Consider the following 57671-nt stretch of genomic DNA (forward strand, 5'->3'; position numbering starts at 1 on the left):
GGGGGGGGGGGGGGGGGCGGCGGGCCGGGGGGGGGGGGGGGGGGGGGGGGCCCGGGGGGGGGGGGGGGGGGGGGGGCCGGCCCCGCCCCCCCGGGGGGGGGGGGGGGGGGGCACCCCCGCGACAAGCCCCCACCGGCGGGCGCATGCCACACCGCCCCGGCCACCCCCGACCCCACGCCACGCTGGCGCGACCGAACAAAGCACGCAACTCGCACGATGTGGGTAAGTTCCGGACATGACCAAGGCCGGAACCACCCTGGCGGCCCCCGAGCCCTCCACCTCACCCGGACGTCTCCCCCGGCGCCGCGGCGTCGAACTCGCCCTGATCGTGCTGGCCGTACTGCTGTCCGTGTACGGCTACTGCGCGGTCGGCCTGGCCCGTACCGGCACCGTCCCGCCGGGCGCCGCCGGTTACGGCGCCGGCCTCGGCGTCCTCGCGCTCGTCGCCCACCTCGCCGTCCGCTTCCGGGCGCCGTACGCCGACCCGCTGCCGCTGCCGATCGGGGTGCTGCTCAACGGACTCGGCCTGGTCCTCATCTACCGGCTGGACCTGCAGACCCCCGGCGACCGGGCGGCCCCCGCCCAACTCGTCTGGTCCACCCTGGGCGTCGGCCTGTTCATCATGGTCGTGCTGATGCTGCGCGACCACCGCCTGCTCCAGCGCTACTCCTACGTGTGCGTGGCCGCGGCGCTGATCCTGCTGCTGCTCCCGATCTTCTTCCCGGCCGTGAACGGAGCCCGGATCTGGATCCGGATCGCCGGATTCTCCATCCAGCCCAGCGAGTTCGCGAAGGTGCTGCTCGCGGTGTTCTTCGCCGCGTATCTGGCCGCCAACCGCAGCGCGCTGGCCTACGCCGGCCGCCGGCTGTGGTTCATGCAGTTCCCGACCGGACGGGTGCTCGGGCCGATCGTCACCATCTGGCTGGTGAGCGTCGGCGTCCTGATCCTCGAACGGGACCTGGGCACCTCGCTGCTCTTCTTCGGTCTCTTCGTGGTCATGCTCTACGTCGCCACCGGGCGCACCGGCTGGATCGCCGTCGGCCTGCTGCTCGCGGTGCTCGGCGCGGTCGCCGTGGGACCGCTGGAACCGCACGTCCACGGCCGGATCGAGGACTGGCTGCACCCCTTCGCCTCGATCGACGCCGGTCAGGGGCCGAACCAACTGGCGCAGTCGCTCTTCGCGTTCGCCGCGGGCGGGGTCCTGGGGACCGGGCTCGGCCTCGGTCACTCGATCCTGATCGGCTTCGCCACCAAGTCGGACTTCATCCTGGCCACCGCGGGCGAGGAGCTCGGCCTCGCCGGTCTGTCCGCGATCTTCCTTCTCTACGGCCTGCTGGTGGAGCGCGGCTACCGGGCGGGCCTCGCCCTGCGCGAGCCCTTCGGACGGCTGCTCGCGGTCGGGCTCGCCTCGATCGTCGCGCTCCAGGTCTTCGTCATCGCGGGCGGGGTGACCGGGCTGATCCCGCTGACCGGCATGGCGATGCCGTTCCTCGCCCAGGGCGGCTCCTCGGTGGTGACCAACTGGGCGATCGTGGCGCTGCTGATCCGGGTGAGCGACTCGGCCCGCCGCCACTACGACGGACGGGTGGCCCCGTGAACGGGCAGGACCGCCGGGACGCCGGCATGGCCAGGTACATCCGGCGGGCCCGCGCCTTCTGCGCCCTGCTGCTCTTCGCGCTGCTCGTCAACGCGGCCCGGGTCCAGGTGGTCCGGGCGCACGCCTACGACGACAACCCGGCCAACCGCCGGGCCAGCATCGCCCGTTACGGGCTGCCGCGCGGCGACATCCTGGTCGGCGGCGCGCCGGTCACCGGCTCGCGGGACAGCAGGGAGCAGCTCCGCTACGAACGCACCTACCCGCAGGGCCCGTTGTACGCCCCGGTCACCGGCTTCGCCTCCCAGCTGTACGGCACCACGTTCCTGGAGCACGCCGAGGACGACCTGCTCTCCGGGACCGATCCGATGCTGGCGCCGTTCCCGCTGTGGAACGACACGAGCCGCAAGCAGTACCCGGGCGGGAACGTCGTCACGACGCTGAACCGGTACGCCCAGGAGGCCGCCTACCGGGGCCTCGGCACCCGCAAGGGCGCGGTGGCCGCGATCGAACCGTCGACCGGCCGGATCCTCGCCCTGGTCTCGACCCCGTCCTACGACCCCTCCGAACTGTCCGGCAACGGCGCACCGGCCACCTCCGCCTGGGCCCGCCTCAACGGCGACCCGGAGAAGCCGATGCTCAACCGCGCGGTACGGCAGACGTATCCGCCGGGGTCGACCTTCAAGGTGGTCACCGCGGCGGCCGCGCTGGACGCCGGAGTGGTCACCGATCTGGACGCGCCGACCGACTCCCCCGACCCCTACCGGCTGCCGGGCACCACGACCCGGCTGACCAACGAGGGCGACGGCTGCGCGGACGCCTCGCTGCGGGCCGCCTTCGAGTGGTCCTGCAACACGGTCTTCGCCAAGCTGGGCGTGGACGTGGGGGTCGCGGACATGACGACGACGGCCCAGGCGTTCGGCTTCAACGACCGGCACCTGCGCGTCCCCTTCGCCGCCGTGCCGAGCACCTTCGACACCAGTGTGGACCGGGCGCAGCTGGCGCTGTCGTCGATCGGGCAGTACAACACCCGCGCCACCCCGCTGCAGATGGCCATGGTCGCGGCGGCGGTGGCGAACGGCGGGACGGCCCGGCCGCCGTATCTGGTGGAGCGGACCGTGCGGCGCACCGGCGAGACGGTCGCCACCGGCGGCTCCGGGGCGGTCCGGCAGGTGATGAGCCCGGCGACGGCCGTCCGGATGAAGGAGCTGATGACGAACGTGGTCCAGGAGGGCACCGGCTCCAACGCGGCGATCCGCGGCGCCACGGTCGGCGGCAAGACCGGGACCGCGCAGCACGGCGTCGGCAACACGGGGCTGCCGTACGCCTGGTTCGTGTCGTGGGCGCAGGCGGACACCGACGTGGAGCCGAAGGTGGCGGTGGCGGTGGTGGTGGAGGACGCGGCGGCCGACCGGGCCGACATCAGCGGGGGCGGGGACGCGGCGCCCATCGCCAGGGCGGTGATGCGGGCGGTCCTCGGGCTCTGAACCGGGTAGACGCGAAGTCAACAAGTCGTGCGCGGGGGATTGACCGCCTTGCTGACAAGCGGTCTCATAAGTGCGTACGGCACGATACCCCCCGGTAACGAGGTGAGGGAGCAATGACGACCCTGACGGAAGCGGACGCGGTCGACGGACTGCGCGACGCGCTCGGCCTGCTCAAGGACCGCGAGCAGGTGGCCGAACGGCTGCTCGTCTCCTCCGCGAAGCACTCGTTCGACCCCGACAAGGAGCTGGACTGGGACGCGCCCTTCGAGGACGGCAAGTGGTTCTGGCCGCCGGAGCTGGTGTCGCTCTACGACACCCCGATGTGGAAGCGGATGTCCGAGGAACAGCGGATCCTGCTCTCCCAGCACGAGGCCGCGGCCCTCGCCTCCCTCGGTATCTGGTTCGAGCTGATCCTGATGCAACTGCTGGTGCGGCACATCTACGACAAGTCGGCGACCAGCGCGCACGTGCGCTACGCGCTCACCGAGATCGAGGACGAGTGCCGGCACTCGAAGATGTTCGCGCGCCTGATCGCCCGCGGTGACGCGCCCTGGTACCCGGTGAGCCGCGCCCACCTGAACCTGGGCCGCCTGTTCAAGACGATCTCGACCACCCCCGGTTCCTTCACCGCCACCCTGCTCGGCGAGGAGGTGCTGGACTGGATGCAGCGGCTGACCTTCCCCGACGAGCGCGTGCAGACCCTCGTCCGCGGGGTCACCCGGATCCACGTGGTCGAGGAGGCCCGGCACGTCCGGTACGCCCGTGAGGAGCTGCGCCACCAGATGCTGACGGCACCCCGCTGGTCCCAGGAGTTCACCCGGGTCACCTCCGGCGAGTTCGCCCGGGTGTTCTCGGTGGCCTTCGTGAACCCCGAGGTCTACACGAACGTGGGCCTGGACCGGCGGGAGGCGGTGGCGCAGGTACGGGCGAGCGGGCACCGCCGGGAGGTCATGCAGACCGGCGCGAGGAAACTGACGGACTTCCTGGACGACATCGGCGTCCTGCGGGGAGCCGGGCGGCGCCTGTGGAAGAGCTCGGGACTGCTGGCCTGACCTCGGGGAGTGCCGGCGGGGGGTCGGGGTGGCGTGCGGTGCGCTGAGCGCCGTGTGCTGTGCGCCGTGTGCGGGTGCGCCGTGTGCGGTGTGCGGTGTGCGGTGCGCGGGAGGTGATCGCAGGGCTCCCCGGGCCCCTCCGGCCGCCCGCACGGGTCCCGGCCGAGGTCGAGGGCGCACCGGTCGATGCCGGCCCCGCACCGGCTACCCTGCGAGCATGACCCCGTCGGCCGCCACCCCCGCCTATCGCCGGCTGTCCGTCGAGGAGCGGCGCAGCCAGCTCCTCGAAGCGGCCCTCTCCCTCTTCGCGCACCGCGTCCCCGAGGACGTCTCGCTCGACGACGTGGCGGAGGCGGCCGGGGTCTCCCGCCCCCTGGTGTACCGGTACTTCCCGGGCGGCAAGCAGCAGCTCTACGAGGCCGCCCTCAGGTCGGCCGCCGAGGAACTGGAGCACTGTTTCGACGAGCCCCGCAAGGGCCCGCTGCTGCCCCGGCTCTCCCGTGCCCTCGACCGCTACCTCGCCTTCGTCGACCAGCACGACGCCGGCTTCAGCGCCCTGCTCCAGGGCGGGAGCGTGGTGGAGACCTCCCGGACGACGGCGACCGTGGACGGCGTACGACGGGCCGCGGCGCGGCACATCCTCAGCCACCTCGGGGTCGCCGAGCCGGGGCCCCGGCTGCGGATGACCGTCCGCATGTGGATCACGGCGGTCGAGGCGGCCTCCCTGATCTGGCTCGACGAGGACAAGCAGCCGCCCGCCGGCGAACTGCGCGACTGGCTGGTGGACCAGTTCGTCGCCGTACTGAGCGTGACCGCGCGCCGCGACCCGCAGACCGCGGCCCTCGTCGACGCCCTCGCGGCGGATGGCTGAAACTGGTGCCGTGAAGAGTCAGGACACCCCCTTCGAGGGCGGCCCCATGGACGGGCGCATGCTCCCGGTACTGCTCGGCATGACCGGCCACCCTCCGAAGACGTACCGCATCCCGGTGCCGGACCCGGCCGGCGGACCGCCGACCGTGCTGGTCTACCGGCGCGTCCCGCGCGGGCACAGCAGGCGTCTGGGTCTGACCCAGGGCTGGAAGTACGCGTACGACCCCACGGGCAAGGGCGGCGCCGGAGGTCCGAGGTGGCCGTGGCCGAAGAAGCCGGTCGACTCGGACGGGTGAAACGCCTGAGCCGGTAGGCCTACCAGCGCTGGCGCAAACCGCACATACATGTCTGATTATCACGATGCGGAGCGGACGGACCGCCCGCATCGGAGGTGATGACGTGTCAGGAAGGTTTCTGCGCCTGGCCTGCACGGCCGCGGTGGCGGTTCAGGCCGTCCTCGCACCCGCACCCGCCCACGCCCGCACCGCGCCCGCCGCGCCCGCCGCGCCCGTCCCCGAGCGCCCGGTGGCCGAGCTGCTGACCGACCTTCAGCAGCGTTACCGGCAGGCGGAACAGGCCACCGAGACCTACAACGCGACCGAGGAGCGGCTGGAGCGGCAGCGCGCCACGGTGGACCGGCTGGACGACGAACTGGCAAGGTCCCGCCGCTCCCTCTACTCCAGCAGGGCCGCGGCCGGCCGGCTGGCCCGGCAGCAGTACCAGAGCGCCACCGGACTCTCCCCCTACCTGCGACTGCTCCTCGCCCGCGACCCGCAGCACGCGCTCGACGAGGGCCACGTCATCGGGCAGCTGTCGCGCGAACGTGCCAGGACGGTGGGCCGACTGACGGACGACGAGCAGCGGCGTTCCGCGCTCACCCGGCGGGCCCGCACCGCACTGGACACCCAACTCGCCCTGGCCGCACGGCAGAAGAAGCAGCGGGACGAGGTACGGTCCCGACTCTCGGACGTGGAGAGGCTGCTGGCCGCCCTCACCCCGTCCCAGCTCACCGCCCTCGCCGACCTGGAGCGGACCGGCGTCGCCGACGCCCAGCGCGAACTGACGACCTCCGGAGCGCTCCCCGCCACCACGCCCCCTCCCTCCCAGGAGGGCGACCGTGCGGTGCGCTACGCGGTGGACCAGTTGGGCAAGCCCTACCGGTGGGGTACGGCGGGCCCGCTGTCGTACGACTGCTCGGGGCTGACCCAGCAGGCCTGGGACCACGCGGGCACGTCCATTCCGAGAACCAGCCAGGAACAGTGGGCCGGCCTCCGGCACATCCCCCTCGCCGACCTGCGTCCGGGCGACCTGGTCGTCTACTTCCCCGAGGCCACCCACGTCGCCCTCTACCTGGGCGGCGGCAAGGTGGTCCAGGCCCCGCGCCCCGGCGCGAGGATCAAGGTCTCCCCCATCGCCGCCAACCCCATCCTGGGCGCGGTCCGCCCGGACCCCGCGGCGGCCCCCCTGCCCCGCTACACACCCCCGAGGCTCCCCCCGACGGCCACCCAGGGCCCGGACGACGGCTACCGCCCCACGAATCTCTGATCGCGGGCGGCGTCGGCCGGGCAGGCCTTCCGGACCCACGTCAGGGAAGGCCCGGGGCCGACCACCGGGAGACGCCCGTAAAGTCCACCGCGCGAAGCACGCGGGTCCGGAGCTACCGCCCCAGGGTCCGGGACTCCTTCGCCTCGGCCTTCGCCTGCAGTGCGAGCGCCTTGGGCGAGTCCCCGTAGAACCACCACGTGTACCAGGTGATCGCGGCGAACAGCGCGGCGAAACCGACGGCCCACGGCACGATCCCGGCCGGGGACGCACCCAGGACCATCCAGAACACGACAAGTCCGCAGACCGAGGCGGCGCCTCTGGCCGCGGCGACAAGGGTGCGTCTCAAACGATTCGACATGCGGCGCACTGTACGACCCCCGCCGATCGAGCGACGAAGCCCGCCCTGCGCCGACGGGGGACGACGGCCGGGACACCGACCGGAAGCCGGTCAGGCCCCCGAGATCGACGCCAGGTAGGCGTTCGTCTTCTCCGGCTCGTAGAAGAAGTTCTCGAAGTCGGACGGGTCGTCGAAGGCGTTGGCGAAGCGGTCGGCGGCGGGCTGGAGTTGGCCGGCCGCGCCGATCAGGTTGAGGACGTGCTCCGGCGGCGGGGCGAGCATCGCGTTCGTCCACTTGGTGACGTGCTGGGCGGTGCCCCAGTAGCGGTCGAAGGTCTGCCGCATCCAGGTCTCGTCGAACTCCTTCTCACCGTGCTCGAGGATCGAGGCGAGGTAGGCGGCGGCGCACTTGGACGCCGAGTTGGAGCCCTGGCCGGTGATCGGGTCGTTGGCGACGACGACGTCCGCGACGCCGAGGACCAGGCCGCCCCCGGGGAGGTGGCCGACCGGGTTGCGGACGGTGGGGGCGTAACGGCCGGCCAGCGTGGCGCCGGCGTCGGTCAGTTCCGCCTTGGTGGCCCGCGCGTACTCCCAGGGCGTGTACCGCTCCATGAGTTCCAGGGTCAGGGAGAGGTGCTCCGCCGGGTCCTTGACGCCGTTGAAGACGTCCAGCGGTCCGCCGGGTATCCCCTCCCAGAAGAGGATGTCGGCCGGTCCCGAGGTCGTAAGGGTCGGCATGACGAAGAGCTCGCCGACACCGGGGACCAGGTTGCAGCGCACCGCGTGGAGGTCCGGGTGCTCGGGGCGGGGGCCGACGCCGTGCACGTAGGCGACGGCGAGGGCCCGCTGCGGCTCCGTGTAGGGGGAACGGGCGGCGTCGCGGCCGAACATGGAGACCAGCTCGCCCTTGCCGGCGGAGACCAGCACCAGGTCGTAGGTCCGGGCGAAGTAGTCGAGGTCGCCGACGGCCGCGCCGTGGATGACCAGCTGGCCGCCGCGCTGGGCGAAGGTCTCCATCCAGCCGGCCATCTTGACCCGCTGGTCGACCGACTGCGCGTACCCGTCGAGCCTGCCCACCCAGTCGATCGCGCGGGCCGCGGGGCCCTCGCCCCAGGATCCGGGGGCGGCGACCGAGACGCCGAGTCCTTCGATCTTCGGGGCCTGGGACTCCCAGAAGTTCAGCTGGAGATCACGCTCGTGCTGCAGCGCCGTGTGGAACATGCACTGCGTCGACATGACCCGGCCGGAGCGGATCTCGTCCGCGGTCCGGTTCGACATCAGGGTGACCTCGTAGCCGTGCGACTGGAGGCCGAGGGCGAGCTGGAGGCCGGACTGACCGGCCCCCACGACGAGTATCTTCCGCATACGGGGACCGTTCTCCTACTCGGGTGTTTCGTCCAGCGCGTGGGCGACCAGCGACAACAGTGTCTCGATCACCGGGACGCGACGGCGGGCATCCATGATCATTACAGGTATGCGCGGCGGGATCGTCAGCGCCTCCCGCACGTCCTCCGGATCGAACCGCTCGCTGCCGTCGAAGTGGTTGACCGCGACGACGTACGGCAGCCCGCAGCTCTCGAAGTAGTCCAGCGCCGGGAAGCAGTCCTTCAGCCGCCGGGTGTCGGCGAGGACGACCGCCCCGATCGCGCCCCGCACCAGGTCGTCCCACATGAACCAGAACCGCTGCTGGCCCGGCGTGCCGAACAGGTAGAGCACCAGGTCGTCGTCGAGCGTGATGCGGCCGAAGTCCATGGCCACGGTGGTGGTGAGCTTGTCGGGCGTGTCGGTGAGGTCGTCGGTCTCCTCGCTCGCCTCGGTCATCAGCGCCTCGGTCTGCAGGGGCGTGATCTCCGAGACGGCGGTGACCATGGTGGTCTTGCCGACGCCGAACCCGCCCGCCACGACTATCTTCGTGGCGATCGGGGCCCGGCTGCGGTCCGTCTGCCAGGACCGCTCTTGCTCCTCACCGTCGAGGAGCGGGGCGACGCCGGAGGCGTCAGAGACGGCGTAGTCCACTCAGCACCCTTTCCAGCAGAGCGCGGTCCGGACGGCCCACGCCGTGACCGGTCCCCGTTCCGTACACACGGATCTTTCCCTGGTCCGCGAGGTCACTGAGCAGGACCCGGACCACGCCGAGCGGCATCTTGAGCAGCGCGGCGATCTCGGCCACCGTACGCATCCGGCGGCACAGTTCGACGATGGCCCGCATCTCCGGCATCACCCGGGTGTTGAGGGAGCCGTTCGTCAGTTCCTTGCGCTCCTCCGGGGCCTCCAGCGCCGCCACGAACGTCTCCACGAGGAGGACGTGACCGAAGCGGGTACGGCCGCCGGTGAGCGAGTAGGGCCGGACGCGGGCGGGCTTGCGTTCGCCGCCGCGTACCGGGAGGTTCTGCCTGCGGTTCTTCGGGGCGTTGCTCACTGGCCGCTCCTCGTCGCCTCTGCCTCCAGGGACTTCCTCAGTTCACTGCGGAGCTCGGGGGTCAGGACGTGTCCGGCGCGGCCGACGAACAGCGCCATGTGGTACGCCACGACACTCATGTCGCACTCCGCGGAGCCGTGCACGCCGAGCAGCGAGCCGTCGCTGATCGACATCACGAAGAGGCTGCCCTCGTCCATGGCGACCATCGTGTGCTTGACCGCGCCGTAGTCCATCAGCCGGGCGGCGCCGATGGTCAGGCTGCCGATGCCGGAGACGATGGTGGCGAGGTCGGCGGCGGAGCCGCGGGGGCCGGTGCGGGTCGCCGCGCGGGCCTCCCTGGCCTCCTCGTTGCGGCCGGGGTCCGAAGAGAGCAGGAGCAGGCCGTCCGAGGAGACGACGGCGACCGACTGGATGCCGGACACCTCCTCCACGAGGTTGCTCAGCAGCCAGTGCAGGTTACGGGCCTCACTGCTCAGTCCGAAGGTACTGGGCGCGGTCAACTGCTTGCCTCCTCGACTGTGCCCCCCGTGGCTTCACCGGATACGACTGATCCGGGTACCGCTGTTGTGGTGCTCGGCACCTGGTTCTGGCCGGTCTGTTCGGCGATCTCCGCCTGGACGTCCCGGCGGCCGGCGTCGGCTCCGCTGCGGAAGCCGCCGAGCCTGCGGCGCAGGGCTTCGGCGTCGACGCCGGTACCGCGCTGGCGTGGGGCCGGTGCGGTGGTGGTGATCTTGGGGGTGCGCTTGGGGAGGCCCTTGCTGGTGACCGGGTCCTCGTCGTCGCCCGCGGCCCCGGCGCCGGTGCGGGCTTCGCCGGAGTCGCTGCCGTCCCGGCGGCCGCCCGTGCGGCTGTCGTGGCCGGGCGCGGGCGGCGCCAGCGGGGCCCGCTCGCCGTCGCCGGCCACGGACCGCGGCCGCGTGTCGCCCTCGGCGTCGGCGGGGTGCGTCCGCTCGTCGGCGGTGCGCCGGACCGGCAGCGGCTGCTCGCCGGGGGCCGGGTACGGCTGCTCGCCCGGGGCCGGGTACGGCTGCTGTCCTGCCGACGGGGGCGGGTGCTCGGTGGTCGCGGGGGTCGGCGGTTCGGAGGGTGCGGGCTGGGCCAGGTCCGGGACCAGGAGTTCCATCGTCGTCTCGGCGAAGGTCTCCGCCGGGGCCTTCGGACGGGCCGCCGGTACGGGGGCCGCCGCCTTCGGCGGGTCCGCCTGCTCGTGGGCGGGGTTCTCGTCCGCGTTCCGGACCGCCTGCTCCGCCAGCGTCACGAGGGGGTCGCCGGACTTCGCGCGGCCGTGCAGGACGTTGGAGTTGACCTCCGCGTCCGCGCCCGGCAGCGAGAAGCCGTGGGTGCCGCCGGGAACCGTCGCGGCCGAGGGCACCGCCGACGCGGGCGCCGCGGCCAGCAGCGGCTGGGGCAGGACCACGACCGCGGCCACCCCGCCCTGCTTCTGCTCGCGCAGCTGCACCCGGACCCCGTGCCGGTGGGCCAGGCGGGCCACGACGTACAGGCCGAGCCCGAGACCGTCCTCGCCCTCCTGGTCGTACGGCGATCCGGGGTCGAAGTCGGCGAGGCGCCCGTTGAGCCGGACCAGGCGGTCGGCGGTCATGCCGATGCCCTCGTCCTGCACCGACAGCATGACCTCGCCGCTCTCCAGCAGCCAGCCGGAGATCTCCACGGGCACGTCGGGCGGCGAGAACGAGCTGGCGTTCTCCATGAGTTCGGCGAGCAGGTGGCTGAGGTCGTCGGCGGCGAAGCCGGCCACGTGCGCGTGCGGGGGCAGCGCCGAGATCCGGACCCGTTCGTAGCGCTCGATCTCGCTGACCGCCGCCCGGACGACGTCCACCAGCGGGATCGGGCCCGCGTGCTGCTGGACGTGCTCGGTGCCGGCGAGGACCAGCAGGTTCTCGCTGTGCCGGCGCATCACCGTGGCGAAGTGGTCGAGCTTGAAGAGGGTGGCCAGCCGGTCCGGGTCCTGCTCGCGCTCCTCCAGGCCCTCGATGACGGCGAGCTGCCGTTCGACCAGTCCGAGGGTGCGCAGCGCGAGGTTGACGAAGGTGCCGCCGATGCTGGTGCGCAGCCGCTCCAGCTGGTCGCCGGCGTCGGTCAGTTCGGCGCGCAGTTCCTCGCGGGCGTCGGCCATCTTCTGGCGCTGGCCGACCAGGTGCTTGCGGTCGGTCTCCAGGGTGGCGATGCGGTCGTACAGCTCGACGGCGTGCGCGTGCAGGGCGTTGACCGAGCGGACGACCTGGGCGAACTCGTCGTCGCGGCCCGTGAAGGTGATCGGTTCCTCGGCGCGCGGGTCCTCGGCCTCGGCCAGCCGTGCCGAGCCCCGGCGGAGCACCGACAGGGGACGGGTGAGGGTCCGGGCCATGGCCGTGGCGATGCCCACCGTCACCAGCATCAGGGCGCCGAGCACCGCGACCCGGATCTCCAGGGCGGTGACGTCGTCGTCGCGGAGGCCCGCGAGCTCCTTGGTGCGGTGGTCGTACAGGGCGGACTCGGTGCCCCGCATCAGGTCGACCCGGGCGGACAGCGCCGTGTCCAGCTTCTTGGTGCCGGTGGCGAGGTCGTCGTCGGAGAGGGTCGGCTGGTCGGTGAGGGCGGCCAGGAACTTGTCGGCGTCGTTGACGTCGTTGCCGGTGACCGTGGAGTCGTAGGACTCGACCGCGGCCGCCGGCGCGGTGTCGCGGAAGTCGGCGACGGCCGCGTCCGCCCGCAGCCTGGCCTGCTGGGCCGCGGCGGTGAGCGCGTCGCGCTGCTTGCGGTCGGCGTCGGAGGTGGTCGTGCTGGTGGTGGGCAGACCGGTGAGCGGATCGATCGTGGTCTGGGTGGAGCTCGGGATGTTCAGGGCGGCGAGCAGCAGGCCGCGGGCGGCCGCGGACTGCTGGACGGCGGAGTCCAGCTCGGCGAGCGCGTAGGCACCGGAGCCGGCCCGGGGCGGCGTCCGCTCGGCCAGTTCGTCGGCGAGCCGGTGGAGTTCGGTGATGGTCCGGGAGTACGCCTGGTGCGCCTCCAGGGCCGTGCTGCGGCCGGTGAGCGCGGACCGGCGGACGGCCGCGATGCCGTCGAGGTCGGTGCGCAGCCAGCCCGGCAGGTCGGTGTCGGCGCGCAGGTCCTCGACCTGGCGGTCGACCCGGGCGCCGCGGTCCTGCGAGGGCGCCTTGGACTTGGGGCGGCCCGCCGCGACGTAGGAGGTGACCTCGTCGCGCTCGTCGGCGAGCGAGTTGGCCAGCGCCAGCGCGTCCTGGGTGCGCCCGGCGAGGGTCACCAGGTCCTGGGAGTCGCTCAGCTGCCCGGAGGCGGTGAGCAGGGCGGGGGCGCCGGCGCCGGCGATCGCCGCGGCCACCACCGCCACGGCCACGATCAGCCGTGTACGGACGTGCTTGCGGCGGCCGGTGCCGACGGGAGCCGCGGGGCCCGTGTCGGAGGCCGTCTTCTTGCCTGTGCGCCGAGGCCGCGTCTTCTGCACCGGTGCTCGCACTCCTGAACTCGTGATACCCAAGGGGCCGGGTGGCACTCCGTCATAATCCCCGGCATTTCGGTGCCAAGTGGTGCGTGTACCCGGTACGTGCACCCGTTATGTAGGTCCCCGACCCTCCCAGCGCCGGTGGGCGGCGGTCTGGCTTCGCCCGACCCGCCACCCGAAGGAGTGAACATCGGAGGGGAGTTGGCGGGCAAGTTCCGGGGTAACACGCCGGGACCCTTTCCGGCGGGCCGGTTGGACGCGGACGACAGGCTTTGACAGTATTCGCCACCACGCGTTCCCGGAGTGCGCTAATCCACCCCAAAACAGGCGGCTGACCTGCAAGGCTGCGTGAAATCCCGGACGGTTGCCAGCCTTTGGCGAAGATCGTGAAGGGGTCGTGCAGACTGGCCGGATGCGTACTGAAGTCGTTTCGGAACCCGGCACCCCGGACCGCCCCAACGAGGACTTCGCCGGTGTCGGACTTCCCGCCTCGGGACAGGGGGGTTGCCTGATCGTCCTGGACGGGGTCACCCCGCCCCGGAACGGCACCGGGTGTCTGCATTCGGTCCCCTGGTTCACCGCGCGACTGGGCGGCGCGCTGACCGAACTGACCGTTTCGGCAGCAGATCTGACGCTGCGGGAAATCCTGGAACGGGCGATCAGGCGCACCGCCGACACCCATGGTGACACCTGTGACCTTTCTCACCCGCGCACGCCCCAGGCGACGGTCGTGCTGGCCCGCTGGTCCGAGGAGACCCTGGAGTACCTCGTCCTGTCCGACTCCGTACTGCTGCTGCGCTCCCCCGAGGGCACGGTCACCCCGGTCCTGGACGACCGGCTCGACCGGGTCCCGCGCGCCTCGCTGGCCTCGGACGCCGTCGCCGACGCCACGGTCCGCAACAAGGAGGGGGGCTTCTTCACCGCCGCCGCCGACCCCTCGGTCGCGGCCCGCGCGGTGACCGGGAGCGCACCGCGGGACCGGGTCGGCGCGCTGGCCGCCCTGACCGACGGCGCGACCCGCTGGACGGAGAAGTTCCACCAGGGCGACTGGGCGGCCCTCCTCGGCGTCGTGCGCGAGGAGGGGGCGCCGGCGCTGGTGCGCCGGGTGCGGGAGCTGGAGACGGCCGACCGGGAGGAGCGGGCGTTCCTGCGGCGGAGCAAGACGCACGACGACGCGACGGTGGTGTACGTCGAGTTCTGAGCCGCCGGCACCGGCGCCCCCGGCGGAGGCTACTTCTCCATCACGCCGTTCAGCTGGTGGAGCAGCCGGGCCAGTTCGGCGACCTCCTGGCGCGGCCAGTGGGCGAGCTGGCTGACGTACCGGCCGCGGCGGGCCTCGCGGACCGTGCCGACCCGGCGCCGGCCCTCGTCCGTGAGGGCGACCAGCCAGGCCCGCCCGTCGGCCGGGTCGGGCTCGCGGGCGATCAGCCCCAGCTCCTCCAGGGCCCGCAGCTGGCGGGACATGGTGGCCTTGCCGACGCCGATGTACCCGGCCAGGTCGGTGGCGCGCTGCCCGCCGCACTCGTCGAGCCGGACCAGCAGGCCGTACGCGGCGGACTCCAGGTCGGGGTGGACCTCGCGGGCCATCTCCCCCTGGCTGGCGCGGGCGCGTCGCAGCAGCACCGTCAACTCGCGCTCCAGGGTGAGGAATTCGCGGTCCGCACCACTCGGCGTCAACCCGTCGGCGGCGGGCCGTTCGTCGCCCTTTTCGTCGTCGTGCACGTCAGCACCCCTGATCGGTTTCGCAGTCCTGAAAGTTTCCGTCAAACCCCGTCGTCGCCGCAGCTCGCCAAGTATTCCGCAGGCGTGGACCGACGGCGGCCTCCGGACCCCCTTCCCCGCCCTCCCGCCCGTGCGTAGCGTCTCCGTCAGGCATTGGATGACATGTACACGTCAGCTAACGCTCGTCGCGCCGTGTGACCCCGCGTCGTGTCGCGCCTCCCGCACCGGCCGTCTCTGGCATACCTGGGACCCACACCTCTCCCCACGGAGGCACGTCATGCCGCTACCCGGACCCGCCCCCACGATCCTCGCCGGACTGCTCGCGCCGCTGCTCGCGACGGTCCCCCTGACCCCCGCCCGCGCCGACGCGCCCGCCCCGGCCCCCGTTCACGGTTCGGCCTACATGGGCATGGGCGTACTGGCCCACGACGGCCAGAGCGGCACGCCCAAGAGCAGCGACGCCACCCAGACCGAGGGCGTCGACGTCTCCGGCCACCAGGGCGACGTCGCCTGGCCGACCCTGCTCGGCAGCGGGGTCAAATGGGCCTACACCAAGGCGACCGAGGGCACGTCCTACAAGAACCCCTCCTTCACCCAGCAGTACAACGGCTCCCACGACGCGGGCATGATCCGCGGCGCGTACCACTTCGCGACCCCGGACAGCTCCAGCGGTGCCGCCCAGGCCAACTACTTCGTCGACCACGGCGGCGGCTGGTCCAGGGACGGCCGTACGCTGCCCGGCGCGCTCGACATCGAGTGGAACCCGTACGGCGCGGCGTGCTACGGCAAGTCCAAGAGCGCGATGGTCAGCTGGATCACCGACTTCCTCCACACCTACAAGACGCGCACCGGGCGGAACGCCGTGATCTACACGGCGACCAGCTGGTGGACCGACTGCACCGGCAACTACAGCGGCTTCGCCGCGAGCAACCCGCTGTGGATCGCCCGGTACGCCTCGGAGGTCGGGACGCTGCCGGCCGGCTGGTCGTACTACACGGCGTGGCAGTACACGTCGTCCGGTCCGACCGTCGGCGACCACGACAAGTTCAACGGCACCCTCGACCGGGTGGTCGCGCTCGCCAAGGGCTGACCCCGCACAGGGCGAAGGCCCGGGCCCCCTCGCGGGGACCCGGGCCTTGCGCATCCGGCAGCGTCCGTCACGCCGCTGCCGGAACCTCCGGCGCCGCGCCGTTCGTGGCCGGTGCGAGCGCCAGCTCCAGGACCTGCCGGACGTCGGTGACGGCGTGGACGTCGAGCTTGTCCAGCACCTCCGCCGGGACGTCGTCCAGGTCGGCCTCGTTGCGCTTGGGGATGATGACGGTCCTCACCCCGGCGCGCTGGGCGGCGAGCAGCTTCTGCTTCACCCCGCCGATCGGCAGTACCCGGCCGGTCAGCGAGACCTCTCCGGTCATGGCCACGTCCGTGCGGACCAGCCGGCCGGACAGGAGGGACGCGAGGGCCGTCGTCATGGTGACGCCGGCGCTCGGGCCGTCCTTCGGGACCGCGCCCGCCGGGAAGTGCACGTGCACGCCCCGCTCCTTCAGGTCGCCGACCGGGAGTTCCAGTTCGGCGCCGTGCGAGCGGAGGAAGGACAGGGCGATCTGCGCGCTCTCCTTCATCACGTCACCCAGCTGGCCGGTGAGGGTCAGACCCGCCGCGCCCGTCTCCGGGTCGGCCAGGGACGCCTCCACGAAGAGGACGTCCCCGCCCGCTCCGGTGACCGCGAGGCCGGTCGCCACACCCGGTACCGCGGTACGGCGCTCGGCCGGGTCCTGGGCGGACTCGGGCACATGGTGCGGCCTGCCGATCAGACCCCGCAGGTCCGCGTCCATGATCGTGAACGGCAGCTCCCGCTCGCCCAGTTCGTGCTGGGCCGCGACCTTGCGCAGCAGACGGGCGATCGACCGCTCCAGGGTGCGGACGCCCGCCTCCCGGGTGTACTCCCCGGCGAGCTTGCGCAGCGCGCTCTCGTCGAGGGTGACCTCGTCCTTGCCGAGTCCCGCCCGCTCCAGCTGGCGCGGAAGCAGGTGGTCACGGGCGATGACGACCTTCTCGTCCTCGGTGTAGCCGTCCAGCCGGACCAGCTCCATACGGTCGAGCAGGGCCTCCGGGATGGCTTCCAGGACGTTGGCGGTGGCCAGGAAGACGACGTCCGAGAGGTCGAGTTCGACCTCCAGGTAGTGGTCGCGGAAGGTGTGGTTCTGCGCCGGGTCGAGGACTTCGAGCAGGGCGGCCGCCGGGTCGCCCCGGAAGTCGGACCCCACCTTGTCGATCTCGTCCAGCAGGACGACCGGGTTCATCGAACCGGCCTCCTTGATCGCCCGGACGATCCGGCCGGGCAGCGCGCCGACGTACGTACGGCGGTGGCCGCGGATCTCGGCCTCGTCCCGGACGCCGCCGAGGGCGACCCGGACGAACTTCCGGCCCATCGCGTGCGCGACGGACTCACCCAGGCTGGTCTTGCCGACACCGGGCGGACCGACGAGCGCCAGCACGGCACCGCCGCGGCGGCCGCCGATGACCCCGAGCCCCCGGTCGCTGCGGCGCTTGCGCACCGCCAGGTACTCGGTGATCCGCTCCTTCACGTCCTCCAGGCCGGCGTGCTCGGCGTCCAGGACCGCCTTGGCGCCCTGGATGTCGTACTGGTCCTCGGTCCGCTCGTTCCACGGGAGTTCGAGGACGGTGTCCAGCCAGGTGCGGATCCACGAGCCCTCGGGCGACTGGTCGCTGGACCGCTCCAGCTTGTCGACCTCCTTGAGGGCGGCCTCGCGGACCTTCTCCGGCAGGTCGGCGGCCTCCACCCGGGTGCGGTAGTCGTCGGACTCCTCGCCGTCCTTCTCGCCGTTCAGCTCGCGCAGCTCCTTGCGGACCGCCTCCAGCTGGCGGCGGAGCAGGAACTCGCGCTGCTGCTTGTCGACGCCCTCCTGGACGTCCTTGGCGATCGTCTCGGCCACGTCCTGCTCGGCGAGGTGGTCGCGCAGCTGCTGGGTGGCGAGCTTCAGCCGGGCCACCGGGTCGGCGGTCTCCAGCAGCTCGATCTTCTGCTCGGTGGTCAGGAACGGCGAGTAACCGGAGTTGTCGGCGAGCGCGGAGACGTCGTCGATGGCCTGCACCCGGTCCACGACCTGCCAGGCGGCGCGCTTGCGCAGCCAGGCGGTGGCGAGCGCCTTGTACTCCTTGACCAGTTCGGTGACATGACCGGGCACCGGTTCCGGGACGTTCTCCTCGATGCGGGTGCCCTCCACCCACAGGGCGGCACCCGGGCCGGTGGTGCCGGCGCCGATGCGGACGCGGTGACGGCCGCGGATCAGCGCGCCGGGGTCGCCGTCGGCCAGCCGGCCGACCTGCTCCACGGTGCCGAGCACGCCGGTGCCCGGGTAGGCGCCGTCCACCCGCGGGACCAGGAGCACCCTGGGCTTGCCGGGCTCGTTGCGGGCGGCGGCCTGCGCGGCCTCCACGGCGGCGCGTACATCGGGGTCCTTGAGGTCCAGCGGGACCACCATCCCCGGCAGCACGACCTCGTCGTCGAGCGGCAGCACAGGGAGGGTGAGTGATGCGGACGTCGAAGCCATGATCTCCCCTTCGGCATTGAACTTGAGCTATGCCGACTCAATGCATGTGAGCCACTGAATGTTCCCGGGGGTGTGTTCGCTGTGAGCGATCACCCGCCGACCTGGCCGTGACGGGCGCCGGCCGGGGAGGAACGCGGGACCTCGACCGGAAGGAACCCCGAGATCCCGACGGCCGGAGCCGCGGCACCCATGACGCGAGAACAGTCCCCGGACGCGGACTCATTCCTCGTCCGGGGCCACCGATGGCGCGCACCTCCCCCAGGGACGGGATGCGCGGCTATGGCCACGTGGTCGACGGTTGGGTGGTGTGCGTCCACGGCCACGTGATCGACGGGCGGGTGGTGTGCGTCCACGGCCACGTGATCGACGGGCGGGTGGTGTGCGTCCACGGCCACGTGATCGACGGTCGGGTGGTGTGCGTCCACGGCCACGTGGACGACGGTCGGGTGGTGTGCGGCGGCGACGCGGGGCCCTGTCGGCCGGACACGACGGCCGGACGCGCGTCGGGATCGTGCGGCGACCGGGCTTTCCGGCGGGCACGACGAGTGGGTACGTCCGGGTGCGGGATGCAGGGTCCGGGGTGCGGGGGTCCGGGGTGCGGGGTCCGGGGTCCGGGGTGCGGGGTCCGGGGTGCGGGGGTCCGGGGTCCGAGGTCCGGGGTGCGGGGGTCCGGGGTGCGGGGGTCCGGGGTCCGAGGGTGCGGGGTGCGGAGTGCGAGGTCCGAGGTCCGAGGTGCGGGGTGCGGGGTGCGGGGTGCGGGGTGCGAGGTCCGAGGTCCGAGGTGCGGGGTGCGGGGTGCGAGGTCCGAGGTCCGGGGTCCGGAGCCCCGGGCGGCCGAGCGACCCAGACCGCCCGTACCGCGCCGTACCGGCTTACCGCCGTGCCGGCGCACGCGCCCGTACGTCAGGCGGTTGCCCGTGCCGGAGTCCTCTCCGCCTCCCGGGACCAGCGCCGGACCGTCGGCCACAGCACCGTCCCGATGCCCAGCGCGATCAGGTGGCCCCAGTCGGTCATCGGGTCCTGGAGGGCCATGAGGTCCGTGACGAGGCTCCACACGACCAGGGCCAGCAGGGGCCAGCGCAGCCACGGGGTGAGCAGCCCGCACAGGGCGCCGGTGCCGGCGGCCACACCGAAGCTGATGCCGTAGTCGAGGCGGTGCAGGGAGGTGTCGGGGAGGCGGCCGGCCAGGACCGCGAGGCCGACCGGGACCTCGGTGGCGAGGGTGGCGAGCACATGGCCCGCCAGGAAGACCAGGATCGTCCGGGCGCCCCCTATCCGCCGCTCCAACGCGGTCAGGACCAGCACGAACGCGAAGAAGAAGGGGGACAGGAGACCACCGGCGATCCACAGGGCGCTGGCCAGCAGGACGAAGACCGGGGTGCGCAGGAGGTGGGCGACGTCGGTGCTGGAGTCCTGGTGGACGGTGTAGAGGAGGACGGGGCCGACATGGGCGGCGAAGAGCGAGGTGAGGGCGAGGATCGCCGCGTAGGCGAAGGTGACCGGGGTGCCGGCGGGCGTGGGCAGCAGCAGCCAGGGCCGGAGCGCGGGACGCGGGATCTTCGCGGCGGCCACCGCGACCGGGCCGCGCTGCCGGGGCACGCCGTCCAGCAGCGCGGTGACCTCCATGGCGCCGTCCGCCCCGGGCCGGACGACGGTGACCGGCCCCCCGGAATCCGCGGCGACCGGCACGAGAACCCTCGGCACACGCACCATCGGGACCCCGTCCACGAACTCCGACGTGGGCGTCGCCACGGACCCCGGCACGGGCGTCGCCGCCGGATCCGACCCGGACCACGCCACCGACTCCGGCGAGCGCCCCGCCACCGGCCCCGGCACGGGCCTGACCACCGCCCCCGTCGCGGGCCCGACCGTCGACCCCGACGCGGGCGTCGCCCCCACCCCCGGCGAGCGCCCCGCCTCCACCCCCGGCGACGGCGTCGCCGTGGGGTCCGGCATCGGCGCGCTCCCGCGCGTCCGCGCGGTCCGGTTCACGGTGAGGCGCTCCTTCCGTTTCACCCCACCAGCCTTCGCCGTCCGTCGAGCCGCTGTCTGTGACCGGGGCCACGCGGGGAGCGATTCACAGGATTTTCCGAAGAAACGTGAGGGGTTGGGGGAACCATACGAGTCACCCGAGGCCGCCGTCGGACGCGAAGCGCCGGACGGCCCCTCGAACGAGTGACACCCGGGGGACCGTCCGGCACCGGTAATTCGCGTGGCGGCAAAGCCCTGTTGGGGCAGGATGGCCGGTATGGCGCACACCACCGGCACGACTTCCGTGGACGACGCCCCTCCCGTGGTCCTGGACCGGCGCGAGGGTCCGTACGGCGAGGTGGTCCTGCGCAGACACGGCGGGCTGCTGCAGATCATCGCCAACGGCTGCTTCCTGATGGACACCTCCGACGGCCGCTCGGAGCGGCTGCTCGTGGACGCCGCCCGGGACGCGCTGGACGGACGGCCGGAGCCGGCCGTGCTGATCGGCGGGCTCGGCGTCGGGTTCTCGCTCGCGCACGCCGCGCGGGACGCCGGGTGGGGACGGATCACCGTCGTGGAGCGGGAACCGGCCGTCGTCGACTGGCACCGGGACGGCCCGCTCTCCCCGCTGTCCGCGGCCGCGTTCGCCGATCCGCGCACGGAGATCGTCGAAAGCGATCTCGTCGCCTACGTCAATGAGACTTCCGACACATTCGACGCGCTGTGCCTCGACATCGACAACGGGCCCGGCTGGACCGTCGACGAGGACAACGAGGGCCTTTACTCGCCCGCCGGACTCGCAAGCTGCGCAAGGGTGTTGAGACCGGACGGGGTGCTCGCCGTATGGTCCGCGCAGCCCTCCGCCGAATTCGAGGAAACCTTGTGGAATGCCGGGTTCAAACAGGTGCGTACCGAAGAGATCCCGGTTGCCCGGGGCGTTCCCGACGTCGTTCACCTCGCCGTCCGCCCTGGATAGCGAGTGCGCCGCCTGTCCCCGTAGGGTGCATCCCTGACGCGGGTCATTCAAGCGTCAATCGCAGTCATGGGATCACCCCACTGATTCCGGAAAGCACACAGGGGCGGGCGATGGAGCAGACACACACCTCCCACAACGGCACGGCCACGGCTACTCCGGGCGCTCAGCGCCGGGTCCTGGTCGTCGAGGACGACGCCACGATCGTCGACGCCATCGCGGCCCGTCTGCGCGCCGAGGGATTTCTCGTGCAAACGGCCGGCGACGGACCGTCGGCCGTCGACACCGCCGAGGCCTGGCAGCCCGATCTGCTGATCCTCGACATCATGCTGCCCGGCTTCGACGGTCTGGAGGTCTGCCGCCGCGTGCAGGCCCAGCGGCCGGTGCCGGTGCTGATGCTCACCGCGCGCGACGACGAGACCGACATGCTGGTCGGCCTCGGGGTCGGCGCCGACGACTACATGACCAAGCCGTTCTCCATGCGGGAGCTGGCGGCCCGGGTGCACGTCCTGCTGCGCCGGGTGGAGCGGGCGGCCGTCGCGGCCTCCACCCCCCGGTCCGGCATCCTGCGCCTCGGCGAGCTGGAGATCGACCACGCACAGCGCCGGGTGCGGGTGCGCAGCGAGGACGTGCACCTCACGCCGACCGAGTTCGACCTGCTGGTGTGCCTGGCCAACACCCCGCGCGCGGTGCTCTCCCGTGAGCAGCTGCTCGCCGAGGTGTGGGACTGGGCGGACGCCTCCGGCACCCGCACGGTCGACAGCCACATCAAGGCGCTGCGCCGGAAGATCGGGGCCGAGCGGATCCGCACCGTGCACGGTGTGGGCTACGCGCTGGAGACACCGACGCCATGACCGCGGGGCCGGCCGGACCGAGAGGCCCCGGGGAGGAGCCCTGGGGCACCGTGCGCCCGTTCTCGATCAAGACCAAGCTCGGCGCGCTGGTCGTCGTCTCGGTCCTGATCACCACGGGTCTGTCGATGATCGCGGTGCACACCAAGACGGAGCTGCGCTTCATCACGGTCTTCTCGATGATCGCCACACTGCTGATAACGCAGTTCGTGGCGCATTCGCTGACCGCGCCGCTGGACGACATGAACGCGGTGGCCCGGTCCATCTCGCAGGGCGACTACACCCGCCGGGTACGCGAGAACCGCCGGGACGAACTGGGCGACCTCGCCGAGACGATCAACGTCATGGCCGACGAGCTGGAGGCCCAGGACCGCCAGCGCAAGGAGCTGGTGGCGAACGTCTCGCACGAGCTGCGCACGCCCATCGCGGGCCTGCGGGCGGTGCTGGAGAACGTCGTCGACGGGATCGCCGAGCCGGACACCGAGACCATGCGCACGGCCCTGAAGCAGACCGAGCGCCTCGGGCGGCTGGTGGAGACCCTGCTGGACCTGTCCCGCCTGGACAACGGCGTCGTACCGCTGCGCCAGCGCCGCTTCGAGGTGTGGCCCTACCTCTCGGGTGTGCTCAAGGAGGCCAACATGGTCGCCGGGGCACGCGGCGTGGCCTCGAACTCGGGCAGTCACACCCGCACCGACGTCCATCTGCACCTGGACGTCTCGCCGCCGGAGCTGACCGCGCACGCCGACCCGGAGCGCATCCACCAGGTGGTGGCGAACCTCATCGACAACGCGGTCAAGCACAGCCCGCCGCACGGCCGGGTGACCGTGAAGGCGCGTCGGGGCGCGCTGCCGGAGTCGCTGGAGCTGGAGGTCCTGGACGAGGGCCCCGGCATTCCGCGCTCGGAGTGGCACCGCGTCTTCGAGCGCTTCAACCGGGGGGCCGTACGACGGCCGCACGGGCCCGGCAGCGACGGCGGTACGGGGCTGGGGCTGGCGATCGCCCGGTGGGCGGTGGATCTGCACGGCGGCCGGATCGGCGTGGCCGAATCCGACCGGGGCTGCAGGATTATCGTCACCCTCCCGGGGCTTTCCTCCGTCCCAAGTTGACGTAAAGTTCGATTCGGAGCCTCAAGATCCACCCGCGCTCCGTCGGCCGTCGGTGCCGCCGGACCCCTGTGATCAGGTGCGGTCTCCGCGCACGTCGTCACGGGTGCCGGAGTGAGGTGATCATCCGCGTGGCGAAGCCATGCCCGATTCGGTCCTCTCAGAGCGGAACCACGCTTGTTTCCCGCCATTCCGAGCGCCGAAACACGCTTTCCGGTGTGACTTACACGACGATGAACCGGCCCGACCTGACCTTCACGGTCATGGAGGCGTAGCCTTTATTCCCGCTGTCCATCACCTTGTGAAGCGGAAGAGGGCGGTTACCGCCGTGTCGCCACAGTCCCCCAGTAACTCGAACATCTCGACCGACGCAGACCAAGCGGGCAAGAATCCCGCAGCCGCGTTCGGACCGAACGAGTGGCTCGTCGACGAGATCTATCAGCAGTACCTCCAGGACCCGAATTCGGTAGACCGAGCCTGGTGGGACTTCTTCGCCGACTACAAGCCGGGAGCGCCCGCCGCCTCGGCTCCGGCGGGTACCGCGGCCGCGGGGGCCGCGGGCACCACGACGCCCGCGCAACCGCCGGCCCAGCAGGCCGCGGCTCCGTCCGCGCCGGCTCCCACCGCGCCCGCGCCCGCGAAGCCCGCTCCGGCCGCGCCCCAGGCCGCCGCGCCCGCTCCGGCGCCCGCGAAGCCCGCGCCCGCCGCCGCGGCCCCCGCCGCGAAGCCGGCCGCCGCTGCCGCCAAGGCCGCGCCCGCCGCCGAGGCGCCCGAGGGCCCGGATCTGGTCACCCTGCGTGGTCCCGCCGCCGCCGTCGCGAAGAACATGAGCGCCTCGCTGGACGTGCCGACCGCCACCTCGGTCCGCGCGGTCCCGGTGAAGCTGCTGTTCGACAACCGCATCGTCATCAACAACCACCTCAAGCGCGCCCGGGGCGGGAAGATCTCCTTCACGCACCTGATCGGCTTCGCGATGGTGCAGGCCCTCAAGGCCATGCCGTCGATGAACTACTCGTTCGCGGAGAAGGACGGCAAGCCGACCCTGGTCAAGCCGCCGCACGTGAACTTCGGCCTGGCCATCGACCTGGTGAAGCCCAACGGCGACCGCCAGCTCGTCGTGGCCGGCATCAAGAAGGCCGAGACGCTGAACTTCTTCGAGTTCTGGCAGGCCTACGAGGACATCGTCCGGCGCGCCCGCGACAACAAGCTGACGATGGACGACTTCACCGGCGTCACGGTCTCCCTGACCAACCCCGGCGGCCTCGGCACCGTCCACTCGGTCCCGCGCCTGATGCCCGGCCAGTCGGTCATCATGGGCGTCGGCTCCATGGACTACCCGGCGGAGTTCCAGGGCACCAGCCAGGACACCCTGAACAAGCTCGGCATCTCGAAGGTCATGACGCTCACGTCGACCTACGACCACCGGGTCATCCAGGGCGCCGCCTCCGGCGAGTTCCTGCGCCAGGTCGCCAACCTCCTCCTCGGCGAGAGCGGCTTCTACGACGACATCTTCGAGGCCCTGCGGATCCCCTACGAGCCGGTCCGCTGGCTCAAGGACATCGACGCCTCGCACGACGACGACGTCACCAAGGCCGCCCGGGTCTTCGAGCTGATCCACTCCTACCGGGTGCGCGGCCACGTCATGGCCGACACCGACCCGCTGGAGTACAAGCAGCGCAAGCACCCCGACCTGGACATCGTCGAGCACGGCCTCACCCTGTGGGACCTGGAGCGCGACTTCGCCGTCGGCGGCTTCGCCGGCAAGTCGATGATGAAGCTGCGCGACATCCTCGGCGTGCTGCGCGACTCGTACTGCCGCACCACCGGCATCGAGTTCATGCACATCCAGGACCCCAAGCAGCGCAAGTGGATCCAGGACCGCGTGGAGCGTCCGCACTCCAAGATGGAGCGCGAGGAGCAGCTGCGGATCCTGCGGCGCCTGAACGCGGCGGAGGCCTTCGAGACCTTCCTGCAGACCAAGTACGTCGGCCAGAAGCGGTTCTCCCTGGAGGGCGGCGAGTCCGTCATCCCGCTGCTCGACGCGGTGCTGGACTCGGCCGCCGAGTCCCGCCTGGACGAGATCATCATCGGCATGGCCCACCGCGGCCGGCTGAACGTGCTCGCCAACATCGTCGGCAAGTCGTACGCGCAGATCTTCCGCGAGTTCGAGGGCAACCTCGACCCGAAGTCGATGCACGGCTCCGGCGACGTGAAGTACCACCTGGGCGCCAACGGCACCTTCACCGGCCTGGACGGCGAGCAGATCAAGGTCTCGCTGGCCGCCAACCCGTCCCACCTGGAGACGGTCGACCCGATCATCGAGGGCATCGCCCGCGCCAAGCAGGACATCATCAACAAGGGCGGCACCGACTTCACGGTGCTGCCGGTGGCGATCCACGGCGACGCGGCCTTCGCCGGCCAGGGCGTGGTGGCCGAGACCCTGAACATGTCGCAGCTGCGCGGCTACCGCACCGGCGGCACGGTCCACATCGTCATCAACAACCAGGTCGGCTTCACCGCGGCCCCCGAGTCCTCGCGCTCCTCCATGTACGCGACGGACGTGGCCCGCATGATCGAGGCCCCGATCTTCCACGTGAACGGCGACGACCCGGAGGCCGTGGTCCGCGTCGCGCGGCTCGCCTTCGAGTTCCGTCAGGCGTTCAACAAGGACGTGGTGATCGACCTCATCTGCTACCGCCGCCGCGGTCACAACGAGTCGGACAACCCGGCCTTCACCCAGCCGCTGATGTACGACCTGATCGACAAGAAGCGCTCGGTGCGCAAGCTCTACACCGAGTCCCTGATCGGTCGTGGCGACATCACCCTGGAAGAGGCCGAGCAGGCCCTGCAGGACTACCAGGGGCAGCTGGAGAAGGTCTTCACGGAGGTCCGCGAGGCCACCGCGCAGCCGGCCGTCTCCGACGCCCAGGCGCCGCAGGACGGGTTCCCGATCGCCGTCCCGACGGCGATCTCCACGGAGGTCCTCAAGCGGATCGCCGAGTCCCAGGTCAACATCCCGGACTACTTCACCGTCCACCCGCGTCTGCTGCCGCAGCTGCAGCGCCGGGCGGCGATGATCGAGGACGGCACGATCGACTGGGGCATGGGCGAGACCCTCGCCATCGGCTCGCTGCTGATGGAGGGCACCCCGGTCCGGCTCTCCGGCCAGGACTCCCAGCGCGGCACCTTCGGCCAGCGCCACGCGGTCCTCATCGACCGCGAGACGGGCGCCGACTACACCCCGCTGCTGTACCTGTCCGAGGACCAGGCCCGCTACAACGTCTACAACTCGCTGCTCTCCGAGTACGCGGTGATGGGCTTCGAGTACGGCTACTCGCTCACCCGCCCGGACGCGCTGGTGATGTGGGAGGCGCAGTTCGGCGACTTCGCCAACGGCGCCCAGTCGGTCATCGACGAGTACATCTCGGCGGCCGAGCAGAAGTGGGGCCAGACCTCCGGCGTCACGCTGCTCCTCCCGCACGGCTACGAGGGCCAGGGCCCGGACCACTCCTCGGCCCGGATCGAGCGCTACCTCCAGCTGTGCGCGCAGAACAACATGACCGTCGCGATGCCGACCCTCCCGTCGAACTACTTCCACCTGCTGCGGTGGCAGGTGCACAACCCGCACCACAAGCCGCTGGTCGTCTTCACCCCGAAGTCGATGCTGCGTCTGAAGGCGGCGGCCTCCAAGGCGGAGGAGTTCACGAGCGGGCAGTTCCGCCCGGTCATCGGCGACGACTCGGTGGACCCGGCCGCGGTCCGCAAGGTCGTCTTCTGCACCGGCAAGGTCTACTACGACCTGGAGGCCGAGCGGCAGAAGCGCGGTGTCACGGACACGGCGATCATCCGGCTGGAGCGCCTGTACCCGCTGCCGGGTGCGGAGATCCAGGCGGAGGTCAACAAGTACCCCAACGCCGAGAAGTACCTCTGGACCCAGGAGGAGCCGGCGAACCAGGGTGCGTGGCCGTTCATCGCGCTCAACCTGATCGACCACCTGGACCTGGCGGTCGGCGCCGACGTCCCGGCCGGCGAGCGCCTGCGCCGCATCTCGCGACCGCACAGCTCCTCCCCGGCCGTCGGTTCCGCGAAGCGGCACCAGGCGGAGCAGGAGCAGCTGGTGCGTGAGGTGTTCGAGGCGTAGGTCTCGCGACGCGTCTGCGGAAGGGTCCGGTTCCCGGTGGGGGCTGGACCCTTCTGCTTTCTGCGGGGAGGGATCAGGTGGTTTGGGGTTCGAAGTCCCAGTGGGGGCGGGTGCGGGAGCGGGCCGAGAGGGTGTGGGGGTGCTGGGGGCCGAGGGTCGCGGCCAGGTCCGCGAGGGCCTCCTGCTCGATCCGGTCGGCCTGCTGGCGGTTCCCCAGGCTGCGCAGGTCGTCCGCAAGGGCGGTTCGGGCGGACAGGGTCAGGGGGTGCGTAGGGCCGAGGGTCTGCGTCGCTCGGGCGACCGTGAGCCTGCTGAGTTCGGCGGCGGACTCGGTGTCGCCGCCCGAATTGCGCAGCGCGGCGGCGTTGATGGCACAGCCCAGTGTGTAGGGGTGCTGTTCCCCCACCTCAGTGGTCATGTCGGCCAGCGACTGTTCGGTGAGGGCACGTGCGTTCTCCCGTTCGCCGGACGCGTTCAGGAGCAGGGCGTGGTTGGCTCGTACCCCGGTGATGAACGGGTGCCCCACCGGCAGCAGGTGCTCGTAACGGGCGACAAGGATCTCGCTCGCCTCACGGGCCCGGTCGATGTCACCGTGTTCTCGGACGAAGCAGCTCTGGCTCACCGCGGCTCCGAGCGTTTCCAGATGGGTCTCGCCCAGCTTGCGGTCGTAACGCTCCAGCACGCGGGTGAGCAGTGAGTGGGCCCGCGTGTGGTCTCCGGAGCGGTGGTGGCAGAGTGCCAGATTGTGCGCGGCGCGCAGGGTCTGGGGGTTGTCGGGACCCAGGACGGACCCATGCTCCCGAACGTTCATCGTCTGGATGGTCTCGGCTTCGGCATACCGGCCCATCAGACGCAGGTCGACGGCATAGGACACCTCGGAGAAGAGGGTGAACACGTGGCGCCTGGAGAGGATGCGGCGGCGTGCGTCCAGTGTCTGCCGGTCTATCTCCAGCGCTTGCCCGTAGCGTCCGAGCTGGCGCAGGGAGAAGCCGAGGTTGTTCAGCGCGTTCAGGGTCCGAGAGTCCTCCTCCCCCAGGAGGTCGCGGTACGCCGTATGGAGCGACCGGCTCAACTCCAGAGCCTCCTCGTAGCGGCCGAGACCCCGTAGGTCGGCGGCGAGACCGCTGGCCATCCTGAGATGGTCGACGTCGTTCAGGCCTCGCTCTTCCCGCAGTCGCTGCACGGCGGCGCGCTCGATGGCCTCCGTCTGTGCGTAATGCCCGTCGGCGCGCAACAGGTTGGCGTAGTGGTAGATGAGTTCCCAGATCTGCGGATGGGACTCGCCCAGCGACGCCTGCCAGTGCTCAACGGTCCGGCGCCCGAGTTCGATCCCTTCCGCGTACTCGCCGATGAACAGCAGATAGCGCAGGGAGTTGAGGAGCAGGGTCTGCACCCCCGGGTCCGTACTGCGCAGCGTGTCCGCGTATCTCAGGTGCGGCACTATCTCTGCGTACGCGCTCCAGTCACGGCTGTCGCTGGGACGGCCGGGATCGGCTTCGGCCAGCGCCCCCCGCACCACATCGCCGTAGAACCGCAGTTCCTCGGGTGTCATGTCCTGGTGGACGATCCGATGGACCATCCGGTGCAGATACAGCGAGTCACCGGTGGAGGGTGCGTCGTCGGGCGTCTGCTCGTACGACTCCAGGCGTACCACGGAGTACTGCCGCAGCTGGTTGATCGCCCTGGCCCACAGCAAGGGGTCGCCGAGGAGCCCCGCCAGCTGATCGGGCAGGCCGTCACGTGGCGTCTCCCGCAGCAGGCGGAGGGGGATGAAGCCTGGCGCGAAGAACGTGCACAGGCGCAGCAGGTCGACGGATTCCGGGACGGTGTCGCGCAGCTTGTTCAGGAGGATGGACCAGGCGGTCCGGAAAGTCACCGGGAAATCCATGGACACCTTGACGACGTCTTGGTCGAGTCCGGAGTCCAGCAGGGCGATGTAGTCCGCGACGGACAGTTCGGAGTCGTCCAGCCAGCCGGCCGTCTGGTCCAGGAGAAGAGGCAGGTCCTCCAGTGCCTCGGCGAGTTGGTCGGCATCGGCCCCCGTCAGCCGGGGCGCCCGCAACCTGATGAAGGCCACCGACTCGTCCCGGTCGTAGACCGGTACGTCGAGGAGCCGGCTGTGGTGGTCGGCCCACTCGGGATTGCGGGACGTGATGATCACATGTCCGGGGCCGGTGGGGATCAGGTCCCCGATCTGGTCGGGGTCGTCGGCGCCGTCCAGGACCAGCAGCCAGCGGGAGTACGGCTCGCCCCGGCGCAGCGCCTCCCGTACCGCCCGCAGCCGCTCGCCGTATTCCTCACCCGTGGACAGGCCGAGTCTCGGGGCGAGTTCGGCCAGCAGACGACGGTAGGTCACCCTCTTCTCGGCGTTGACCCACCACACCACGTCGTACTCGGAGCCGAAGCGGTAGACGTACTCGGCGGCGAGCTGTGTCTTCCCCACCCCGGACATGCCGTGCAGAGTGAGGACCCCGGCGTCCGGCTCGCTGCTTTGGAGCAGGGTGTAGGCGTCGTTGAGGAGCTGTTCGCGACCCGTGAAGCGGGTGTTTCGGCGCGGTACGCCTCCCCACACCTCAGGCGCGGCTAAGGGGAAACGCGGACCGCGCGGCCCTCCGCGCGGCTCGGGCAGCAGGTCGGACGGAAGTTCCATCCGGTCCAGGAGCCGCCGCTCGGCCTCGTCGGCGTTCATGCGGGTCAGGTCGACCGCAGCCAGTACGGCGATGCCCGAGGGCACAGCGGCTTCGGTGATGGAGACGGCGACGAACCGAGACGGATCCGGTGCCACGACCTCGCGCAGGGCCGCGTTCCACTCCTCGTGTGTACGGCTGCCCAGCCGGAAGTACCGGTCGCTGACGATGATGAGAACCCGACCCTGGGCAAGCGTCAGGTCGCGCAGCAGATGCACCAGGGGAACCTCCGCCGGTGCGTCCCAGCGCAGATGGACCACCCGCACGCCACACCGCTCCAACCGGTCCCCGATCCACGCCGCCCAGGCTCGGTTGAACCCGGCGAAGCTGATCGTGATCGTCTCTCGCTCGTCCCGAACGGCTGATTGGGCCAGTCCGTCTCTCCGAGGCGGTGGGCTCGCCTCGGCCCGTGACCCGGCCTCGGGGGGTTCGTCCGGCCCGCTCCCGACGAGCAGCCGCGACAGCGCGCCCCGGAAGCCGCGGCGGCCCCGGTCCGCCGGCGGTGCCGTCGCCACGGTCGTGATCACCGGCTGGTCCGGGGCCGGTCTCGCCGCCGGTGGGCCGCCGGGCTCGCGCTCCCCGATCTCGGAACGCAGCTCCGCCTTGCGCACGGGTACACCCCACTGGTTGCTGATCGTCAGCCAGAGGGACGCGGTCCCCGGCTCGTTCCCCGTCGACACGGCGAAGCGAGCCGGGCCGTATGTGCCGCCGAACCTGTGCAGGACGACAGCCGGTTCGTCGAGGGCGGCACAGGCGAAGAGCCGGGCGCCCTCCAGGGTGACGGTGAAGGTGAACTCCTCTTCCTGCCACGGCCAGTCCGGCTCTGTGGCGGTCCCGTCCCGGAGCGGTCCGCGCAGGTCGACGGTGACGAGGTAGTCGCAGTCGGTCTCGGCCTGGCGCGGCCACGCGACGACAGGCTCGATCAGCAGTGGGACCTCGTCGGTGTCCACGTCGTTCGTACGCACCGGTCCAGCGTGCCCGTTCATCCTCCGATACTCCGTCCCTCGTCGTAGCCGGCGAGCTGCAGCGTGGTGAGCGGGTGTCCGTAGTAGTGGAACATGAAGGCGTAGAGGAGTCGCAGGACCCGCTTCTGACCGACGGCGTCGACCTGCCCGTCATCGTTGCGAACACTCGGGATGTCGGCCAGGCCACCGAACTCCTCGAGGGCCTCCGCCCGAAAGGCCCGGAGCTTCTCGCTGAGGGGCTGCCGGGACCGAGTGGTGACCTCCCGTACCAGGCGGTGCACCATGGCCCGCGCCTCCGGGTCACCGATCGCTCCCGCGGTGACGATGCAGCCGCCCGCGCCCTTGCGCAGGAACAGTTCGGCGAAGCCACGCAACGCCTCTTCGCCCTGCGCTCTGTTGTCGACGAAACGGCCGGAGTGGCAGGCGTTCAGGCAGACCAGGGAGTGGTCCCTGCCCAGCAGGTGCATCCTCTCGCCGTTGAACTCGGCCCAGGTCCGTCCCCCGAGCTGCAGTCGGGTGACCGTGTGGCCGTACTCGCCGTGGCAGCCCATGTACACGAGGGCCGTCCGGTCCCCGGAGGCGTCGAGGGCCCTGAGGAACGGGGTGAGCTCTTTGTGCGGCCGTGGGACGTAGGGCTTGAGAGCGCTGTGGTCGTGTTCCATGTCCCGGTGCAGATACGCCAGGACGCCGCCTTGGAACGCGTCCGTCTCGCGTGGCAGGTCGTGGCCGACGTCGTACACCGTGGTCCATCGCGCGACCGCGACGAGGGCACCCAAGGGGCCTCCCCCCAGCCCGAGTTCCGGTTCGCCGGGGAGGCGGAGCAGCTCCCAGGGCAGTTCGTACCCGGTGTCGTCCCAGATGATGAGGCGCAGGTCGGCTCCGTGCCGCGTCCGGACGCGGTTGATCCAGTGGGCGAGCGCCGGTTGGTTGTCCGACCAGTGCAGAACGGCGCGCAGGACCTCGGAGGGAAACTCGCCGTCGCCCCGCCTGAGGTTGCCGAGGCTGACCCCCGGGGCAATCAGCCGGGTCGGTCCGGGCGCACAGGTGACCTTGAGCGAGCCACACCAGCCGTGCAGCCGGTAACCGTCCCGGCCGTCGGGGGTGTGACTGCGCTGAACCCGCAGGACCGCGAAACCCTCCGGCAGCCGGACGCCGGGACTGGTCCTGGTCCGTCCGAGTCCGGCCGCCGACTCCTGGGGGCGGCGTAGATTCAGCACTGGGCTGATCTCCCGGCGCACTGCCGCCTTCAGCCCTGGCAGCGCTGCACGACGTACGGCGCTTCCGGCCTCCGCCCTCCAGCGGGGGGCGCGCGGCTGTTCACCGTTCATCCTGACCCCCTCGTCCCTCGATCACCAACCCGCCCAGGGCGTCGGCCAGCTGGCCGGGCAGGTACCCATAGGTGGCCCGGGCCGGATCCACCACGGCCGTGTGCACCCGGGTGCGGTCCATGGCCGCGATCCGTCTCGCGGTCTGCAGGGCGTCGGTGACCCCGGCCGCGGCCACCTCACCGGGCGGCCGGCCGCCATGACTGACAGCCAGCGGAACATTGCCCCGGCCGTCGGTGACCACGACCACCCAGGCCTCGGTGAGCCCGTTGCCGGGCTGCCGGAAGGCCCGCCGCAGCACCCGTACCGCTTCCTCGATGCCATGGGCGAGTGGAGTGGCGCGGCCCGCCGGCCGGTACAGGGAGGCGAGTACGCGCGGGTGCATGACGCTGCGGGCCGAAAACGAGTCGGCTCTCAGTTCGTCGACGGCCCGGGCGCCACCGACCTCGATGATCTGTACGGCGGCGCGCTCGGTGTAGGCCCAGTGCAGGAACGGGGCCAGCGCGTCCTGCCAGTCCCAGTCGTCTTCCCGGCAGGTGTGGTCCAGGACCAGCACCAGCATGCGGTCCGGGGTACCGGCCCGGACATGACTGTGCAGGTCGACCGGCAAGATGGTGAGCCGTTCGGCACGGCGAAGACGTTGGTGCACGGCGGCTTCGCGGACCGTGCGGACGTAGGCGAGGTCGCGGAGGTTGCCGGCGCGCCGGGTGCCGATCACCGTGCCGCGCGCCGAGGCGGGACCCGCGGTGCGTTGCCAGGGGCTGCGCAGCGGCGCGAAGTCGCGCAGCACTTCGGTCTCGTCCTCAGGGTAGGGCGTGGCGAGTACGGCGGGCGTGCCTCCGGAATTACTGCCGATCGGCTCCGCGGGTTCGGTTTCGAGCAGCGGCTGTGCCGGCGCGGTGGTCTCCCGTTCCGAGACACTCTCGTCAGAGGTGCTTCGGTACGACGCGCTGTGGATCCGCCTCAACGACGGCAGCGGTACGGGCTGCGGCGGGTCCGCGGCGACGATGGGCAGCGGCCTGTCCGGCACGGTGAGGCCCATGATCCGCGCCGCCGCGTCACAGTGCGCGGCGGTCGCCGTGCGCTCGCCTCGCACCGCCGCGACAGCGCGGGCGAGTCGGGCCAGGGCCAGTTCCCTGCGCACGCTCGGCCCGGGGCCGAGAAGCATGTGTACGCGCTCCAATGCCTCATCGGTGACCGTCGCGGGCAAGGCGCCACGGACTGCCGCCCATGCCTCCACGTCCGGCAGCGGAAGCCTCAGGCCCGCTACCGACAGCCGTACGGCGAATCTGTCCAGCAGATGCGGGCTCAACCGCCCCGCCTCGGCCGACCGGCAGGCCACGAGCCAGCGCGCCGTCGGGCGTACCGTGAGGCTCAGGCCGGTGTGTTCGACCACGGCGACATCGGCACCCAGGAGTTGTACCGCGGCTCGCATGCCGGCGACGCTCAGCCGGGCCAGGTCGGGCACCACGATCAGCGGCGGTCGCCCGGAAGAGCCGTCGCCCTCGACAAGAGGGCCGGGTTCGGTACGGAAGGAGATGCCGTCGCGCCCGCGATGCAGCCGGGTGCGGGTCCAGAGGTCCTCGTCGCGACTGGTGGCGCCCAGCATGACCGGAGTCCCGCCGCCTCCGAGGATGCCGGTGAAGAGACGGGCGACCGGGTCGACGAGCCTGGGGTCCAGGTCGAAGAGGAGAACGCCGGACAGAGCCTGGTCCGCGGCGGCACAGGTCAGGGCGAGCATGAGTCTCGCCGCAAGGTCTTCCGGTCCCGCGAGGATCCCGTCGGTGGTCACGGCGACGCCTCAGACTGTCTCGAAGAGTTCCCCGACCTGGGCTTCGTCCTCCGGCCCCCAGTCGAACACGGCACCATGGGCGGACTCCGGCCGTCGGTGCCGCAGCGCCATGGGCAGAACGCGGCGCAGGTGTTCGGGACCGACCTCGTCCGCTCCCTCCAGCGCCGCCAGGGCACGAGCGGCGAGCATCGCGACGATCTCGCCCCGCTGCCCGACGGCATCGACCCGCTCGGCCGCTACCGCGCACAGTCGCAGGACCTCGTCGGATACATGGACGGACTGCGCCCGGCGACGAGCGGCCGTCAGGCGTTCACGGACGTCCGTGCCGTCCTTCTCCGCGGCGGTCAGCCAGTCGGACTCCTCTTTGGTGAGTTCCCGCTCGAAGTCGAGAACGGTCCGGAGCATGTGCTGCCGGGCGTCCCCTTCAAGCTGCCCGGCGCTGACCATCAGACCGAAGCGGTCGAGGAGTTGAGGTCGCAGTCCGCCCTCCTCCGGGTTCATGGTGCCGACCAGGCCGAAGGAGAGGTGCTTCGCGGTGGCGAGGCCCTCGCGCTGCACGGACAGCACGCCGGTGGAGACGACGTCGAGGATGATGTTGACCAGGTGGTCATCGAGGAGGTTCACCTCGTCCACATAAAGCAGCCCCTTGCCGTCCGCCTCCTCCAGGAGACCCGGCTGCGGGCGCGCCTCGCCCCGGATCAGCGCGTCGAGGTCCCAGCCGCCGAGGACACGGTCGTCGGTGGCGTTGATGGGCAGTGTGACGGGGAGTTCGCCGTGTGCCATCAGGGCGAAGGCCCGAACGAGGGTGGACTTGGCGGTGCCCCGCGGGCCGGCGATCAGCACTCCGCCGATGCGCGGCACGATGTGGTTGAGCTGGAGAGCCAGCTTCAGCTCCGGCTGTCCCACGACCCGCGCGTACGGCAGGATGTGGATGCCGCTCGCGGCCCGGCTCACGAGGCGGCTCCCGTCCCGGTGCGCCACCGGAAAGTGATCTGCAGCTGGGCTTCTGCTCCGCTCTTGACCAAAGCGGCCACTCCGGCGTCCACCTTGATGGCGAGCTGCATCTCGATCTCGTCGGGCCGGACGTCCTCGCCCAGTTCTCCGAACCGGCGGACCGCCTGGGCAGCGCACCGACGGGCGAGGTCGAGGGCGTCGGTGTAGGCGTCGCGGGCGACCTGTACGACGCGCTGGGCCGGTCCGTCCCGGGTGATCTCGTCGCCGTAGACCGCGTCGAGTCCGTCGTAGGAGGCCGGACGCAGGTCGGTCTCGATCTCGATGGGTATGGGTCCGTCCGCACCGTCCGGCTCGGGCCCGACCAGGATCACCACACGTCCCCCTGAGTGAACTCACGTGTGTTGCAGGCATGTTGAGACCCGACTCCTTCCCCGACGGCCGGACTTTATGCGCGCCAGGGAAGCGGAGCGGACGTCAGCTGGCCTGGGGCTCGAAGTCCCAGTACGGGCGGTTGCGGGCGCGGGCCGAGACGGTGTGGACGTGCTGCTTGCCCAGCGTCGCCTCCAGGTCGGTCAGGGCCTCCTGCTCGGCCTTCTCCGCCTGCTGCCGGGCCCGCAGTCCACGCAGGTCGGCCGCGTAGGCGACCCGGGCGGACAGGGTGAGCGGGTGGGTACGGCCGAGGGTCTCGGTGGCGCGGGCGATGGTCACCCTGCTCAGTTCGGCGGCGGACTCCGTCTCACCGACGAGGTTGCGCAGCGCGGAGGCGTTGATGGCGCAGCCCAGCGTGTAGGGATGGCGCTCGCCGACCGCCTCGGCCATGCCGGCAAGCGCCTGTTCGGTCAGGACGTGGGCGTGCTCCCGCTCGCCGACGTTGCGCAGGATCAGGGCCTGGTTCGACCGGGCGCCGATGGTGAACGGGTGTCCCTCCGGCAGCAGTTCCTCGTACCGGGCGATGACCGACTCGCTGGTCTCGCGGGCCAGGTCGATGTCACCGTGCTCACGGTTGAAGCAGCTGTGGCTGACGGACGCGGCGACGGTGTGGAGGTTGGTCTCGCCCAGTGTGCGTTCGTAGCCCTCCAGCACCTGGGTGAGGAGCGCCCCGGCCGAGGCGCGGTCCCCGCTCCGCAACTGGCAGAGCGCCAGGTTGTGTTCGGCCCGCAGCACGTCGGGGGTCCGTTTGCCCCCGACGTAGCCGTACTCGCGCAGGTTGTTGGCCTGGATGGACTCGGCTTCCGCGTACCGGCCCAGCAGCCTGAGGTCGATGGAGTAGGACACCTCGGAGAAGAGGGTCATCAGGTGGCGGCCGGTCAGCACCAGACGGCGCTGGTCCAGCGTCTTCTGGTCGATGGCCAGGGCTTCCCCGTACTCGCCGAGCAGCCGGTGGGCGAAGGCCAGGTTGTTCAGGGCGCTCAGGGTCCGGGAGTCCTGCTCGCCCAGGAGGTCCCGGTAGGCCGGGTGGATCCACGAGTACAGGTCGAAGGCCTGCCGGTACCTGCCCAGCCCCCACAGGTCGGCCCCCAGGCCGTTGGCCACCCGGAGGTAGTCCAGGTCGTCCTCGCCCCGTTCCTCGCGGAGCCGTGCCATGGCCGCCCGGTCGATCGACTCGGTCTCCTCGAACCGCCCGGCCGACCGCAGCAGGTTGGCGTAGTGGTGGGTGGCCTCCCAGACACGCGGATGCGACTCTCCGAGGAGTTCGCGCCACGCGTCGACGGTCCGTCTGCCGAGTTTCCAGCCGGAGGTGTACTCACCCGCCCACCACATGTAGCGAAGGCAGTTGAGGACGAGGAGCTGGACCCGGCGGTCCGTGCTGTTGAGTACGTCGGCGTACTTCAGGTGCGGCACCAGCTCCGCGTACGCCTGCCAGTTGCGGGTGTCGGTCGGGCGGCCGGGGTCCGCCTCGGCCAGTGCGCGCCGTACCACGTCGATGAACTCCCGCCGGTTCTCCTCGGGCATGTCCTTGCCGACGATCTGGTGGACCATCCGGTGCAGGTACACCGACTCACCGGGCGACGGCGTCTCCTCCGAGCCGATCTCGTGGGACTCCAGCCGGACCACGGAGTACTGCCGCAGCTGGTTGATCGCCTTGTTCCACAGCAGCGGATCGTTGAACAGCCTGGTCAGCTGCTCCGGCAGGTCGTCGCTGGACATCTCCCGCAGCATGCGTACGGGGATGAAGCCCGGCGCGAAGAAGGTGCACAGACGCAGCAGGTCGACCGACTCGGGGACGGTCTCGCGCAGCTTGTTCAGCAGTATCGCCCACGCGGTCTGGAAGGCCAGCGGGAAGTCCGCGGAGACCTTGACGACGTCCGGGTCGACCCCGTCCTCCAGCAGGGCGATGTAGTCGTCGACGGAGAGGTCGGAGTCGTTGAGCCAGCCCGCCGTCTGGTCCAGCAGCAGCGGCAGGTCCTCCAGCGCCTCGGCGAGCTGGTCGGACTCCTGCTCGTTCAGACGGGGCGCGCGGCGCCTGATGAAGGCGACCGACTCGTCGCGGTCGTAGACGTTCACCTCCAGCAGCTTGCTGTTGTGCTCGCCCCACTCCGGGTTGCGGGAGGTGATGATCACGTGTCCCGGGCCGGTGGGCACCAGGTCCCAGATCTGGTCGGGCTCGTCGGCGCCGTCCAGGACGAGCAGCCAGCGCGAGTACGGGTTTCCGCGGCGCAGGGAGTCCCGGACCGCGCGGAGGCGCTCGCCGTACTCGTCGCCGGTGGCCAGCCGCAGCTTCGGGGCGAGTTCGGCCAGTACGCGGCGATAGGTGACCCGGCTCTCGGCGTTGACCCACCACACCACGTCGTACTCGGAACCGAACCGGTAGATGTACTCGGCGGCCAGCTGGGTCTTGCCCACTCCGGGCATGCCGTGCAGCGTGATGACACCGGCGCCGTGATCGCTGCCCTGGAGCAGGTGGTAGGCGTCGTTCAGCAGCGGTTCGCGGCCGGTGAACCGGGTGTTGCGGCGCGGTACGGCGCCCCACACCTCGGGCATCGCGGCCGGGAACCGGGGTCCGCGGCGGTTGCCGTCGGCCGGTCCGGGAAGCGGCTCGCTCGGCAGGTCCAGGCGGTCCAGCAGACGCCGTTCCGCCTCGTCCTCGCCCATGTTCGTCAGGTCGACCGGGCCCAGCACGGCGATCGCGGCCGGCACCTGGGTGTTGGTGACGGACACGGCCGCGAACCTGGCCGGGTCCGGTCCGACCACCTCGCGCAGTGCCGCGTTCCACTCCTCGAAAGTCCTCGGGCCGAGCTGGAAGTACCGCTCGCTGACCAGGACCAGGATCCGGCCCTCGGCGAGCGCCAGGCCGCGCAGAAGGTCGACCAGGGTCTCCTCCGCCGGGGAGTCCCAGCGCACGTAGGAGACCCGGACGCCGCGCCGTTCCAGCCTGTCCCCGATCCACGCCGCCCAGGGCCGGTTGAACCCCGCGAAGCTGATCGTGACGGTCTGCCGCGCGGCCCCCCTCTCGGTCGGCCTGACCGGCGTACGAGTTTCAGACATGCGACGGCCTCCACGCGTAGTCATAAAATCCTAGAACCTCGGTGCGGCTCTGGGGAGTCCGGCGACTTCGGAAGCAACACCTCGACTCTTCGATCTTTGCGCAGCCCGGCCTGAGAAGTCGTCATTTCAGCGCGATTCCCTGCGGGGCTGACGCTGTGTCCACAGTGACCGCACAGCCTCCACGTACGCCTGCGCACGCGCCGTGTGCCCCCGGGGCGCGGGATGCGCGGCGAGCCCTTCGTGGGCGGCCGCCATCTCGTCCACGAACCGTCGTCCCACCGTAGTCAGGTCGGACGAGGCGACCAGCGCGGGCAGGGCCGCCCCCACCTGTGCGTGGTAGCGCGCGTACTGCGTCCACGCGCCCTCCCGGCGCGCCGGCTCCGCGGTGAGCGCCCGGCGCTGGAAGAAGTCGGCGAGGGCGAGGTGCGAGTACGCGCCCTGGAGCAGGCCGTCGTACGGCCTCGGGTCGGGGCGCCAGGGCGCGAAGTACCGCGCCGCCGGTCCCGCCCGGTGCAGTTCCACCATCTCGTTCAGCGCCGCCAGTTTGGTGTGCTGGAGTTCGTGGACGATGGTCGCCGCGAAGGCGAGCGGGGTCGCGGGAGCACTGCTGAGCAACGCCCCGAACGCCTCGCGCCGGGTTCCGCTGCAGCTGCCCCGGCCGGCGGCACCGGGCGGCATCTCCAGCGGGATCAGGCAGCGCAGCAGCGCGAGCGCCTCGGTGAGCCGGCCCGTGCCGCCGGTGCGCAGGGCGGCGCCCGTGCCGGACCAGGTCTGCAGCCACCGCTTGCGTTCGGCCTCGTCCGGGGCCGCGGGGCCGCTCAGCGCGTACTGATCGGGTTCGCGGGGCGGGACCCGGTAGGGGTCGAGGTCGTCGAGGGGCACCGGCGCGGCCCCGGGGACCAGGCCCGGGAGCGTGTACGCCGAGGTCCAGGCGCGCGAACCGGACCACGCGCCGCTGCCGCTCTCCAGGTGGACGGTCACCCGGCCGAGGGTCATCCGGCCCTGCCGGTAGGAGACTTGGACCCGCGTCTCCGGCGTGCGCAGCGCGCCCAGCGACGGCAGCACGAGGATGCCGTCCCGGGCCGTCAGTTCCGTGGTGAACGGGAGGCCGGCGCGGGCCGCGGCCACCACCGCGACGGCGCCGAAATGGGCGAGGTCGAGGACGAGTTCCCGGCGCCGGTCGTCCGTCGGCGCGGCACCGCGCGGGTCGAGGACGGTCAGGCAGCGGCGGGCCCACGGGCCGAGCAGCGGGTGCCCGAGCCTGACCCGCGCCGGGGACCCGGGGTCGGCCGACCGCGCCGGGAAGCCAGGGTCAGCCGACCGTGCCCGGGAGCCGGGATCCGCCGACCGCGCCGGGGGGCCGGGGGCGGCGGTCCGCGCCGGGGGGCCAGGGTCCGCCGGCCGTGCCCGGGAGCCGGGATCCGCCGTCCGTGCCGGGAAGCCGGGATCCGCCGTCCGTGCCGGGGGGCCGGGGGCGGTGGTGCGGTCCGCCGCTGTCAGCAGGGCCCAGTCCTCCCGCAGCCTCGCCCTCGCCGCGGGAGGGCACAGCGCCGGACCGGCCGCATCGGCCGCGTCCAGCACCGCGCGCAGCAGGAGCAGCCGCCGGGTGTCCTGGTCCCGGACCAGGAGGGCGAGCGTGTCGGCGCTCCCCTCGGTGCGCCCGAGTTCGGCGAGGACCTCTTCCGGGACCGCCGGGAGTATCACGGGGTGCCCCCTTCTCGTGCGGCCGTCGCCGGTACCGCCTCCGCGGCGAGCCGGCCGGCCACGTGCCGGATGAAACGCTCCAGGTCGGCGCAGTACACCGAGCGGTTGCGGAAGCCGTGCCCGGCCCGGTACCGGTGGGCGTAGTGGCCGCCGCCGCACACGGAGAGCAGCGGACAGGACCGGCACTCGTCGGCGAGGGCCGCCGGGCCCGCCTGCCGGGCGGCGACCCCGGGGTGCCGCAGCGCTTCGTCGAACGCGTGCCGGAAGACGTCCAGGCCCGTCCGCGCGGCACCCTCGTACGCCGATTTCAGCGAGTCGACCTGTTCGATCGACCCGTCCGTCTCGACCACGAGCGCGTCGAAGGGGGCCAGTCCGAGGGATTCGCCGGCCGCCGGCAGTCCCAGCAGCAGGGCCAGGCACTCCTCGAAGAGCCGCACCCGGGTCTCCCGCCGCCCGGCCGACCACCAGCGGTCGAAGACCGCGCAGAGCCAGTCGCCGTAGGCGACGCCCTCCGCCCGCGGCGGCGGGGACGACCAGTTGCCGTGCGGAAGCAGCAGGTCCACGGCGGGCGGGCGGAGTTCGAGCAGCGACTCGTACGTCTCCACCGGGTCCAGCGCCGGGTCGACGACGGTGAGGATGCCCGCGTACGACTCCGGGAAGTGGTCGGCGAGCAGTCGCGCGCCGCGCAGCGCGGCGGGCCAGGAGGGGCGGCCCGCGTGGTCGACGCGCCGCGCGTTGTGCTCCGCGCGGCCTCCGTCGAGGCTGACGCCGACCTGGACGCCGTGCCGGGACAGGACGGTCAGGTGGTTCTCGGTGAGGAGGGTGGCGTTCGTCTGGACGGTGGCCCGGACGGCGCAGCCGGCGGGCACCCGTGCGCGTACGGCGTCGGTGAGGCGGCCCAGCGTGTCCGCGCCCGCCAGCAGGGGTTCCCCGCCGTGCAGGACCAGGGAGACCGTGCTCAGGGCGTGGGTGCGGGCGTGTTCGGCGATGCGGTCGGCGGTGCGGTCCAGGACGGCGGGCGGAGCGGCGGCGGGGCGGGTGCGCCAGGTGCCGTCCGGGCCCTCGTAGAGGTAGCAGTACGTGCAGGCCAGGTTGCATCGGCCGTGCACCTTCACGATGAACTGACGGAAGGGGTGACCGGTCGCAGACACTCCAGCACCCCCATGCCGTACCTCTCCACCCGTATCAGCCCGCATTCCCGGTCGGACGCCGGACGCAAACCCGATGCGATCGAAGTCGCCTATTTCTGATTCAACTTGACCGAACGCGACCGCCTTTCATCGTGCCCGTGGGCTCACAGCGCGTTGTTGAAGCCCCAGAGCATCTCGCTCGGCCGCTCCGTCCGTTCGCGCAGTCTCTCCAGCACCTCGCTCAGGACCGGATGCTGAACGGTCCTCAGCTCCTCCAGATCCAGGTCCAGCAGCTCCGGCAACGGCTCGTCCGTCATGTCCCCGCCCTCTCCCTCGTCCCTCGCGTCCGCGCCTCATTCCAGCGCGGCCAGCCGTTCCGCCGTGTCGTACGCCGTCGGCTCGCCCGACACCAGCGTGCCCTCGGGCAGCCGCGACCACTCCGTCCTGGCCGCCCGGTACGCCTCACGGGCGGCCCGTGGCCGGGCCGCCGCCTCATACGACATACCCCGCCAGTGGTGGGCCTGCGCGCCCAGCACCGACGCTTCCTGACGACCGCGTTCGGTACGGGCCCGAGCCACCGCCTCCCGGGCCGACTCGGCCGCCAGCCGGAACGCGTCCACCGCCTCGTCCAGCCTCGTCGGGCGGCCCAGGCCGTGGTAGGCCTCGTAGTGCGCCTGGCCGAGCTCCAGACGGCAACGGGCCGCGAGCATCGGCACACCCGCGTCGTCCGCCTCGTCCGCCGCCAGCCCGAAGAGGTACTCCGCCTCCCGCAGGTCCACCCGGTCACCGCGCCGCCGGTAGCGGAGGATCAGGGCCCGGCCGAGCTGGAGCAGCCGGTAGCCGGTCTCGCCGTGTCCGGCCGGGGTCTCCCGGCGGCAGTCCCGCAGCACCCGGACCGCCTGCGACAGCGGCTCCCACGCGCGGACGCCGGACTCCGACCACGCCCGCCGCAGCAGCGCCCCGCCCCACTCGGCGAGAACCTGGGAGTACCCGGGGTCGTCCCGGGGCATCTCGGCGGCGGCGCTCGCGAACGCGTCGGCCGCCTCCTGGAGTTCGCGCGGATCGCCGGTCTCGGTGTGCCGGGCCACCCGGACCCGGCCGGCCCGCAGGTGCAGGGCCGCCCGCGGACCCCGCCTGCGGGTCACCGCCAAGGCCCCCTCGACCAGGTCCTGGGCCTCGTCCAGGGGCGCGCCCGCGCGCAGCAGGGCGTCCACCAGGTCGAGCAGCACCCCGACCCGGTCCGCGGCCTCCGGGGCGGCTTCCAGGGCATCGCGCAGCGAGCGGGAGGCCTGTTCCGCGTAGCCGCGGGCCTGCTCGGGGTCGCCGGTCGCGTCCGACAGGCGCAGCAGGATCCGGCCGTGGGCGCGCGGCAGTTCGGGCGGCCGGTGCCGGCGGTCCGGCCAGGCGTCGGCGAACGCCTCCAGCATGCCGACGGCGCTCTGCAGCAGCGCGCTGTCGCCGCCGAGGCTCCACTGCGCCTCCAGCGCGCCCACCCGCTCCAGGGTCAGCCGCAGCGCCTCCGGCTGATCGAGGTCGGGGGCACCGCAGGCCACGGCGTACTCCCGGTCGGCGCGGCGCAGCAGGTCCAGGGCGCCCGAGCGGTCACCGTGCCGCCTGCGGTCGGTGGCGGCGGCCCGCAGCACCTGTGCCAGGACGGCCCGCTCCCTGCGGGCGTGCGGGTGGTCCACGGCCCGCTCCGCGGCCTCCTCGGCCTCGCGCAGCAGCTCCGCGCCGCCCTGCACCTCCCACAGGCGCAGCGTGCAGTGCGCGTACTGAGCCCACAGCTCCGGGTCGGTGCCCGCCGGCTCCTCGTGCCCGGTGGCCCCGCGCAGCAGCTGCACGGCGTCGATCACGTCCTGCACCATGCCCTCGGCGTCGAACCGGGCGAGCAGGGCACGGGCCCGGTCCACCGCCTGACGGGCGGAGCGTTCGCCCGGTCGCACGGCGGCGTCGCGGCCGCCGTGGAGGCGGAAGTGTTCGGGCAGCGGCATGAAACGCTCCAGTACACGGGCCGCGACCTCGGCGAAGGGCTGCGGGACCAGGGTCGCGTCGCCGTTGTCGCCGGCGCGGGCGGGGTAGCCGGTGCCCGGCGGGGTGTACGGCCGGCCGGAACCGCCGTTGCCGAGCTGGGCGAGGGCGAGGGCCGGGAAGTTGGGGCCGCCCTTGCCGAAGTGCTGCTCGATGTACTCGGAACAGTGCTTGAGGACGAGCAGCGCCTCGTCGCGGCCGAGCGCGGAGAGCAGCGCGTCCTGCACCTCGGGGTCCATCTCGAACCACTGGGTGCCGTCCGCGAAGTGGTCCCGGCCGGCCCGCGTGACCAGGCCGCCGAGCAGCACCTCGGCCAGCTCCGAGGGGCCCGAGTCGGGCAGCATGGTCCGCTGGACCAGTTGCATCACCGGGAGGCAGAGCGGCGCGGCGGCCAGGTGGACGGCGAGCCGCCCGGCGCCCGGGGACGCGACGGACTGGAACCTGCTGACGCGCTCGACCGGCGACGGGGTCCGCCCCGCGCGTGCCGCCGCACCCGACGGCTGGTCCGCGCGCACCCAGCCCACCGCGCCCGCCACCGGCCCGGCGCCGATCCCGGAGAGCAGCCGTGCCCAGGCTCCCAGCGCCACCGGCTCGGGCGGCAGCACCGGCACCGGCACGGCACCCCGCGGGCCGCCCGACCCGGCTCCGGCCTCGGTGCGCACCCGCAGCGCGGTGGCGCCGCCCAGCGTCTCGCCACGGCTCAGCTCGCCGTAGGTCACGGGCAGCCGGGTGCGGCTCCACATCCGCTGCGGCAGCGGCTGGAGCACCGCGACCGGCGCCCGCCGGGACAGGTGGTGCAGCAGCCGGTGGGCGCGGCCGCTGTGCCACAGCGGCCCCGCGCAGTCACTGATCAGAACGGTGATCCGGCGTCCTGTCGGGTCGCTGAGACGGTCGGCGGTGTGCAGCGGGGCCGCGTGCGCGTCGGCGCTGCGGCTGACCGCGGGCCCGCCGTCGGGGCCGGCGTGCAGATGGCTGACCTGGATGTCCCCGAAGGCGCCCAACTGGCCGAAGACCTGGATCAGTTCGGTGAACATCCGGTCCCAGACCCGCATCGAGGGCGAGGCCTCGAGGACCAGTTGGAGCCGGGCGTCGCCCCGGGTCACCGCGCGGTACACGGGCAGGATCAGTCCGCCCGCGCGGGCGCTGTGCTCGGCGGTCCGCGTCTCGTCCAGTTCGGTACGCAGGGGCGGGGCCGCGCTGCGATAGGCCTGCAACGGCCGCAGGGCGCGCTGGAGTTCGAGCGGGGCGGGCAGCGCGGGGGCGGCGGGTACGCCGACCGGCAGCCCGGTGAGCCGGCCGGTCCGCCCGCCGTGACCGCCGCCGGGCCGCTGCGGCACGGGGTACAGGGAGGTGCGGCGGTCGTCCCCGCCGGCCTCGGGTGCGGCCGGCCCCGGACGCGCCGTCCGGCTCTCGGCACCCCCGCCCTCGGCCGGGGTGTCCCGCGACGGGTCCCGCGGCGGGACCACGGCACCCTTCGCCGCACCGCCGCCGGGCCCGGCGGCCGCCCGTTCCGCGGCGGCCGGGGGGTCGGCGGGCCGGGCCCACCTGGCCAGCCAGAGGGCGTCGCTCAGCCCCTCGGTGTCCGGATCCAGCCCGACCTCCCGCAGGCGGCGGACGAGTTCGGCCAGCGGATCGTCCCCGGTTCCGGGCCGGTCCGGGCCGGGTGGCAGGGGTCCGTGGTGGGGCGCTGCGTCCGGCATCAGCGTCTCACCTCGGGCGGTCGAGCCGCTGGATGAGGAGGTCGGCGAGCCGGTCACGACTTGGCGGGGCGGCCGTGTCGGTGAGGTAGATGGCGTTCAGCAGCTGGTCGGCGGCGAGGAGTTCGCTCCGGGAGCGCTCCAGGAAGCGGTTGATCAGGTCGTCGCCGTCGCGGGCGGCCTTGGTGCCGAGATGGGCCCGGACGAAGGTGGCGAGGCGGTTGTGGTCGGGGCGGTCCAGCTGGAGGTGGATGCACCGGCGCATCAGCGGGGCCGGGAAGTCCCGTTCACCGTTGCTGGTGAGGACCACGAACGGGAAGGCCCGGCAGCGCACCCGGCCGTCGCGGATCCGGACCTTGGTGCCGTCGGCGGTGAGCACCTCGGCCTCGCCGTTGGGCAGCCGGTCGGCGATCCGCTGCAGCTCGGGGATCTCGAACTCCCCCTCCTCCAGCACGTTGAGCAGGTCGTTGGGCAGGTCGATGTCGCTCTTGTCGAGTTCGTCGATCAGCAGCACGCGCGGGGTGTCGGAGGGCAGCAGGGCCGTGCCCAGCGGGCCCAGGCGGACGTAACTGCCGATCGCCTCCACCGCCCCCGGGGTGCCGCCCGCCGCGCCGTATCCCCCCTGCGCGGCGATCTGGACGTCCTGGAGCCGGGCGATGGCGTCGTAGTGGTAGAGGCCGTCCTGGAGCGTGGAGCGGCTGACGACGGACCAGCGCAGGACGTCGCCCAGACCGAGTTCGTAGGCCACCGAGTGCGCCAGCGTGCTCTTGCCCGCGCCCGGGCTGCCGGTGACGAGGAGCGGGCGGCGCAGGTACAGCGCCGCGTTGATCATCTCCAGCTCCTCGGCGCCGGGCCGGTGCAGCTCGGCCAGGTGCCGGTTGGCGCCGAGCCTGCGGTCCCGGGAGCCGTCGCCGCCGTCCGCTTCGCCGGCGTCGCTCTCGGCGGAACGGCCGGAGAAGTCCCGCCAAGGAGGCGGCGGGGGCAGCCTGTTCATGCCGTCGTGGGGTTCGCCGGCGCCTCGGTAGATGAGCCACTCACTGGATTCGGTCATGTCCGGTCCTCGTCGTCACTCGTCCGTCGGTCCCCACGGCAGCCATCGAACGTGCCTCACGTTATCGACCTTCAGGAGACCCGGTAAGGGCCTCACACAGGGCGCGCGAGTTCACGGCGCCCGGAGCAGGTCGCCCGCACCGGGCAGGGGTTGGTGCGGGTCGTCGTACAGGAGAGCGATGCCCTTGGCCCAGAACGCCTCCGTGAGCCCCTCGCGCACCTGTTTGCGCAGCCTGTGCACCGATTCGGGCAACTCCCAGGCCCCGTCCACCTGGTAGACGGTCATCCGGGTGCCCCGGTGGAACTCCCCGCACACGGAATCGGTCTGACGGCTCCAGCGGCGCCACAGCACAACCCCGTACCCCGCCCGGACGATCCGGCCGAGTGCGGTGGCGTCGTCCGGGTAGCGCGCGTCGCCCTGCCGGCACAGCACCGGGACGGTCCCGGGCGCCAGGGCGCGCAGCGCGGCCACGTCCGACACCGGCCGGCGCACCGCGTCGTCGCAGTCCAGGATCTCGGCCCTGGCACGGTTCTCGGCCCGTTCGCGGACCGCGTGCACCCGGCGCCAGCGGTCACGGCGGACGGCCTCCTCCTCGTCGACGTCCGCGAATCCGGGGTCGGGGAATGCGGAGTCGGGGAATCCGCCGTCAGGGAAGCCGGCGTCAGGGGGCCCGCCGTCCGGGAAGCCGGCGTCAGGGGGCCCGCCGTCCGGGAAGCCGGCGTCGGAGTGGTCGCCGCCGTACCAGTCGTCCTCCCCGGGCAGCTGGTCGCGGTCCTTGCAGCGGACGACGACCGGGCGTTCGACGCCCAGCGGGTCGGCACCGGGCCGCAGCCGCCACTCGTCCACCGGCAGGTCCAGCAGCAGATGCGGCAGGGCGGCGAGCAGCGGCACCGGCCGGCCCGGCTCGTCGCAGCGGCGGAAGGCCTCCGCGAGCGGCTGGGCTACCCGGGCGGCCAGGTCGGCGAGCGGGGCACCCGTCCCGTCGTCCAGCCGTGTCGCCTCGCCGTCGGCCCGCACCACCGCGACCGACCAGTCGCAGTGGTCGCGGTTCCACGCCAGCCGCTCCACTTCGAGCAGGACGGACCGGTCACGCGCGGTGCCCCGCGGATGCTCCCGGCCCTGCTCACCGGCCGGTCCCGCCGCCCGGTGCTCGCCGCGGTCGCGGCCGGTCCGCTCGCGTGACCGGTCGCCCAGGTGCTGGGCGCGCCTGCGGGCCAGCTCGCTGCGGTACTCACTGTCCAGCCGGGTCGCGGCCTGCTTGATCCACTCCCACAGGGCCTGCTCGGCGTCCAGCACGAAGGGCGTCACCGGGCGCTCGGCGGTCATGACCCGCATCGCGTACTCGGTGACGAGCCGGAGCGCGCCGTCGTTGCGCACGTTCTCGTAGAGCGCGCCGAGGCCGTCCCGCCAGCCGCGCGGGGCCGGCGACAGGTTGGGCAGCCGGAAGTTGGGCAGCGAGTGGAGGATGTCCAGCAGGCCGCGGGTGCTGTCCGGCGGCGGCAGGTCGGCGAGCCGCCCGAGCAGCTCCGCCCGCTCGTCCGGGGTCAGGGTGCGGCCGGGGCGGGCCCCGAGATCGGCCTGGAGGTCGGTCCAGGTGGGGCGCCCGGAGTCGGTGGGCTGCTGACGGTCGCGGTGGTAGCGGTCGTGGGCGTGACAGACGGCCTGGTAGAGGTCCTGCTGGTACGGGTCGTGGTGGCGCAGTCCGTGCCGGTACAGGTCGTGCCGCCGCTCGCCCGGCGCCGTCGGCAGGGTGCGCAGCCGTTCGAACCCGATCGACGTGCCGCCCGATCCGTTGGCGGCGCGCGACTTGAGCACGCCGACGACCTCGCCGCGCACCGGGTCGATCACCGGGCCGCCGGAGACCCCGGGCGGCAGGTCGTTGTCCCCGACGCGCATCTGGACGCCCGACGACCAGCCGCCGATGGTGCCGTGCACGGTGAGGTAGCCGTCGAGGATCTCCGGCCGGCCCTGGTAGGAGGTCCAGCCCGCGTAGAAGACGCGGCCCGCGGCGTAGTGCGGCATCGGTCGCTCGGAGACGTAGACGCACTCGTGGTCCACCGGCTCACGCAGCCGGACGAGCGCCAGGTCGGGGGCGGGCCAGTTGCCGGGGACGGGGTGGTCGACACGCTCCGGGAGGGTCGCGGCGACCTTGCCGGGCACCGCGCAGGGCTCCTCGAAGGGACCGGGCTGATAGACCACGGTGACCTCGCCCTCCTCCCCGCCGTCGATCACATGAGCACAGGTCAGCACCCAGCTCGGTGCGACGAAGAAGCCACTTCCGAGGAACTCCCCGGACTCCTCGGGGGCATACCCGACACCTGTGCGATGGATGCGTACGGTGGCCGCCATCACGAGGTCACGCAGCGCATGGTGGGCCGGATCCCAGCCGCCGGACGCGCCCCCCTCGTGCCCGTCCGTCATTCCGTGCCCCCGGCACCGGGATCCTGGGCGCCCCCGTGCACCGGGGCGCCGCCGGATGCGCCCGTAGGGGCGGCCGGGGTGCCGTCGGGTGCACCCGCGCGGGCTGCCGCAGTGCCGTCGGGTGCACCCGCGCGAGCTGCCGGGGTGTCGTCGGGGCCGGCGTCCGGATCGGGCGGGCCGCCTCCGTGCCAGGTGAGGGTCACGGTGATGGCCGCCTTCGCCTCACCGTCCGCGAGCAGCCCGACCACCTTGCCGGCCTTCGCGGTCAGCTCGATGCCGAACTCGACGCTCACCTCGTCGGGCCGCACCGCACGCAAGGGCTCGGCGAGCGACCGGGCGACTCCGCCGACCAGCGAGTTCAGGCTCTCGACGGTCGCCTCCACACGCTCGGTGAAGCCGGTGTCCGAGTACGACAACTCCCCTGACGGCACGGCCAGTTCCTCGGCACCCGAGATCCGCGCCCACACCGGCGTACCGTCCGGCAGCCGCACCCTCGCTATCCGCGTAGCGTCCTGCGCCATCGCATTCCCCCCGTTCCCCCGAGCCCCGCGTGCTCCGTACGCCGTACCGTTCGCGGTTTCCCGCGCTCCCCGCCCGGGAACACATCGCCGCTCCGGTCCACGGGGAGGGTCTCCTTCCCTCGGGAGCCGGGCCCTACCCATACCCGACGGCACACCTTCGCCGTCGGCCTAGGCTGGTAGACGCCCATCACCGGGCACCCACACTTTGTACGCAGGAGAGCACCCCATGTACTTCACCGACCGAGGCATCGAGGAACTGGAGAAGCGGCGCGGCGAGGAAGAGATCACCTTCGAGTGGCTCGCGGAGCAGCTCCGCACCTTCGTCGACCTGAACCCCGACTTCGAGGTCCCGGTGGAGCGCCTCGCGACCTGGCTGGCACGGCTGGACGACGAGGACGAGGAGTAGAGCGGGAGCGGAGGAACGGCCGAGGAGCGGTCGAGCAGCGGTCGAGGAACGGCCGGGGAGGGGACGGAAGGCGGCGGTCCGGGCAGGACGCGCCCCGGGGACGCCCCGGGGGCGGTCTCCGGAACGGTTCGGGGACGGTCTCCGCGGTGGCTCCGGAGCGGTTCGGGGGCGGTTTCCGGGGCCGCTCCGGGGTCCGCGCCCGTTCCGGTCAGTCCCTGGGGAACACCGTCTCGTACGACAGTTCCAGCATCCCGTGCGCCATCAGCACCGCGCCCGCGGCGACCCACCCCGCGCTGCGGCGCCGGGCTCCCCAGGCGGCGGCCGGCAGCCCCACGGCCATCTCGGCCAGGGCCAGCCGACGCGCCCTGGGCGTCTCCTCTTCGCCCGGCCGCGTGCGGGTGCGGGCCCCGGGCGCCCCGGAGACGGCCCTGCGGTCATCCGTCGACATGCAGACACGGTAAGCAATCCATGCCGTCACCGCCCGGCGAGCGCCTTCCGCACGGCCTGCCGCACCCATCTCCGGGATCCGCCCGAGCCCAACCGGCCACTCGATCGGGTGCCTTGACTTCCGCCGTCCACGATATATCGTGTTTACGGAAGACGCGATATGGCGCGAACCGTGCGTGCGCGTCCGTTTCCAGCCGCATGCCCGGCCGAGGGAGGTCCGCACCATGTCCGAGTGGTCCGTCGCTGAGCCCAGGAAGCTCACCTTCGACACCCCCGTGAGCGAACTGCACGTGCGCATCGTCAACGGAACAGTCAACGTCGTAGGCACCGACGAGGGTTCCGCCCGTCTGGAGATCTCCGAGATCGAGGGACCACCGCTGATCGTCACGCACGAGGGCGGCACCCTCACGGTGGCCTACGAGGACCTGCCCTGGAAGGGCTTCCTCAAGTGGCTCGACCGCAAGGGGTGGCGGCGCAGCGCGGTGGTCTCGCTCGCCGTCCCGGCGGACACCCGCGTCGAGGTGGGTGTGGTCGGCGCCGCGGCCGTCGTCTCCGGGATCGACGGCACCTCGGTGGTCAAGGGCGTCACCGGGGACACGACCCTGGTCGGCCTCTCCGGCGAGGTCCGCGCGGACACGGTGTCCGGGAACCTGGAGGCCCAGGCCGTCACCGGCGACCTGCGGTTCAACTCCGTATCCGGCGACCTGACCGTCGTGGAGGGCTCGGGCTCCGCCGTGCGCGCCGACTCGGTCAGCGGCTCCATGATCATCGACCTGGACCCGGACGGCCCGACCGACGTCCGCCTGACCAGTGTCTCCGGCGAGATCGCCATCCGCCTTCCGCATCCGGCCGACGCCGAGGTCGAGGCCAACACCGCGAGCGGCACGATCTCCAACGCCTTCGAGGGGCTCCGGGTGCACGGCCAGTGGGGCGCCCACAAGATCACCGGCCGCCTCGGCGCGGGCAACGGCAAGCTCCGCGCCACGACGGTCTCCGGCTCCATCGCCCTGCTGCGCCGCCCGCCCAAGGAGGACGACGACACGACCGGCGGCGCGACCGACAAGAAGGTGCTCTGACATGTCTCCCGTCTTCGCCCACGGCCGTCTCCGCCTCTACCTGCTCAAGCTGCTGGACGAGGCACCGCGCCACGGCTACGAGGTGATCCGGCTCCTCGAGGAGCGCTTCCAGGGCCTCTACGCCCCGTCGGCGGGCACCGTCTACCCCCGTCTGGCCAAGCTGGAGGCGGAGGGTCTGGTCACGCACACCACCGAGGGCGGCCGCAAGGTCTACGCCATCACCGACGCGGGCCGCGCCGAACTGGCCGACCGCAGCGGTGAACTGGCCGACCTCGAGCTGGAGATCCGCGAGTCGGTCGCCGAACTGGCCGCCGAGATAAGGGCCGACGTCCGAGGTGCCGCCGGCGATCTGCGCCGCGAGGTGCGGGCGGCCGCCTCCGAGGCCCGGCGCGGCGGCGGGACGGGGGCCGGCGCCGGAACCGGGGACGTCGGCGACCTCGGTGACAAGGAGTCCTGGCGGGTCGCCAAGGAGGAGATGCGGCGCGTCAAGCAGGAGTGGAAGGAACAGGCCCGCCGCGCCAAGGACGAGAGCCGCCGCGCCCGTGACGAGGCCCAGCGGGCCCGCCGGCAGGCCCAGGAGGCCCAGGCCCGGGCCCGCGCCCAGGCCCAGGAGGAGATGCAGCGCATCGCGCACCGGGTGCAGGAGCACGTCCAGGACCACTTCTCGCGCGGTGACTGGCCGACGGGGGTCCGCGAGGGTCTCACCGAACTCGCCAAGGAGTTCGGTGAGTTCGGGAAGGACTACGGCAAGGGGTTCGGGAGGGACTTCGGCAAGGACTCCGGCTTCGGCGGACGGACCGAGTCGCAGCCCGGATCGGGCCCGGACCTGCGCAAGGCGGCACCGGACCCGTCCGCGAACCGGACCCCGGAGTTCTCGGAGACCCCGGAGGACTTCCCGGCGCAGTACGTGCCCGACTGGGCGCACGGCGACGAGGCCGGCACCGGCGACCCGGCCCGCGACCTCGACCGGCTCCTGGACCGTTTCCGCGACGACATCCGGGACGCGGCCCGCGACCACGGGGTCACCGCCGGACAGCTCGACGACACCCGCCGCCACCTGTCGGCGGCGGCGGCCCGCATCGGAGCACTGCTGCGCGCCCCGAAGTCCTGAGACCCCGGGGAGGGGAGCGCGGACCGCTCTCCTCCCCCGTCCCGGCCTCTCCCCGCCGGCCACGGAAGCAGGTCGGGGGCCCGTCGGCAGGGTGGTCGGGGCGCAGTCGGAGGCCGTCCGCCAGGGATCCTCGGACCGCGGCCGGAAGGCGGTCGGGAGTGGTCGGGCCGCGGTCGGACGACGGTCAGGAGGTGGTCAGGACGATCTTTCCGAACTGGTCGCCGGACTCCAGCCGCTGGAAGCCCTCGCGGGCGCGGTCGAGCGGGAGCAGTTCGTCGATGACGGGGCGTACCCCGGTGGCGGCGCAGAAGGCGAGCAGGTCCTCCAGCTCGTCCTTGGTCCCCATCGTGGAGCCCACGACCTTCAGTTCGAGGAAGAAGATCCGGGTCAGCTCGGCGTGCGAGGGCCGGTCGCCGCTGGTCGCGCCCGAGATGACGATGGTGCCGCCGGGCCGCAGCGACTTCACCGAGTGGGACCAGGTGGCGGCCCCGACGGTCTCGATCACGGCGTCCACCCGCTGCGGCAGCCGGGCGCCCGGCTCCACCGCCTCGACGGCGCCGAGTTCCAGGGCCCGCTTGCGCTTGGCCTCGTCCCGGCTGGTGGCGAAGACCCGCAGTCCGGCGGCCCTGCCGAGCACGATGGCCGCGGTGGCGACCCCGCCGCCCGCGCCCTGCACGAGGACCGAGTCACCGGGACGGACGCCCGCGTTGGTGAACAGCATCCGGTACGCCGTCAGCCAGGCGGTGGGCAGACAGGCTGCCTCCGCGAAGGAGAGTTCCCTGGGCTTGGGCAGGATGTTCCAGGTGGGTACGGCGACCTGCTCGGCGAAGGTGCCCTGGTAGCGCTCGGTGAGGATGGACCGGGGTTCGCGCGGCCCGACCCCGTGACCGCTCTGCCCGATCACGGAGTGCAGGACGACCTCGTTGCCGTCCGCGTCGACCCCGGCGGCGTCGCAGCCGAGGATCATCGGCAGCCGGTCCTCCGGGAGGCCGACGCCCCGCAGGGACCAGAGGTCGTGATGGTTGAGGGAGGCGGCCCGGACGTCGACGGTACTCCAGCCGGGGCGGGCCTCGGGGGCCGGACGATCCCCCAACTCAAGGCCGGAGAGCGGCTGGTCGCGGTCGATTCGGGCGGCGTAGACGGCGAACATAGGGCCGACGATAGGTTCCCGGGGCCGAGGGCGAAACCGGGGGCCGCTGTGACACATCCCCTCTTGCGCTCGGCGCCCCGCGCGAGGGCACGGCCGACGGCGCTTCGTCAGGGGCGCGGGGAACTGCGCGCTCAGCCCCCTTCCTCGGACACCCGACGACGACTCGTCACCCCGGTCGGGGGAGCCGGGGGACGACAGCCCCCGGGCTCGACGGTGACCCCGCGTCCACCCGCACGGGTGGCGGGTGGACAGGGAGACGGCCCCGCCCGAGAGGAGCGGGGCCGTTCGGGTTACCGCCGGGCCACGCCTTCGGCCCGCGCCGCCGCGGCGACCGCCGCGGTCACCGCCGGGGCCACCCGCTCGTCGAACGGTGACGGGATGACGTAGTCCGCCGCGAGGTCGTCACCGACGACCGACGCCAGCGCCTCCGCCGCCGCGATCTTCATGCCCTCGGTGATCCGGGAGGCCCGCACCTGGAGCGCTCCGGCGAAGATCCCGGGGAACGCCAGCACGTTGTTGATCTGGTTCGGGAAGTCGGACCGCCCGGTCGCCACGACCGCCGCGTACTTGTGGGCGACGTCCGGGTGCACCTCCGGGTTCGGGTTGGCCATGGCGAACACGAACGCGCCCTCGGCCATGGAGGCGACGGCCTCCTCCGGGACCGTGCCGCCGGAGACGCCGATGAAGACGTCGGCGCCGGCCAGCGCGTCCTCCAGGGTGCCCTTGAGCCCGGCCTTGTTGGTGAACCCGGCGACCTCGCGCTTGACGTCGGTCAGGTCGTCCCGGTCCGCCGAGACGATGCCCTTGCGGTCGGTCAGGGCGACGTCCCCGATTCCGGCCTCGACCAGCATCTTGGCGATGGCGACCCCGGCCGCGCCGGCGCCCGAGATCACCGCCCGCAGCTGGCCGATCTCCCGGCGGCTGAGCCGCGCCGCGTTGCGCAGCGCCGCCAGCGTCACGACGGCCGTGCCGTGCTGGTCGTCGTGGAATACCGGGATGTCGAGCCGCTCCTGGAGCTTGCGCTCGACCTCGAAGCACCGCGGTGCCGAGATGTCCTCCAGATTGACGCCGCCGAACGAGGGAGCCAGCCGGACGACGGTCTCCACGATCTCGTCGACGTCGGTGCAGGCGAGGGCGATCGGGACCGCGTCCACGCCGCCGAACTGCTTGAAGAGGATGGCCTTGCCCTCCATCACGGGGAGGGAGGCCTCGGGGCCGATGTCCCCGAGACCGAGCACGGCCGTACCGTCGGTGACGACGGCCACGACGGACGACTTCCATGTGTAGTCGTTGACCAGCTCGGGCTGTTCCGCGATCGCGGTGCACACGCGCGCGACTCCGGGCGTGTACGCGAGGGAAAGGTCGTCCTTGTCACGGATCGGCACGGTGGCCTGCACGGCCATCTTGCCGCCGCGGTGGAGCGCGAAGGCCGGGTCGAAGGGATCGAGGGGCTCGGCCCCGCCGTCCTGGTCCGAGCTGCCCGGCGTGCTGTCGCTGCGAGGATTGACGATCTCCGCTGCCACTTGTCTTACCCCTTAGGTATGCATGGTTGAGGGTCGGCCGCTCCCGGTGAGGGAGTGGACGGGCACCGCGCAGGGCCCGATCACTGATACGTACGAGTGGCACGTACGAGCACCTGCGCGACGGGCGCGCCGCACACGCGCCCTGGGCCCCGGATGAGGGGTGTAAAGAACCTTCTTACCGGACGGATGCCACCCGCGACGAGTCGAATAGGCGCAAGGTCACATCACGGATGTCGTAGGTAACCGACAGATGAGCGGCGTGAGCGACCAGCAGGCGCCGGCGGAGGCGGCCGGGGGTGAACCGGCGGTGAACCGAAGATCTTCCGGCCGGAAGGCCGGTTTCCCGCAGATGTGCGAGGCGGTGGGTCGGGGAAGGTCCTGCCCGACGTGTCCCGGGGGTCACCCGTTATCCGATTTTGACATCGTGACACACCTGCATGGAGCAATCCCAATGGCAGGATGCCGTAAACCCACGAGGTCGCGACACCCGATGGTGTGTGTTTCCGTCGACCCATCGGCATATCGACATATCAGGCACATCGGTATATCGGCTTGTTCAACCCACCGCCGGAGGAACCCACCATGACCGCTAGCTCCACCCGTCGTACCAGTGTCGCGCGCTCCAGGACCGCAGCGTTCGGTGCGATCGCGGTCGCAGGCGCCCTGATCCTCACCGGCTGCGGTGACCAGACGGACAAGGGCAGCGACTCCGGCTCCTCCTCGTCCTCGGCCCCGCTGGCGAGCAAGCTGCCGGACAGCATCCGCAAGGCCGGCGTGATCAAGGTGGGCTCGGACATCGCCTACCCGCCGGTCGAGTACATGGAGGGCGGCAAGGCCGTCGGCGTCGACCCCGACGTCGCGGACGCGCTGGGCAAGCAGCTCGGCGTGAGGTTCGACTTCCAGAACGGCAAGTTCGCCCAGCTGATCGTGGGTCTGCAGTCCAAGCGGTTCGACATGGTGATGTCGGCGATGAACGACACCAAGGACCGCCAGAACGGCATCGACTCCGACACCGGCAAGAAGGTCGGCAACGGCGTCGACTTCGTCGACTACTTCACCGCCGGCACCTCGATACTCGTCCAGAAGGGCAACCCGAAGGGCATCAAGACCCTCGACGACCTGTGCGGCAAGGTCGTCGCCCTGCAGCAGGGCACCACCTCCGAGGGCATCGCCAAGGCGCAGAGCACCAAGTGCACGAAGGACGGCAAGAAGGCCATCACCCTGCAGACCTTCGACACCGACCCCGAGGCGCTGCTCCGGCTGAAGCAGGGCGCGTCCGTCGCCGACCTGAACGACTTCCCGGTCGCGGCCTACAACGCCAAGACCTCGGGCGGCGGCAAGGACTTCGAGGTGGTCGGCGACCAGATCGAGGCCGGCCCCTACGGCATCGCCGTCACCAAGGAGAACACCCAGCTGCGGGACGCCCTGCAGGCCGCCCTCGACGCCATCGTCAAGAACGGCGAGTACGGCAAGATCCTGGCGAAGTGGAACGTCACGCAGGGCGGGGTCACCGAGTCGAAGATCAACGGCGGCTCCTGAGCACCCCGGGCAAGACTGAAGGGCTCTCCCTGTGACTGACACGGTCGACAAGACTCCGGCGCCGTCGGTGCCGCCGGAGCAGATCAAGGCCATCCCGGTGCGCCACTACGGCCGCTGGGTGGCCGGTGCCGCCGTCATCGCCGTCCTGGTGCTGATCGGTATCGCCTTCTCCAACGCGAACATCAACTACGGCATCATCCCGGACTACCTGACGGACGGCACGATCCTGTCCGGTGTCTGGCACACGCTGTACATCTCGGTGCTCGCGATGGTCCTGGGCCTGGTGCTCGGCATCGTCCTCGCGGTGATGCGGATGTCCTCGAACCCGGTCACCAGCACCGTGGGCTGGCTGTACGTCTGGTTCTTCCGGGGCACCCCGGTGCTGGTGCAGCTGCTGCTCTGGTACAACCTGTCCCTCGTGTTCCCCATCCTCAACCTGGGGTTCTACAAGGACGAGATGAACCAGGTCATGACGCCGTTCCTGGCGGCGCTGCTGGGTCTCGGCCTGAACGAGGCCGCGTACATGTCGGAGATCGTCCGGGCCGGCATCCAGTCGGTCGACGAGGGCCAGACCGAGGCCTCGCACGCGCTGGGCATGACCGGCGGCCAGACGCTGCGCCGGGTGGTGCTGCCGCAGGCGATGCGGGTGATCGTGCCGCCGACCGGCAACGAGTTCATCAACATGCTCAAGACCTCGTCGCTGGCGTACGCGGTGCAGTTCAACGAACTGATCAAGCGTGCCCAGGACATCTCCAGCACCTCGCTGGCGGTCGTGGAGATGTTCTTCGTCGCGTCGATCTGGTACCTGATCCTCACCAGCGTCTTCAGCGTCGGCCAGTACTACCTGGAGCGCCGTTACGCCCGTGGTTCGACGCGCAACCTGCCGCCGACGCCGTTCCAGCGACTGCGCAAGAACCTCGGACTGTTCGGTTCGTTCCGCCGCCCGGAGGTGACCCGATGACCGGTCTCGTCAAGGACATCACCCAGCCGAGCAGCGGCGCGCCGATGGTCAAGGCCGAGGGCGTGCACAAGTCCTTCGGTCTCGCGCACATCCTCAAGGGCATCGACCTGGAGGTGCTGCCGCGCGAGGTGTTCTGCCTGATCGGCCCGTCCGGTTCCGGCAAGTCCACGTTCCTGCGGTGCATCAACCACCTCGAGAAGATCAGCGCGGGCCGGCTCTACGTCGACGGCAGTCTGGTCGGCTACCGCCAGCACGGCGACAAGCTCTACGAGCTGAAGGAGAAGGAGGTCGCGGCGCAGCGACGGGACATCGGCATGGTGTTCCAGCGCTTCAACCTCTTCCCGCACATGACCGCGCTGGAGAACGTCATGGAGGCGCCGGTCCAGGTCAAGCGGGAGTCCAAGGCGGTGGCCCGGGAGCGTGCGGAGCGGCTGCTGGACCGGGTGGGTCTCGGCGACCGCAAGGGCCACTACCCGGCGCAGCTCTCCGGCGGCCAGCAGCAGCGCGTGGCGATCGCCCGCGCGCTCGCCATGCAGCCGAAGCTGATGCTCTTCGACGAGCCGACCTCGGCGCTCGACCCGGAGCTGGTCGGCGAGGTCC

General features: G+C 72.1%; 44 protein-coding genes (1 of these 44 only partly in view). 19 read left to right on the forward strand and 25 right to left on the reverse strand.

The features are described 5' to 3' along the window. Window positions 1-235: 235 nt before the first annotated feature. The 6 genes from ACFY3I_RS10150 (at window position 236) to ACFY3I_RS10175 (ending at window position 6548) form a co-directional block, all read left to right on the forward strand. Window positions 236-1597, forward strand: a complete 1362-nt coding sequence (locus tag ACFY3I_RS10150) for an FtsW/RodA/SpoVE family cell cycle protein (RefSeq protein ID WP_390860210.1) — start codon at window positions 236-238, stop codon at window positions 1595-1597. Window positions 1598-1623: 26 nt separating this feature from the next. Then, window positions 1624-3081, forward strand: coding sequence for a penicillin-binding transpeptidase domain-containing protein (locus ACFY3I_RS10155; RefSeq protein WP_390860502.1), 1458 nt, complete (start codon window positions 1624-1626; stop codon window positions 3079-3081). Window positions 3082-3194: 113 nt separating this feature from the next. Then, window positions 3195-4133: a diiron oxygenase gene (locus tag ACFY3I_RS10160; RefSeq protein WP_365290728.1), complete on the forward strand. Its 939-nt coding sequence runs from the start codon at window positions 3195-3197 to the stop codon at window positions 4131-4133. 217 nt (window positions 4134-4350) lie between these two features. Further along, window positions 4351-5004, forward strand: coding sequence for a TetR/AcrR family transcriptional regulator (locus tag ACFY3I_RS10165; RefSeq protein ID WP_390860211.1), 654 nt, complete (start codon window positions 4351-4353; stop codon window positions 5002-5004). A 10-nt stretch (window positions 5005-5014) separates the two neighbouring features. Beyond that, window positions 5015-5299 (forward strand): hypothetical protein, encoded by a 285-nt coding sequence (locus tag ACFY3I_RS10170; RefSeq protein WP_390860212.1) that lies wholly within the window; start codon window positions 5015-5017, stop codon window positions 5297-5299. A 103-nt stretch (window positions 5300-5402) separates the two neighbouring features. Continuing rightward, the gene (locus ACFY3I_RS10175) at window positions 5403-6548 is read left to right on the forward strand and encodes an NlpC/P60 family protein (RefSeq protein WP_390860213.1); all 1146 of its coding nucleotides are present in this window, start codon (window positions 5403-5405) and stop codon (window positions 6546-6548) included. Window positions 6549-6660: 112 nt separating this feature from the next. Here the strand turns inward: ACFY3I_RS10175 and ACFY3I_RS10180 are convergent, their stop codons facing one another. The 6 genes from ACFY3I_RS10180 to ACFY3I_RS10205 form a co-directional block, all read right to left on the reverse strand. Beyond that, window positions 6661-6906, reverse strand: a complete 246-nt coding sequence (locus tag ACFY3I_RS10180) for a hypothetical protein (RefSeq protein ID WP_365290720.1) — start codon at window positions 6904-6906, stop codon at window positions 6661-6663. 90 nt (window positions 6907-6996) lie between these two features. After that, window positions 6997-8250 (reverse strand): styrene monooxygenase/indole monooxygenase family protein, encoded by a 1254-nt coding sequence (locus tag ACFY3I_RS10185; protein ID WP_390860214.1) that lies wholly within the window; start codon window positions 8248-8250, stop codon window positions 6997-6999. A gap of 15 nt (window positions 8251-8265) precedes the next feature. Then, entirely contained in the window at window positions 8266-8901 is a 636-nt protein-coding gene (locus tag ACFY3I_RS10190) for an ATP/GTP-binding protein (RefSeq protein ID WP_365290711.1), read from the reverse strand. After that, on the reverse strand, window positions 8882-9304 hold the full coding sequence (locus ACFY3I_RS10195) for a DUF742 domain-containing protein (RefSeq protein ID WP_351321834.1): 423 nt from the start codon (window positions 9302-9304) through the stop codon (window positions 8882-8884). The genes ACFY3I_RS10190 and ACFY3I_RS10195 overlap by 20 nt, the downstream gene beginning before the upstream one ends. Further along, entirely contained in the window at window positions 9301-9804 is a 504-nt protein-coding gene (locus ACFY3I_RS10200) for a roadblock/LC7 domain-containing protein (RefSeq protein WP_365290708.1), read from the reverse strand. Before ACFY3I_RS10200 ends, ACFY3I_RS10195 begins: the two co-directional genes overlap by 4 nt. After that, entirely contained in the window at window positions 9801-12767 is a 2967-nt protein-coding gene (locus ACFY3I_RS10205; protein WP_390860215.1) for a nitrate- and nitrite sensing domain-containing protein, read from the reverse strand. Before ACFY3I_RS10205 ends, ACFY3I_RS10200 begins: the two co-directional genes overlap by 4 nt. Before the next feature lie 409 nt (window positions 12768-13176). Here ACFY3I_RS10205 and ACFY3I_RS10210 point away from each other — a divergent pair, with 409 nt between their 5' ends. Further along, entirely contained in the window at window positions 13177-13965 is a 789-nt protein-coding gene (locus ACFY3I_RS10210; protein ID WP_390860216.1) for a hypothetical protein, read from the forward strand. Window positions 13966-13994: 29 nt separating this feature from the next. On the opposite strand, the gene ACFY3I_RS10215 is transcribed toward ACFY3I_RS10210, so the two are convergent. Further along, window positions 13995-14486 (reverse strand): MarR family winged helix-turn-helix transcriptional regulator, encoded by a 492-nt coding sequence (locus ACFY3I_RS10215; RefSeq protein ID WP_390860217.1) that lies wholly within the window; start codon window positions 14484-14486, stop codon window positions 13995-13997. A 277-nt stretch (window positions 14487-14763) separates the two neighbouring features. Between ACFY3I_RS10215 and ACFY3I_RS10220 the strand changes: the two genes are divergently transcribed. Further along, entirely contained in the window at window positions 14764-15576 is an 813-nt protein-coding gene (locus ACFY3I_RS10220; RefSeq protein WP_390860218.1) for a lysozyme, read from the forward strand. A gap of 67 nt (window positions 15577-15643) precedes the next feature. On the opposite strand, the gene lon is transcribed toward ACFY3I_RS10220, so the two are convergent. Further along, a complete protein-coding gene (lon, locus tag ACFY3I_RS10225) occupies window positions 15644-18058 on the reverse strand; it encodes an endopeptidase La (RefSeq protein WP_365290701.1) in 2415 nt (804 codons plus the stop codon). Window positions 18059-18961: 903 nt separating this feature from the next. Beyond that, window positions 18962-19771, reverse strand: coding sequence for a rhomboid-like protein (locus tag ACFY3I_RS10230; protein WP_390860219.1), 810 nt, complete (start codon window positions 19769-19771; stop codon window positions 18962-18964). Window positions 19772-19796: 25 nt separating this feature from the next. On the opposite strand from ACFY3I_RS10230, the gene ACFY3I_RS10235 reads away from it, so the two are divergent. From ACFY3I_RS10235 to ACFY3I_RS10255, 5 genes are all read left to right on the forward strand, one after another. Then, the gene (locus tag ACFY3I_RS10235) at window positions 19797-20237 is read left to right on the forward strand and encodes a hypothetical protein (protein ID WP_390860220.1); all 441 of its coding nucleotides are present in this window, start codon (window positions 19797-19799) and stop codon (window positions 20235-20237) included. Window positions 20238-20306: 69 nt separating this feature from the next. Then, on the forward strand, window positions 20307-21005 hold the full coding sequence (locus ACFY3I_RS10240; RefSeq protein ID WP_390860221.1) for a spermidine synthase: 699 nt from the start codon (window positions 20307-20309) through the stop codon (window positions 21003-21005). Between the two features lie 110 nt (window positions 21006-21115). Beyond that, the gene (locus ACFY3I_RS10245) at window positions 21116-21856 is read left to right on the forward strand and encodes a response regulator transcription factor (protein ID WP_365290694.1); all 741 of its coding nucleotides are present in this window, start codon (window positions 21116-21118) and stop codon (window positions 21854-21856) included. Then, window positions 21853-22959, forward strand: coding sequence for an ATP-binding protein (locus tag ACFY3I_RS10250; protein WP_390860222.1), 1107 nt, complete (start codon window positions 21853-21855; stop codon window positions 22957-22959). The genes ACFY3I_RS10245 and ACFY3I_RS10250 overlap by 4 nt, the downstream gene beginning before the upstream one ends. Before the next feature lie 325 nt (window positions 22960-23284). Further along, window positions 23285-27097, forward strand: a complete 3813-nt coding sequence (locus tag ACFY3I_RS10255; RefSeq protein WP_390860223.1) for a multifunctional oxoglutarate decarboxylase/oxoglutarate dehydrogenase thiamine pyrophosphate-binding subunit/dihydrolipoyllysine-residue succinyltransferase subunit — start codon at window positions 23285-23287, stop codon at window positions 27095-27097. A gap of 73 nt (window positions 27098-27170) precedes the next feature. Here the strand turns inward: ACFY3I_RS10255 and fxsT (ACFY3I_RS10260) are convergent, their stop codons facing one another. The 13 genes from fxsT (ACFY3I_RS10260) to ACFY3I_RS10320 form a co-directional block, all read right to left on the reverse strand. Next, the gene (fxsT, locus tag ACFY3I_RS10260) at window positions 27171-30749 is read right to left on the reverse strand and encodes an FxSxx-COOH system tetratricopeptide repeat protein (RefSeq protein WP_390860224.1); all 3579 of its coding nucleotides are present in this window, start codon (window positions 30747-30749) and stop codon (window positions 27171-27173) included. 17 nt (window positions 30750-30766) lie between these two features. Beyond that, window positions 30767-31966, reverse strand: a complete 1200-nt coding sequence (locus tag ACFY3I_RS10265; RefSeq protein WP_390860225.1) for a CHAT domain-containing protein — start codon at window positions 31964-31966, stop codon at window positions 30767-30769. Between the two features lie 100 nt (window positions 31967-32066). Further along, window positions 32067-33866: a magnesium chelatase gene (locus tag ACFY3I_RS10270; RefSeq protein ID WP_390860226.1), complete on the reverse strand. Its 1800-nt coding sequence runs from the start codon at window positions 33864-33866 to the stop codon at window positions 32067-32069. A gap of 9 nt (window positions 33867-33875) precedes the next feature. Beyond that, complete coding sequence (locus ACFY3I_RS10275; protein ID WP_390860227.1) at window positions 33876-34820, reverse strand: AAA family ATPase; 945 nt, start codon at window positions 34818-34820, stop codon at window positions 33876-33878. Then, window positions 34817-35194, reverse strand: a complete 378-nt coding sequence (locus ACFY3I_RS10280; RefSeq protein ID WP_390860228.1) for a CU044_2847 family protein — start codon at window positions 35192-35194, stop codon at window positions 34817-34819. The genes ACFY3I_RS10275 and ACFY3I_RS10280 overlap by 4 nt, the downstream gene beginning before the upstream one ends. A gap of 100 nt (window positions 35195-35294) precedes the next feature. Beyond that, window positions 35295-38306: an FxSxx-COOH system tetratricopeptide repeat protein gene (gene fxsT, locus ACFY3I_RS10285; protein ID WP_390860229.1), complete on the reverse strand. Its 3012-nt coding sequence runs from the start codon at window positions 38304-38306 to the stop codon at window positions 35295-35297. Between the two features lie 126 nt (window positions 38307-38432). Continuing rightward, window positions 38433-40010, reverse strand: coding sequence for an aKG-HExxH-type peptide beta-hydroxylase (locus ACFY3I_RS10290; protein ID WP_390860230.1), 1578 nt, complete (start codon window positions 40008-40010; stop codon window positions 38433-38435). Next, on the reverse strand, window positions 40007-41206 hold the full coding sequence (locus tag ACFY3I_RS10295) for an FxsB family cyclophane-forming radical SAM/SPASM peptide maturase (RefSeq protein ID WP_390860231.1): 1200 nt from the start codon (window positions 41204-41206) through the stop codon (window positions 40007-40009). The genes ACFY3I_RS10290 and ACFY3I_RS10295 overlap by 4 nt, the downstream gene beginning before the upstream one ends. Before the next feature lie 98 nt (window positions 41207-41304). After that, window positions 41305-41457 carry an FxSxx-COOH cyclophane-containing RiPP peptide gene (gene fxsA / locus ACFY3I_RS10300; protein ID WP_365290684.1) on the reverse strand — a complete coding sequence of 51 codons (153 nt, stop codon included), beginning with the start codon at window positions 41455-41457 and terminating at the stop codon, window positions 41305-41307. A gap of 36 nt (window positions 41458-41493) precedes the next feature. Continuing rightward, the gene (locus tag ACFY3I_RS10305) at window positions 41494-44868 is read right to left on the reverse strand and encodes an SAV_2336 N-terminal domain-related protein (RefSeq protein ID WP_390860232.1); all 3375 of its coding nucleotides are present in this window, start codon (window positions 44866-44868) and stop codon (window positions 41494-41496) included. 7 nt (window positions 44869-44875) lie between these two features. Next, on the reverse strand, window positions 44876-45916 hold the full coding sequence (locus ACFY3I_RS10310; protein WP_390860233.1) for an AAA family ATPase: 1041 nt from the start codon (window positions 45914-45916) through the stop codon (window positions 44876-44878). Window positions 45917-46027: 111 nt separating this feature from the next. Then, window positions 46028-48337 carry a trypsin-like peptidase domain-containing protein gene (locus tag ACFY3I_RS10315; RefSeq protein WP_390860234.1) on the reverse strand — a complete coding sequence of 770 codons (2310 nt, stop codon included), beginning with the start codon at window positions 48335-48337 and terminating at the stop codon, window positions 46028-46030. Next, the gene (locus ACFY3I_RS10320; RefSeq protein ID WP_390860235.1) at window positions 48334-48858 is read right to left on the reverse strand and encodes a CU044_2847 family protein; all 525 of its coding nucleotides are present in this window, start codon (window positions 48856-48858) and stop codon (window positions 48334-48336) included. Before ACFY3I_RS10320 ends, ACFY3I_RS10315 begins: the two co-directional genes overlap by 4 nt. A gap of 226 nt (window positions 48859-49084) precedes the next feature. Between ACFY3I_RS10320 and ACFY3I_RS10325 the strand changes: the two genes are divergently transcribed. Continuing rightward, complete coding sequence (locus tag ACFY3I_RS10325) at window positions 49085-49264, forward strand: DUF6104 family protein (protein ID WP_152776632.1); 180 nt, start codon at window positions 49085-49087, stop codon at window positions 49262-49264. 208 nt (window positions 49265-49472) lie between these two features. On the opposite strand, the gene ACFY3I_RS10330 is transcribed toward ACFY3I_RS10325, so the two are convergent. Next, complete coding sequence (locus tag ACFY3I_RS10330; RefSeq protein ID WP_365290674.1) at window positions 49473-49712, reverse strand: hypothetical protein; 240 nt, start codon at window positions 49710-49712, stop codon at window positions 49473-49475. 223 nt (window positions 49713-49935) lie between these two features. On the opposite strand from ACFY3I_RS10330, the gene ACFY3I_RS10335 reads away from it, so the two are divergent. Both ACFY3I_RS10335 and ACFY3I_RS10340 read left to right on the forward strand, forming a co-directional pair. Further along, complete coding sequence (locus ACFY3I_RS10335) at window positions 49936-50787, forward strand: DUF4097 domain-containing protein (protein WP_390860236.1); 852 nt, start codon at window positions 49936-49938, stop codon at window positions 50785-50787. Between the two features lies 1 nt (window position 50788). Continuing rightward, window positions 50789-51898 (forward strand): PadR family transcriptional regulator, encoded by a 1110-nt coding sequence (locus ACFY3I_RS10340; protein WP_390860237.1) that lies wholly within the window; start codon window positions 50789-50791, stop codon window positions 51896-51898. Between the two features lie 184 nt (window positions 51899-52082). Here ACFY3I_RS10340 and ACFY3I_RS10345 read toward each other — a convergent pair whose 3' ends face one another. Continuing rightward, window positions 52083-53048, reverse strand: coding sequence for a zinc-binding dehydrogenase (locus tag ACFY3I_RS10345; protein WP_390860238.1), 966 nt, complete (start codon window positions 53046-53048; stop codon window positions 52083-52085). A 290-nt stretch (window positions 53049-53338) separates the two neighbouring features. Next, window positions 53339-54571, reverse strand: coding sequence for an NADP-dependent malic enzyme (locus ACFY3I_RS10350; protein ID WP_365290667.1), 1233 nt, complete (start codon window positions 54569-54571; stop codon window positions 53339-53341). A gap of 582 nt (window positions 54572-55153) precedes the next feature. On the opposite strand from ACFY3I_RS10350, the gene ACFY3I_RS10355 reads away from it, so the two are divergent. The 3 genes in view from ACFY3I_RS10355 to ACFY3I_RS10365 are tightly spaced (at most 31 nt apart) and all read left to right on the forward strand, a layout consistent with a single transcriptional unit that may run on beyond the window. Then, the gene (locus tag ACFY3I_RS10355; protein WP_390860239.1) at window positions 55154-56110 is read left to right on the forward strand and encodes an ABC transporter substrate-binding protein; all 957 of its coding nucleotides are present in this window, start codon (window positions 55154-55156) and stop codon (window positions 56108-56110) included. Between the two features lie 31 nt (window positions 56111-56141). Next, the gene (locus ACFY3I_RS10360) at window positions 56142-57071 is read left to right on the forward strand and encodes an amino acid ABC transporter permease (protein WP_390860240.1); all 930 of its coding nucleotides are present in this window, start codon (window positions 56142-56144) and stop codon (window positions 57069-57071) included. Further along, on the forward strand, window positions 57068-57671 hold the 5' portion of the coding sequence (locus ACFY3I_RS10365; RefSeq protein WP_390860241.1) for an amino acid ABC transporter ATP-binding protein. 197 nt of this gene lie beyond the right edge of the window; 604 of the gene's 801 nt are visible here — the first part of the coding sequence; its start codon is at window positions 57068-57070; its stop codon lies off the right edge, out of view. The genes ACFY3I_RS10360 and ACFY3I_RS10365 overlap by 4 nt, the downstream gene beginning before the upstream one ends.

The organism is Streptomyces sp. NPDC001068 (assembly GCF_042897315.1).
GTDB lineage: Bacteria > Actinomycetota > Actinomycetes > Streptomycetales > Streptomycetaceae > Streptomyces.

What these genes read in the sequence shown, in the direction of transcription:
- ACFY3I_RS10325 (WP_152776632.1), top strand. Translation starts at nt 49,085, where the DNA reads ATGTACTTCACCGACCGAGGCATCGAGGAACTGGAGAAGCGGCGCGGC.
- ACFY3I_RS10230 (WP_390860219.1), bottom strand. Translation starts at nt 19,771, where the DNA reads ATGGTGCGTGTGCCGAGGGTTCTCGTGCCGGTCGCCGCGGATTCCGGG.
- ACFY3I_RS10180 (WP_365290720.1), bottom strand. Translation starts at nt 6,906, where the DNA reads ATGTCGAATCGTTTGAGACGCACCCTTGTCGCCGCGGCCAGAGGCGCC.
- ACFY3I_RS10165 (WP_390860211.1), top strand. Translation starts at nt 4,351, where the DNA reads ATGACCCCGTCGGCCGCCACCCCCGCCTATCGCCGGCTGTCCGTCGAG.
- ACFY3I_RS10330 (WP_365290674.1), bottom strand. Translation starts at nt 49,712, where the DNA reads ATGTCGACGGATGACCGCAGGGCCGTCTCCGGGGCGCCCGGGGCCCGC.
- ACFY3I_RS10340 (WP_390860237.1), top strand. Translation starts at nt 50,789, where the DNA reads ATGTCTCCCGTCTTCGCCCACGGCCGTCTCCGCCTCTACCTGCTCAAG.
- ACFY3I_RS10320 (WP_390860235.1), bottom strand. Translation starts at nt 48,858, where the DNA reads ATGGCGCAGGACGCTACGCGGATAGCGAGGGTGCGGCTGCCGGACGGT.
- ACFY3I_RS10155 (WP_390860502.1), top strand. Translation starts at nt 1,624, where the DNA reads ATGGCCAGGTACATCCGGCGGGCCCGCGCCTTCTGCGCCCTGCTGCTC.
- lon (WP_365290701.1), bottom strand. Translation starts at nt 18,058, where the DNA reads ATGGCTTCGACGTCCGCATCACTCACCCTCCCTGTGCTGCCGCTCGAC.
- ACFY3I_RS10305 (WP_390860232.1), bottom strand. Translation starts at nt 44,868, where the DNA reads ATGCCGGACGCAGCGCCCCACCACGGACCCCTGCCACCCGGCCCGGAC.
- ACFY3I_RS10250 (WP_390860222.1), top strand. Translation starts at nt 21,853, where the DNA reads ATGACCGCGGGGCCGGCCGGACCGAGAGGCCCCGGGGAGGAGCCCTGG.
- ACFY3I_RS10240 (WP_390860221.1), top strand. Translation starts at nt 20,307, where the DNA reads ATGGCGCACACCACCGGCACGACTTCCGTGGACGACGCCCCTCCCGTG.
- ACFY3I_RS10315 (WP_390860234.1), bottom strand. Translation starts at nt 48,337, where the DNA reads ATGACGGACGGGCACGAGGGGGGCGCGTCCGGCGGCTGGGATCCGGCC.
- fxsA (WP_365290684.1), bottom strand. Translation starts at nt 41,457, where the DNA reads ATGACGGACGAGCCGTTGCCGGAGCTGCTGGACCTGGATCTGGAGGAG.
- ACFY3I_RS10295 (WP_390860231.1), bottom strand. Translation starts at nt 41,206, where the DNA reads ATGCGGGCTGATACGGGTGGAGAGGTACGGCATGGGGGTGCTGGAGTG.
- ACFY3I_RS10220 (WP_390860218.1), top strand. Translation starts at nt 14,764, where the DNA reads ATGCCGCTACCCGGACCCGCCCCCACGATCCTCGCCGGACTGCTCGCG.
- ACFY3I_RS10160 (WP_365290728.1), top strand. Translation starts at nt 3,195, where the DNA reads ATGACGACCCTGACGGAAGCGGACGCGGTCGACGGACTGCGCGACGCG.
- ACFY3I_RS10335 (WP_390860236.1), top strand. Translation starts at nt 49,936, where the DNA reads ATGTCCGAGTGGTCCGTCGCTGAGCCCAGGAAGCTCACCTTCGACACC.
- ACFY3I_RS10210 (WP_390860216.1), top strand. Translation starts at nt 13,177, where the DNA reads ATGCGTACTGAAGTCGTTTCGGAACCCGGCACCCCGGACCGCCCCAAC.
- ACFY3I_RS10185 (WP_390860214.1), bottom strand. Translation starts at nt 8,250, where the DNA reads ATGCGGAAGATACTCGTCGTGGGGGCCGGTCAGTCCGGCCTCCAGCTC.
- ACFY3I_RS10355 (WP_390860239.1), top strand. Translation starts at nt 55,154, where the DNA reads ATGACCGCTAGCTCCACCCGTCGTACCAGTGTCGCGCGCTCCAGGACC.
- fxsT (WP_390860229.1), bottom strand. Translation starts at nt 38,306, where the DNA reads ATGTCTGAAACTCGTACGCCGGTCAGGCCGACCGAGAGGGGGGCCGCG.
- ACFY3I_RS10310 (WP_390860233.1), bottom strand. Translation starts at nt 45,916, where the DNA reads ATGACCGAATCCAGTGAGTGGCTCATCTACCGAGGCGCCGGCGAACCC.
- ACFY3I_RS10150 (WP_390860210.1), top strand. Translation starts at nt 236, where the DNA reads ATGACCAAGGCCGGAACCACCCTGGCGGCCCCCGAGCCCTCCACCTCA.
- ACFY3I_RS10245 (WP_365290694.1), top strand. Translation starts at nt 21,116, where the DNA reads ATGGAGCAGACACACACCTCCCACAACGGCACGGCCACGGCTACTCCG.
- ACFY3I_RS10345 (WP_390860238.1), bottom strand. Translation starts at nt 53,048, where the DNA reads ATGTTCGCCGTCTACGCCGCCCGAATCGACCGCGACCAGCCGCTCTCC.